This window comes from Natronomonas salsuginis (assembly GCF_005239135.1).
In the GTDB taxonomy this organism is placed as follows: Archaea; Halobacteriota; Halobacteria; order Halobacteriales; family Haloarculaceae; genus Natronomonas; species Natronomonas salsuginis.
Genome location: NZ_QKNX01000006.1, coordinates 1 through 56,018 on the forward strand (window position 1 = coordinate 1; position 56,018 = coordinate 56,018).

57 protein-coding genes, 1 tRNA gene and 1 pseudogene are annotated in these 56,018 nt (G+C 65.1%); 20 read left to right on the top strand and 39 right to left on the bottom strand.

Going from position 1 to position 56,018, the window contains the following annotated elements; genetic code table 11:
- The 3 genes from DM868_RS12635 to DM868_RS12645 form a co-directional block, all read left to right on the top strand.
- On the top strand, positions 1-558 hold a 558-nt coding region (locus DM868_RS12635; protein ID WP_281280718.1), incomplete at its 5' end, for an alpha-ketoacid dehydrogenase subunit beta.
- A 1-nt stretch (position 559) separates the two neighbouring features.
- Positions 560-2,074, top strand: a complete 1,515-nt coding sequence (locus DM868_RS12640; RefSeq protein WP_137277194.1) for a 2-oxo acid dehydrogenase subunit E2 — start codon at positions 560-562, stop codon at positions 2,072-2,074.
- A 104-nt stretch (positions 2,075-2,178) separates the two neighbouring features.
- On the top strand, positions 2,179-2,922 hold the full coding sequence (locus tag DM868_RS12645; RefSeq protein ID WP_137277195.1) for a DNA polymerase sliding clamp: 744 nt from the start codon (positions 2,179-2,181) through the stop codon (positions 2,920-2,922).
- Positions 2,923-3,005: 83 nt separating this feature from the next.
- On the opposite strand, the gene DM868_RS12650 is transcribed toward DM868_RS12645, so the two are convergent.
- Together DM868_RS12650 and DM868_RS12655 are read right to left on the bottom strand one after the other, a co-directional pair.
- Positions 3,006-3,461 (bottom strand): TIGR00725 family protein, encoded by a 456-nt coding sequence (locus DM868_RS12650; RefSeq protein WP_137277196.1) that lies wholly within the window; start codon positions 3,459-3,461, stop codon positions 3,006-3,008.
- Between the two features lie 59 nt (positions 3,462-3,520).
- Positions 3,521-4,534 (bottom strand): LLM class flavin-dependent oxidoreductase, encoded by a 1,014-nt coding sequence (locus DM868_RS12655; RefSeq protein ID WP_137277197.1) that lies wholly within the window; start codon positions 4,532-4,534, stop codon positions 3,521-3,523.
- Positions 4,535-4,676: 142 nt separating this feature from the next.
- Between DM868_RS12655 and DM868_RS12660 the strand changes: the two genes are divergently transcribed.
- Positions 4,677-5,465 (top strand): MBL fold metallo-hydrolase, encoded by a 789-nt coding sequence (locus DM868_RS12660; RefSeq protein WP_137277198.1) that lies wholly within the window; start codon positions 4,677-4,679, stop codon positions 5,463-5,465.
- A 52-nt stretch (positions 5,466-5,517) separates the two neighbouring features.
- On the top strand, positions 5,518-6,870 hold the full coding sequence (purB, locus tag DM868_RS12665) for an adenylosuccinate lyase (RefSeq protein WP_137277199.1): 1,353 nt from the start codon (positions 5,518-5,520) through the stop codon (positions 6,868-6,870).
- A 21-nt stretch (positions 6,871-6,891) separates the two neighbouring features.
- On the opposite strand, the gene DM868_RS12670 is transcribed toward purB, so the two are convergent.
- Positions 6,892-7,632: a polysaccharide deacetylase family protein gene (locus DM868_RS12670; RefSeq protein WP_137277200.1), complete on the bottom strand. Its 741-nt coding sequence runs from the start codon at positions 7,630-7,632 to the stop codon at positions 6,892-6,894.
- A gap of 88 nt (positions 7,633-7,720) precedes the next feature.
- On the bottom strand, positions 7,721-8,905 hold the full coding sequence (locus DM868_RS12675; RefSeq protein ID WP_137277201.1) for an aspartate kinase: 1,185 nt from the start codon (positions 8,903-8,905) through the stop codon (positions 7,721-7,723).
- A 175-nt stretch (positions 8,906-9,080) separates the two neighbouring features.
- Between DM868_RS12675 and DM868_RS12680 the strand changes: the two genes are divergently transcribed.
- The gene (locus tag DM868_RS12680) at positions 9,081-9,470 is read left to right on the top strand and encodes a hypothetical protein (RefSeq protein ID WP_137277202.1); all 390 of its coding nucleotides are present in this window, start codon (positions 9,081-9,083) and stop codon (positions 9,468-9,470) included.
- A 25-nt stretch (positions 9,471-9,495) separates the two neighbouring features.
- On the opposite strand, the gene lipA is transcribed toward DM868_RS12680, so the two are convergent.
- Positions 9,496-10,428 (bottom strand): lipoyl synthase, encoded by a 933-nt coding sequence (gene lipA / locus DM868_RS12685; protein ID WP_137277203.1) that lies wholly within the window; start codon positions 10,426-10,428, stop codon positions 9,496-9,498.
- Between the two features lie 151 nt (positions 10,429-10,579).
- Between lipA and DM868_RS12690 the strand changes: the two genes are divergently transcribed.
- The 7 genes and pseudogenes from DM868_RS12690 to DM868_RS12720 form a co-directional block, all read left to right on the top strand.
- Positions 10,580-12,931, top strand: coding sequence for a DEAD/DEAH box helicase (locus DM868_RS12690; protein ID WP_137277373.1), 2,352 nt, complete (start codon positions 10,580-10,582; stop codon positions 12,929-12,931).
- 288 nt (positions 12,932-13,219) lie between these two features.
- The gene (locus DM868_RS12695) at positions 13,220-13,603 is read left to right on the top strand and encodes a Rid family detoxifying hydrolase (RefSeq protein ID WP_137277204.1); all 384 of its coding nucleotides are present in this window, start codon (positions 13,220-13,222) and stop codon (positions 13,601-13,603) included.
- 22 nt (positions 13,604-13,625) lie between these two features.
- Positions 13,626-13,850: a hypothetical protein gene (locus DM868_RS12700; protein ID WP_137277205.1), complete on the top strand. Its 225-nt coding sequence runs from the start codon at positions 13,626-13,628 to the stop codon at positions 13,848-13,850.
- A gap of 56 nt (positions 13,851-13,906) precedes the next feature.
- Positions 13,907-13,987: transfer RNA gene (locus tag DM868_RS12705), tRNA-Ser, on the top strand.
- A 452-nt stretch (positions 13,988-14,439) separates the two neighbouring features.
- Positions 14,440-15,159 (top strand): SCO family protein, encoded by a 720-nt coding sequence (locus tag DM868_RS12710; protein WP_137277206.1) that lies wholly within the window; start codon positions 14,440-14,442, stop codon positions 15,157-15,159.
- A 111-nt stretch (positions 15,160-15,270) separates the two neighbouring features.
- On the top strand, positions 15,271-16,071 hold the full coding sequence (locus DM868_RS12715) for a sulfite exporter TauE/SafE family protein (RefSeq protein WP_137277207.1): 801 nt from the start codon (positions 15,271-15,273) through the stop codon (positions 16,069-16,071).
- A gap of 60 nt (positions 16,072-16,131) precedes the next feature.
- Positions 16,132-16,443, top strand: a pseudogene (locus tag DM868_RS12720) (zinc ribbon domain-containing protein); the annotation flags it as partial.
- Positions 16,444-16,498: 55 nt separating this feature from the next.
- On the opposite strand, the gene DM868_RS12725 reads toward DM868_RS12720, so the two are convergent.
- Positions 16,499-16,813 carry a DUF7475 family protein gene (locus DM868_RS12725; RefSeq protein ID WP_222845544.1) on the bottom strand — a complete coding sequence of 105 codons (315 nt, stop codon included), beginning with the start codon at positions 16,811-16,813 and terminating at the stop codon, positions 16,499-16,501.
- A gap of 364 nt (positions 16,814-17,177) precedes the next feature.
- On the opposite strand from DM868_RS12725, the gene thsB reads away from it, so the two are divergent.
- The 3 genes from thsB to DM868_RS12740 all read left to right on the top strand — a co-directional run bounded on the left by thsB (position 17,178) and on the right by DM868_RS12740 (position 19,946).
- Entirely contained in the window at positions 17,178-18,851 is a 1,674-nt protein-coding gene (thsB, locus tag DM868_RS12730) for a thermosome subunit beta (RefSeq protein ID WP_137277209.1), read from the top strand.
- A 92-nt stretch (positions 18,852-18,943) separates the two neighbouring features.
- The gene (locus DM868_RS12735; protein WP_137277210.1) at positions 18,944-19,411 is read left to right on the top strand and encodes a cupin domain-containing protein; all 468 of its coding nucleotides are present in this window, start codon (positions 18,944-18,946) and stop codon (positions 19,409-19,411) included.
- A 52-nt stretch (positions 19,412-19,463) separates the two neighbouring features.
- Positions 19,464-19,946, top strand: coding sequence for a DUF5797 family protein (locus DM868_RS12740; protein ID WP_137277211.1), 483 nt, complete (start codon positions 19,464-19,466; stop codon positions 19,944-19,946).
- Here the strand turns inward: DM868_RS12740 and DM868_RS12745 are convergent.
- The 7 genes from DM868_RS12745 to DM868_RS12775 form a co-directional block, all read right to left on the bottom strand.
- Positions 19,943-20,962 carry a DUF5787 family protein gene (locus tag DM868_RS12745; RefSeq protein WP_137277212.1) on the bottom strand — a complete coding sequence of 340 codons (1,020 nt, stop codon included), beginning with the start codon at positions 20,960-20,962 and terminating at the stop codon, positions 19,943-19,945. The two genes, DM868_RS12740 and DM868_RS12745, sit on opposite strands and share 4 nt — an antisense overlap.
- A 222-nt stretch (positions 20,963-21,184) precedes the next feature.
- Positions 21,185-21,991: a nitrilase-related carbon-nitrogen hydrolase gene (locus DM868_RS12750; protein WP_137277213.1), complete on the bottom strand. Its 807-nt coding sequence runs from the start codon at positions 21,989-21,991 to the stop codon at positions 21,185-21,187.
- On the bottom strand, positions 21,988-22,410 hold the full coding sequence (locus DM868_RS12755) for a CoxG family protein (protein WP_137277214.1): 423 nt from the start codon (positions 22,408-22,410) through the stop codon (positions 21,988-21,990). The genes DM868_RS12750 and DM868_RS12755 overlap by 4 nt, the downstream gene beginning before the upstream one ends.
- 70 nt (positions 22,411-22,480) lie before the next feature.
- Positions 22,481-22,705, bottom strand: a complete 225-nt coding sequence (locus DM868_RS12760) for a DUF7123 family protein (RefSeq protein WP_137277215.1) — start codon at positions 22,703-22,705, stop codon at positions 22,481-22,483.
- Between the two features lie 56 nt (positions 22,706-22,761).
- Positions 22,762-22,950 carry a DUF7525 family protein gene (locus DM868_RS12765; RefSeq protein ID WP_137277216.1) on the bottom strand — a complete coding sequence of 63 codons (189 nt, stop codon included), beginning with the start codon at positions 22,948-22,950 and terminating at the stop codon, positions 22,762-22,764.
- 52 nt (positions 22,951-23,002) lie between these two features.
- Positions 23,003-23,392, bottom strand: a complete 390-nt coding sequence (locus tag DM868_RS12770; protein WP_137277217.1) for a DUF6276 family protein — start codon at positions 23,390-23,392, stop codon at positions 23,003-23,005.
- Between the two features lie 686 nt (positions 23,393-24,078).
- Positions 24,079-24,771 carry a V-type ATP synthase subunit D gene (locus DM868_RS12775; RefSeq protein ID WP_137277218.1) on the bottom strand — a complete coding sequence of 231 codons (693 nt, stop codon included), beginning with the start codon at positions 24,769-24,771 and terminating at the stop codon, positions 24,079-24,081.
- Between the two features lie 115 nt (positions 24,772-24,886).
- Here DM868_RS12775 and DM868_RS12780 point away from each other — a divergent pair, with 115 nt between their 5' ends.
- A complete protein-coding gene (locus DM868_RS12780) occupies positions 24,887-25,678 on the top strand; it encodes an enoyl-CoA hydratase/isomerase family protein (RefSeq protein ID WP_137277219.1) in 792 nt (263 codons plus the stop codon).
- An 83-nt stretch (positions 25,679-25,761) separates the two neighbouring features.
- Here DM868_RS12780 and DM868_RS12785 read toward each other — a convergent pair whose 3' ends face one another.
- From DM868_RS12785 to DM868_RS12840, 12 genes are all read right to left on the bottom strand, one after another.
- A complete protein-coding gene (locus DM868_RS12785) occupies positions 25,762-27,186 on the bottom strand; it encodes an ATP synthase subunit B (protein WP_137277220.1) in 1,425 nt (474 codons plus the stop codon).
- A 2-nt stretch (positions 27,187-27,188) separates the two neighbouring features.
- Entirely contained in the window at positions 27,189-28,946 is a 1,758-nt protein-coding gene (locus DM868_RS12790) for an ATP synthase subunit A (protein WP_137277221.1), read from the bottom strand.
- A 2-nt stretch (positions 28,947-28,948) separates the two neighbouring features.
- Entirely contained in the window at positions 28,949-29,269 is a 321-nt protein-coding gene (locus DM868_RS12795; protein WP_137277222.1) for a V-type ATP synthase subunit F, read from the bottom strand.
- Entirely contained in the window at positions 29,266-30,324 is a 1,059-nt protein-coding gene (locus tag DM868_RS12800) for a V-type ATP synthase subunit C (RefSeq protein ID WP_137277223.1), read from the bottom strand. The genes DM868_RS12795 and DM868_RS12800 overlap by 4 nt, the downstream gene beginning before the upstream one ends.
- Positions 30,321-30,899, bottom strand: a complete 579-nt coding sequence (locus tag DM868_RS12805; protein ID WP_137277225.1) for a V-type ATP synthase subunit E — start codon at positions 30,897-30,899, stop codon at positions 30,321-30,323. The genes DM868_RS12800 and DM868_RS12805 overlap by 4 nt, the downstream gene beginning before the upstream one ends.
- 23 nt (positions 30,900-30,922) lie before the next feature.
- On the bottom strand, positions 30,923-31,171 hold the full coding sequence (locus DM868_RS12810) for a hypothetical protein (protein WP_137277226.1): 249 nt from the start codon (positions 31,169-31,171) through the stop codon (positions 30,923-30,925).
- A gap of 163 nt (positions 31,172-31,334) precedes the next feature.
- Complete coding sequence (locus DM868_RS12815; RefSeq protein ID WP_246049124.1) at positions 31,335-33,506, bottom strand: V-type ATP synthase subunit I; 2,172 nt, start codon at positions 33,504-33,506, stop codon at positions 31,335-31,337.
- A gap of 40 nt (positions 33,507-33,546) precedes the next feature.
- On the bottom strand, positions 33,547-33,885 hold the full coding sequence (gene ahaH / locus DM868_RS12820) for an ATP synthase archaeal subunit H (RefSeq protein ID WP_137277228.1): 339 nt from the start codon (positions 33,883-33,885) through the stop codon (positions 33,547-33,549).
- Positions 33,886-34,008: 123 nt separating this feature from the next.
- Complete coding sequence (locus DM868_RS12825) at positions 34,009-34,674, bottom strand: translation initiation factor IF-6 (RefSeq protein ID WP_137277230.1); 666 nt, start codon at positions 34,672-34,674, stop codon at positions 34,009-34,011.
- Position 34,675: 1 nt separating this feature from the next.
- Positions 34,676-34,948 carry a 50S ribosomal protein L31e gene (locus tag DM868_RS12830; RefSeq protein WP_137277231.1) on the bottom strand — a complete coding sequence of 91 codons (273 nt, stop codon included), beginning with the start codon at positions 34,946-34,948 and terminating at the stop codon, positions 34,676-34,678.
- Positions 34,945-35,097: a 50S ribosomal protein L39e gene (locus DM868_RS12835; protein ID WP_137277233.1), complete on the bottom strand. Its 153-nt coding sequence runs from the start codon at positions 35,095-35,097 to the stop codon at positions 34,945-34,947. Before DM868_RS12835 ends, DM868_RS12830 begins: the two co-directional genes overlap by 4 nt.
- A 344-nt stretch (positions 35,098-35,441) precedes the next feature.
- Positions 35,442-35,852 (bottom strand): helix-turn-helix domain-containing protein, encoded by a 411-nt coding sequence (locus DM868_RS12840; RefSeq protein ID WP_137277235.1) that lies wholly within the window; start codon positions 35,850-35,852, stop codon positions 35,442-35,444.
- A 174-nt stretch (positions 35,853-36,026) separates the two neighbouring features.
- Here DM868_RS12840 and DM868_RS12845 point away from each other — a divergent pair, with 174 nt between their 5' ends.
- Positions 36,027-36,536 (top strand): winged helix-turn-helix transcriptional regulator, encoded by a 510-nt coding sequence (locus DM868_RS12845; protein WP_137277236.1) that lies wholly within the window; start codon positions 36,027-36,029, stop codon positions 36,534-36,536.
- A gap of 62 nt (positions 36,537-36,598) precedes the next feature.
- Positions 36,599-37,198: a nitrous oxide reductase accessory protein NosL gene (locus DM868_RS12850; RefSeq protein ID WP_137277238.1), complete on the top strand. Its 600-nt coding sequence runs from the start codon at positions 36,599-36,601 to the stop codon at positions 37,196-37,198.
- 18 nt (positions 37,199-37,216) lie between these two features.
- Here the strand turns inward: DM868_RS12850 and DM868_RS12855 are convergent, their stop codons facing one another.
- The 9 genes from DM868_RS12855 to DM868_RS12895 form a co-directional block, all read right to left on the bottom strand.
- Entirely contained in the window at positions 37,217-38,089 is an 873-nt protein-coding gene (locus DM868_RS12855) for an ABC transporter permease (RefSeq protein WP_137277240.1), read from the bottom strand.
- The gene (locus DM868_RS12860; RefSeq protein WP_137277241.1) at positions 38,086-38,880 is read right to left on the bottom strand and encodes an ABC transporter ATP-binding protein; all 795 of its coding nucleotides are present in this window, start codon (positions 38,878-38,880) and stop codon (positions 38,086-38,088) included. Before DM868_RS12860 ends, DM868_RS12855 begins: the two co-directional genes overlap by 4 nt.
- The gene (locus tag DM868_RS12865) at positions 38,877-40,922 is read right to left on the bottom strand and encodes a NosD domain-containing protein (RefSeq protein ID WP_137277242.1); all 2,046 of its coding nucleotides are present in this window, start codon (positions 40,920-40,922) and stop codon (positions 38,877-38,879) included. The genes DM868_RS12860 and DM868_RS12865 overlap by 4 nt, the downstream gene beginning before the upstream one ends.
- Positions 40,919-41,521 (bottom strand): nitrous oxide reductase accessory protein NosL, encoded by a 603-nt coding sequence (locus DM868_RS12870; RefSeq protein WP_137277244.1) that lies wholly within the window; start codon positions 41,519-41,521, stop codon positions 40,919-40,921. Before DM868_RS12870 ends, DM868_RS12865 begins: the two co-directional genes overlap by 4 nt.
- 92 nt (positions 41,522-41,613) lie before the next feature.
- The gene (locus DM868_RS12875) at positions 41,614-42,510 is read right to left on the bottom strand and encodes an ABC transporter permease subunit (protein WP_137277246.1); all 897 of its coding nucleotides are present in this window, start codon (positions 42,508-42,510) and stop codon (positions 41,614-41,616) included.
- Positions 42,507-43,232 (bottom strand): ABC transporter ATP-binding protein, encoded by a 726-nt coding sequence (locus tag DM868_RS12880; protein ID WP_137277247.1) that lies wholly within the window; start codon positions 43,230-43,232, stop codon positions 42,507-42,509. Before DM868_RS12880 ends, DM868_RS12875 begins: the two co-directional genes overlap by 4 nt.
- Complete coding sequence (locus DM868_RS12885) at positions 43,229-45,121, bottom strand: NosD domain-containing protein (protein ID WP_137277249.1); 1,893 nt, start codon at positions 45,119-45,121, stop codon at positions 43,229-43,231. The genes DM868_RS12880 and DM868_RS12885 overlap by 4 nt, the downstream gene beginning before the upstream one ends.
- A 150-nt stretch (positions 45,122-45,271) precedes the next feature.
- Positions 45,272-46,141: a 2-oxoacid:ferredoxin oxidoreductase subunit beta gene (locus DM868_RS12890; RefSeq protein ID WP_137277251.1), complete on the bottom strand. Its 870-nt coding sequence runs from the start codon at positions 46,139-46,141 to the stop codon at positions 45,272-45,274.
- A 1-nt stretch (position 46,142) separates the two neighbouring features.
- On the bottom strand, positions 46,143-47,906 hold the full coding sequence (locus DM868_RS12895; protein ID WP_137277253.1) for a 2-oxoacid:acceptor oxidoreductase subunit alpha: 1,764 nt from the start codon (positions 47,904-47,906) through the stop codon (positions 46,143-46,145).
- A 162-nt stretch (positions 47,907-48,068) separates the two neighbouring features.
- On the opposite strand from DM868_RS12895, the gene DM868_RS12900 reads away from it, so the two are divergent.
- Entirely contained in the window at positions 48,069-48,716 is a 648-nt protein-coding gene (locus DM868_RS12900; RefSeq protein ID WP_137277254.1) for an FAD-dependent oxidoreductase, read from the top strand.
- A 148-nt stretch (positions 48,717-48,864) separates the two neighbouring features.
- Here DM868_RS12900 and mce read toward each other — a convergent pair whose 3' ends face one another.
- From mce to gatB, 5 genes are all read right to left on the bottom strand, one after another.
- A complete protein-coding gene (mce, locus tag DM868_RS12905; protein ID WP_137277255.1) occupies positions 48,865-49,248 on the bottom strand; it encodes a methylmalonyl-CoA epimerase in 384 nt (127 codons plus the stop codon).
- Positions 49,249-49,300: 52 nt separating this feature from the next.
- Positions 49,301-50,971, bottom strand: a complete 1,671-nt coding sequence (locus tag DM868_RS12910) for an acyl-CoA mutase large subunit family protein (protein WP_137277256.1) — start codon at positions 50,969-50,971, stop codon at positions 49,301-49,303.
- Positions 50,972-51,025: 54 nt separating this feature from the next.
- Positions 51,026-51,751, bottom strand: a complete 726-nt coding sequence (locus DM868_RS12915; protein ID WP_137277257.1) for a phosphoglycerol geranylgeranyltransferase — start codon at positions 51,749-51,751, stop codon at positions 51,026-51,028.
- Between the two features lie 42 nt (positions 51,752-51,793).
- Entirely contained in the window at positions 51,794-54,301 is a 2,508-nt protein-coding gene (locus tag DM868_RS12920; RefSeq protein WP_137277258.1) for a DNA topoisomerase I, read from the bottom strand.
- A gap of 143 nt (positions 54,302-54,444) precedes the next feature.
- On the bottom strand, positions 54,445-55,935 hold the full coding sequence (gene gatB, locus DM868_RS12925; protein WP_137277259.1) for an Asp-tRNA(Asn)/Glu-tRNA(Gln) amidotransferase subunit GatB: 1,491 nt from the start codon (positions 55,933-55,935) through the stop codon (positions 54,445-54,447).
- Positions 55,936-56,018: the final 83 nt, after the last annotated feature.

Genomic DNA, 56,018 nt, shown 5'->3' on the forward strand with positions numbered 1-56,018 from the left:
GCCGGTCTGAAGGTAGTCGTCCCCTCGACGCCGTACGACACGAAGGGGCTGCTCGCGGCGTCGATCCGCGATCCCGACCCCGTGATCTTCCTCGAACCGAAGCTCATCTACCGCGCCTTCCGCGAGGACGTGCCCGAGGAACCGTACACGGTCGAGCTCGGGGAGGCCGCCGTCAGGCGCGAGGGGAGCGATCTCTCGGTGTTCACGTGGGGTGCGATGACGCGGCCGACGCTCGAGGCGGCCGAGTCGGTCGCCGAGGACGGCATCGACGTCGAGGTGGTCGACCTGCGAACGCTGTCGCCGATGGACACCGACGCCATCCTCGAATCGTTCAAAAAGACCGGCCGGGCCGTGATCGTCCACGAAGCGCCGAAGACGGGCGGCCTCGCCGGCGAGATTACGGCGACGATACAGGAGGAAGCGCTGTACTACCAAGAGGCGCCGATCGAACGCGTGACCGGCTTCGACGTCCCCTACCCGCTATACGCGCTGGAGGACTACTACATGCCCGAGGACACGCGCATCGAGGACGCGATCAGGGAGACGTACGAGGCATAGGATGGTTCGCGAATTCAAACTCCCCGACGTCGGTGAGGGCCTGACGGAAGCGGAGATCGTCCGGTGGCTCGTCGAGGTCGGCGAGACGGTCTCGGAGGACCAGCCGGTCGCCGAGGTCGAAACGGACAAGGCGGTCGTCGAGGTGCCCGCGCTGGTGAACGGGACGGTCAAGGAGATCCTGGCCGAGGAGGGCGAGATGGTCCCCGTCGGAACGGTGATCATCACCTTCGACGTCGAGGGCGAGGGTGAGGCCATCGAATCCGAGCCGGAACCGGAACCACAGTCGGAGCCGGACGCGACGGAATCCGAACCATCCGAACCCGCCTCCGAGCCGTCCGCTGGCGGACGGACGTTCGCCGCCCCGGCGACGCGTCGGCTCGCCCGCGAGCTCGATGTCGAGATCGGCACGGTCGCGGGCAGCGGTCCGGGCGGTCGCGTGACGGAAGCGGACGTGCGCGCCGCGGCCGACGCCGGCGATGACGCCGCGTCCGAGCCGGCCGACGAGGAGCCGAAATCCGCGACGCGGCGACTCGACGACGAGGCGTCGATCGGTGCGGAGGCAGCGGCGGTCGACGGGGCGGACGAACCGCCGACCGAGGCGGCGAGCCGCGATCGGACGCTCGCCGCGCCGGCGACGCGACAGCTCGCCGCAGAGGAGGCGATCGACCTCGACTCGGTGCCGACCGATCGGACGAAAGACGGCGAGGCGTTCGTCACGCCCGCTGAGATCGAGGCGTACGCCGACGCTCAGCGGCGGGCGCAGGAAGCCGACGCGGAGGCGGTGTCGGCCGAACCGATAGTCGATTCTACCGTGTCGGGCGAGGACGAGCGGATTCCATACCGGGGTGTTCGGCGGACGATTGGCGAGCAGATGGAGCGCTCGAAGTACACCGCGCCGCACGTGACGCATCACGACGAGGCGGACGTGACGGAGCTGGTCGAGATGCGGAGTCGACTCAAGGAGCGCGCGGAGGAGCGCGGCAGTTCGCTGTCGTACATGCCGTTCGTCATCAAGGCGGTCGTCGCGGCGCTTCGCGAGTATCCGATTCTCAACGCACAGCTCCACGAGGAGGCCGAGGAGATCGTGGTTCGAGGCGAGTACAACGTCGGCATCGCGGCGGCGACCGACGCCGGGCTGATGGTCCCCGTCATCGATCACGCCGATCGGAAGGGACTGCTGGAGATCGCGGACGAGTTGAACGACCTCGTTTCGAAGGCGCGCGACCGGTCGATTTCGCGCGAGGAGATGCAGGGCGGAACGTTCTCGATCACGAACTTCGGCGCGATCGGCGGGGAGTACGCGACGCCGATCATCAACTATCCGGAGACGGCGATCCTCGGGTTGGGCGCGATCAAGGAAAAACCGCGCGTCGTCGACGGTGACGTGGTCCCGCGGACGGTGTTGACGCTGTCGCTGTCGATCGATCATCGGGTGATCGACGGGGCCGAGGCCGCGCGGTTCACCAACGCCGTCATCGAGTATCTGGAGTCGCCGGAACTGCTCCTGTTGGAGTAGTCTTCGATCCGACGCTCGAAGCGCTCGAACGGCCGGATTCGCCCTCTGTGCCACGGCGCATCAATGGGACGTTTTTTTAAGGATCGGGAAGAAGGGAGACGTATATGTTCAAGGCTATCGTGAGTGCGGACACGCTCGGGGCGGCGCTCGACTCCGTTGGCGTGCTGGTCGATGAGTGCAAGATCCGCCTCGAGGAGGAGGGCCTCACGATTCGTGCGGTCGATCCGGCGAACGTCGGCATGGTGGATCTGGAACTCTCGGCGAACGCCTTTGAGTCCTACGAGACCGACGGCGGCGTCATCGGCGTCAACCTCGACAGACTCGAGGACATCGTCGGGATGGCCGACTCCGGCCAGCTCGTCCACCTCGAACTCGACGAGGAGACCCGCAAACTCCACATCTCGCTGGACGGGCTCGAGTACACGCTCGCGCTCATCGACCCCGACTCGATCAGACAGGAGCCGGACCTCCCGGACCTCGATCTTCCCTCGGAGGTCGTCATCGAGGGCAAGGATATCGCCCGCGCGGTCAAGGCTGCCGACATGGTCTCCGACCACATCGCATTGGGCGTCGATCCGGACGCCGAGGAGTTCTACGTCGACGCGGAGGGCGACACCGACGACGTCCACCTCGAACTCGGCCGCGAGGACCTCATCGATCTCACGCCCGGCGAGGCGCGTTCGCTGTTCTCACTCGATTACCTCAAGGACATGAACAAGGCGATCGCCTCGGACGCCGAAGTCACGATGGAACTCGGCGAGGAGTTCCCGATCAAGATGCACTTCGGCTTCGCGGAGGGCGACGGCCACGTCACGTTCATGCTCGCGCCGCGCATCCAGAGCGAGTAAACTACCCCACCCTACTCGCTCACGGCTGACGCCGTTCGCTCCTTGGGGCCGGAGGCTCCACCTCGAATTATGCTGAACGACGACTACCGTTCTTCGACCGTCCGCTCGACGTGTTCGACGGCTTCGATCGGCGTTCCTACGGCCTCGAACCCCTCGAGGTCGATCTCGTGGGTTCCGAGCCCCGCGATCGGGCGGTGAAACGCCAGCGCGAGACCGAGTTCAGAGAGCGTCCCCGCCGCCCCGTCGATCGCGACGACGGCGTCGCCGTTGCAGACAACGAGGGAGTTTCGTGCGTGGCCGAGCCCGGTCGCGATCGGCGTCACGACCCACTCGTTCGCCGCGTCTCGATCCTCGCCCGGGAGGATCCCGATCGTCTCCGCTCCCGTCCCCGAGGCACCCTTGCAGACAGCTTCCATGACGCCGGTCAACCCGCCGCAGACGACGGTGTGGCCGCGCTCGCCGAGGAGCCGCCCGACCTCGACCGCGCGTTCGTACGTCTCCGCGCCGACTCCCGACCCGCCGATGACGGACACTCGCATATCTGCCGACCGACAGCCGCCAGCAACAAGAAGCTACAGGTCTCTTGGTGCGTCCGCACTCACTCGAAATGCGGCATGACGTCTTCGGCCATGATCCGAAGCGCCTTTTGGGCGTGCTCCATCTCGAGGCCCGGGAAGTGCGTCCGGACGAGCACCTCGTCCATCTCGATCGCGTCGTGGAAGCGTTCGAGCTGCCCGATGACGGTGTCGGGGCTCCCGACGAGGAACCGATCTTCGGCGTGTTCGCGAAGCGATTCGAGCGCGTCCTCGCCCGTCTCCATCGCGTCCGTGCCCTCGATGTCGCCGTACACCTCCGCGTGTTCGCGAAGCAGCGCCTCGCCGACCTCCTCCCAGGCAGTCTCGTCGTCCTCTGCGACGTACGCCTCCCGTCGGAGCGGGACGTGGACCTCGTCGAACGTCCGGCCGTACTTTTCGAGTGCGTCGGTGTACGTCTCGCGGCGGTCGCGAAGTTCCTCGGGCGACTCGAACGGGCTGATGCTCCAGACATCGCCGAGGCCGGCCGCGCGCCGGATCGCTGGGTCGGCCATCCCGCCGATCCAGATCGGGATCGCGTCTTGGACCGGCCGCGGCGTGACGGTCATGTCCTCGACCGAGTGGAACTCTCCGTCGTAGGTGACCGACCGCTCCGTGAGCAGTCTTCGGACCAGTTCTACTCCCTCCTCGAGGCGTCGAACCCGCTCTCGTTTGTCGATGCCGAACGCCTCGAACTCGTGGTCTTGCCACCCGATCGAGACGCCGAGTCGGAAGTTACCGCCGGTCAACAGATCGAGCACCGCGGCGCGCTCGGCGACGTTGATCGGGTTGTGCAGCGGCAGTATCGTGACGTTGGTCCCGACCTTCGCGCGCTCGGTCGCGCCCGCGATCGCCCCGAGCATCACCGAGGGCGCGGGGACCCACCCGTCTTCGAAAAAGTGGTGTTCGGCCACGGAGAAGCTGCTGTAGCCCAGCGACTCCGCCGTCTGTGCCTGCTCGACCGTCTCCGGGTAAAGCGTCTCCCAATCTTCGGTCGGTGACTGGCAACTGTAGTGGACACCGAAGTCGAAACTCGCCATCGACGTATCATTCCCGGTGAGCGAGTTAAGTGTTCACATGTGGGGTGGCGGGACTGCGCGACGGCAGTTCGATCGGAATCAACGCGGGCCGACGCGCCGACAGTGGAAACATATATTCGACGCTGCCGTCTCGGTAGAAGACATGCAGGTTCGAATCCTCTCGGACAACACCGTCGTCGAATCCAGGCCCAAGGGGCTCGTCGGCGAGTGGGGCTTCTCGGCGGTCGTCGACGACGTGCTCTTGGACGCCGGCCAGGCCGGCGTCGCGGCCGACAACGCACAGCGGTTGGGGCTCGACCCGTCCGATTTCGAGACGATCGTGTTGAGCCACGGCCACTACGACCACACCGGCGGGCTCCCGGCGTTCCTCCACGACGAGCCGACCGTCTACGCTCACCCGGACGCGTTCGCGACGAAGCTCAAGGACGGGACCCACATCGGCGTCCCCTACACCCGCGAGTTCATCGACAGTCAGGCCGAAATCGTGACCCATCGCGAGCCAGTCGAGGTCGCGCCGTCGATCCACGCGCTCGGCGAGGTCCCGCGTCCGCACCCAGACAACCCCGTCGGCGACCGCGTAACCCCCGACGGCTCGCTGGAGCCCGATCCGATTATAGACGATCAGTCGATCGCCGTCGAGACCGATCGCGGGATCGGCCTCGTCTTGGGCTGTTGTCACGCCGGCCTCCGGAACACGATCGAGTACGCCGAAACCGTCCTCGACGACGAGGTGCGCTGGGTCGTCGGCGGTACGCATCTCGTGGCGAGCGACGAGGCGGGCGTCCACGACGTTGCGGACTGGCTCGACGGCAAACTCGAGATGCTGGCTGGCTCACACTGCACCGGCGTCGAGGCCGAGCGGATCCTCTCGGCGGAACTGGGCGACACGTTCCAGTCCATCGGCGTCGGGAGCGTCGTCGAGTTCGAGTAGGGCCGGCTGACGATAGCCACGTTCATATCGACCTCCTTGGTATCATCCACCGATGACGACCTTTCACACGAACGGCGTGTTATTCGAGAACGTCTTCGGGACGCCCGAGATGCGCGAGATCTTCTCCGAAGAGCGCTTTATTCAGCGGTTTCTTGACGTCGAGGCTGCCCTTGCTCGCGTCCAGGCTGCGGAGGGCATGATCCCCGAGTCGGCCGCCGAGGAAATCACTGAGAAGGCATCGCTGGAGTACGTCGACTTCGAACAGGTCGCCGAGAACGTCGCGGACGTCCACCTCTTTTCGATGTCGATCATCGGCGCGTGGAAGGAGTCGATGGGCGAGGCCGGCGAGTACGTCCACTGGGGCGCGACGACGCAGGACATCTCCGATACGGCGCTCGTCCTCCAGATCCGCGACGGTCTCGACGCGATCGAGCGCGATCTCGACGCCATCGCTGAGGCGCTCGAAGAACTCACAGAAGAGCACGCCGAGACGCCGATGATGGGCCGGACGCACATGGTTCACGCGCTGCCGATCACGTTCGGGCTGAAGACGGCGACGTGGCTCGACGAGATCAACCGCCACCGCGACCGGATCGAGGCGATGCGCGAGCGAGTCGAGGGCGTCGAGTTCTTCGGTGCGGTCGGCTCGCTCGCGTCGCTCGGCGAGGACGGCCTCGTCATCCAGGAGAAACTCGGCGCGGAACTTGACCTCGCCATCCCCGACGTGGCGTGGTACGCCGCCCGCGACCGGATCGCCGAGACGGTGAGCACGATCGGGCTCGTGACCTCGACGCTCGCGCGGATCGGCAAGCAGGTCCTCCTCATGAACCGCGAGGAGTTCGGCGAGCTCTCCGAACCGTTCGAGGCCGGCGAGATCGGATCGAGCACGATGCCCCACAAGCGCAACCCCGTCCGGAGCGAGGAGACAGTCCTGCTCGCGCGGCTCGTCCGCGGACACGCCGACACGGCGCTCGAGCTCATGGAGACGTACGACGAACGGGACTTCTCGGCGACGCTCGGCGAGTTCGCGATCGTCCCCGAGACGTTTCTCTACGCGAGCCGCGCACTCTCGTACGTTCACGAGGTCGCCGCGGGGCTGGTCGTCCACGAGGAGGGCATGCTGGAGAACCTCCACCACCACGGCGGCCTCGTCGCCAGCGAGGCGGCGATGATGGCGCTCGCCGAGGAGTTGGGCCGACAGACCGCTCACGACGTCTGCTACGAGGCCGCCATGTTGGCGCTCGACGGGGAGGCGAGCTTCGCGGACGCGCTGCTCGACGACGAACGGGTGGCCGCGGCGTTCTCCCGCGAAGAAATCGACGACATCACCGATCCGGAGGCGTACACCGGCGTTTCCTCCACGCTCGCCCGCAGGGCGCTCGAACGCTCACGAGCGCGGAACTGACGGGTCGTCGAAACGCCTCGGCTACTCGATTCTGAGCGGTCGCATCGCGTCCAGCACGATCCCGACGCCGCCGTCGTCGACGTACGATTCGATCGAAACCGGTTCGGTCTCGTCGACCCACGTCTCGAACTCCGCGAGGGCGTCGTAGTACTCCAGCATGTTCGGGTGGAAGAGAAACGCCGCCCCCGGTTCGGTCACCGCATCCAGTTCTTCGAACGTCTCCCCCGGCGACTCGCCTCGGTTCAACAGCACGAGGTCGTAGGGGTTCTGCGGCTCGATCAGCGTGATGCCAGCGGGAACGTCTCCGTCCGTCTTGCCGAGGAGCCATTCGAGGCCCAACTCGTCGGCCGCGTCGAGCGTGCCCTGGCTGAGGTCCTGCAGCGGGGAGAAGAAACCGGCTGGCGTGACGCCGCCTGCGTCCTCGATCGCTTCGATCCCGAGCGAGAGGTTTTCGTGAGCCGTCTCGTAGGGGAGGTCGCCGCAGGCGACGTGGCGGTGGCCGTGGAGGACGATCTCGTGGCCGGCGTCCGCGAGCCGACTGATCACGTTGCCGTACCGGGCCGCATCACGCCCGAGGAACGCGAAACTCCCCGAAGCGTCGGCGTCGTCCAGCAGCGTCGCCATTTGATCGAAATCGTCGGCCGTGTACTCTCCGAGGTTGTGAAACGATCGCGCCCGAATCAGGCGGTCTGACCCGCCCCTCGCGATCACGTTGAAATACGTCTCTACCTCTCTCTGTCGAAGTTCGGATATCTCGTCCATGGTGTGCTCCGTTCGAGCTGAACATCATATCTGGACGAGCCGGAGAACATAAATGTCGACGATCGAACGGTGTGTTCTCCCGCGTCGATCAGACCGCGTCCTGAATGATTTCGAGGGCGTCCTCGCGGTCGTCCCACTCGAGGAACACCGCGACCGAGGTCGCGCTCGTGATCAGATCGAGGATGTTGATGTGTTCGGCCGCCAGGGGGGCGATGATCTCCTGCAGCACGCCCGATTGGTTGGGGAGTTCCCCGCCCGTGATACGGACGACGGCGATGTCGTCGTCGACGGTGACACTCGAGAGCTCGCCGAGCTTGATGACCGCCTGGTGAAGAACGTTCTCGGCCTGCTCGGCCACGTCAGCGTCCACGTAAAACGACACCGAATCCATCCCGCTCGCGACGGCGTCGACGTTGATGTCGGCCTCCGCAAGCGTGGTCGAGAGGTCGGCGAGGACGCCCGGGGTGTTTCTGATCGAGCGCCCCGCGGCCGTCAGACACGCCAACGGCTCCTCGCGCATGTCGATGAGGTTCTGGAACTGCCCCTCGATCGTGGTGCCGCCGTGGAGGAGGTCGCCGTGTTGGTAGTGGGCGACCCGGACGACCATATCCCCGGTCTTGTACGACAGCGCCGACGGCGCGACGACCTCCGCGCCGCGGAACGAGAGGTTCCGGAGCTCGTCGACGGTGATCTTGCCGACGTTCCGCGCGCCCTCGACGACACGGGGATCGCCGGTCATGACGCCCTCGACGTCGGTGATGATCACGACCTCGTCGGCGTTCATGTAGTTGCCGAGCATGACGGCGGTCGTATCCGACCCGCCGCGGCCGAGCGTCGTCACGTTGCCGGCGTGGTCCTGCGCCAAAAAGCCCGTGATGACGGGGACGTACCCCTCGGCGGCCATGTCGGCGGCGAGCTTCTTCGCGCGGCGTTTGGTCTCCTCGACGTCGACCTGGCCGTGTTTGTCGGTGATGACGGGCCACTCCTCAGTGCCGGGTTCGAGGAACTTCGCGTCGATCCCGCGGGCCCCGAGTGCGGCTTTCAACATTCTGACCGACGTCCGCTCGCCCATGGAAACGATCTCGGCCTCGTCGGCCTCGTCGGCCTCGAAGGTGACCGCATCGAGCAAGAAATCCGTCGTCGAGCCCATCGCGCTCGCCACGACGGCGACTTCGTGGCCCTCGTTGACGGCGGCGGCGATGGAGTCGGCGGCTCGGTTGACTCGGTCTCCGTTTCCGAGGCTCGTGCCGCCGAACTTGGCGACTACGCGCATGCTCTCACCTGCAATCCGGTGTGGTAGTGCATACCCCCCGTTGCCGGTCATGGGAAATAACGGTGTTCATCTCCCGTCCGCTCGATCGCCGTTCCGGCTCCGGGTCTTGATTTCGTCGCCCGGCCGGACCGTCGACCGCCAAACGTTAATTGCTCCGGGCGTGTTTGTGTCACGCATGAACGTACGGGACGCCGTCGAGGCCGACGCCGAGCGGCTGGCGGCGCTGACGGGGGCGCCGACCGACGTGATGCGGAATCTCATCCACGATCGGACCGTTCGCGTCGCCGACCACGATGGCTCCGTCGAGGGGTTCGTCAGCTACGACGCGGAGGACTCGACCGTTCACGTGACGCAGCTCGAGGGGACCGCGACGACGTGTAGAACGTTACTCGAGGAGCCGACACGATTCGCCGACACCGAGGGGATGTCGGTCGAACTGCTGGTGATGGAGGACGACGAGGCGACGCAGGCGGCCGCCGAGGGGATGGCGTTCGAGCGGCGCGGTCCGGGGCCGCGGTTCGACGGTTCACAGACGATTCGCTATCGTCGGGACGCGAATCCGTAGCGAGCGGTCGCTGCTCCCCGCTCGCTTACTCCGCGGCGGCTGACGCCGCCGCGCGTGCCTCCCCGATACTCTTTCCCTCCCGAACCAACGCCTCGACGAAGAACTCGCCCGCCTTGAACGACGACCGGACCATCGGTCCCGACGCGCAGTACAGGAACTCGAACTCCTCCTCGGCGACGGCCTTCCACACGTCGAACGCGTCCGGGTGAGCGTACTCGAAGACCTCCAGGTGCGAGTGCGAGGGCTGGAGGTACTGGCCGAAGGTCACGATATCGACGCCCACCTCGCGGAGGTCAGAGAGCGTCTGATACACCTCGTGATCGTACTCGCCGACGCCGAGCATGAGGCTCGTCTTGGCGTAGACGGCCGAGTTCGCGATCAGCTCCAGCACCGACAGCGACTGCTCGTAGCCCGCCCGTCGATCGCGGACGGGCCACTGGAGCCGTTCCACGGTTTCGACGTTGTGAGCGAGGACGTCCGGGCCGGCGTCGACGATCGTGTCGACCGCGTCGAGGTCGCCCTGAAAGTCCGGGATCAGCGCCTCGACGAGTATCTCCGGATCGCGTCGCTTGATCGCCCGGATCGTCGCCGCGAAGTGGCTCGCGCCGCCGTCGTCGAGGTCGTCGCGGTCGACCGAGGTCAACACCACGTAGTCAAGCCCGATCTCGGCGACGGCGTCGGCAACGTTCTCGGGTTCGTCCGGATCGAGCGGGTCCATCCCACCGGTCTTCACGTCGCAGAAGTTACAGCCGCGCGAGCAGCGCTCGCCCATCAGCATGAACGTCGCCGTCCCCGGGCCGTTTCGGCCACTCCAGCAGTCCCCAAGGTTCGGGCAGTTCGCCTCCTCACACACGGTGTGGAGGTTCCGATCCCGGAGCGTCGATTTGATCTCCGTGAAGCGCTCGCCGCTCGGCGGACGGCTCTTCAACCACGCGGGTTTGCGGCGACGGCTGCTCATACCTCTCCCTTCGTCCCCGAGACCAAAAACGTGCGGTCGACACGCCATGCGAACGCGGGACGTTCTCCCGATTCGATCGGCGACGGAAACGCCTATACGCCCGGCACCCGCCCCTTCGACTGTGGCAGGTCGCACGGAATACGAGACCGGAATCGCCGTCGAAGACGTGCTGCCGTCGTTCGCGGACGCCTTTCCGTTCGAGTCGTTCAACCGGATGCAGTCGGCCGCGCTGCCCGCGCTCGTCGAGCACGACGATAACGTCGTCGTCAGCGCGCCGACGGCCAGCGGCAAGACGGCGCTCGCCGAGGCGGCCATCTGTCGAACGCTCGACGCCGACGGGACGGCGCTGTTTTTAGCGCCGCTTCGGGCGCTCACCAACGAGAAGGAGGCCGAGTGGGCGCGCTTCGAGGAACTTGGCTACTCCGTCTACGTCGTCACCGGCGAGCGCGACCTCAACCCTCGACGCGCGGAGCGGGCCGACATCCTCGTGATGACACCCGAGAAGGCCGATTCGGCGACCCGCAAGCACGACTCGCCGCGCTACTCGTTCGTCACGGACGTCGACTGCTGCGTCATCGACGAGGTTCATCTGCTCGACTCGGACCGCCGCGGGGCGGTTCTGGAGGTGACGATCTCGCGGCTCCGCCGGCTCTGTGATCCGCGGGTCGTCGCGCTGTCGGCGACGATGCAGAACGTCGAGGACGTCGCGAGCTGGCTCGACGCGCCCGACGACTGCACGTTCCAGTTCGGCGACGAGTACCGCCCGGTGCCGCTGTCGGCGACTGTCGAGACGTACGCCCACGGCGACAACGCCTTCGCGGACAAGTATCGGCGGCTCTATCGCGCCCTCGACCTCGCACAGCCGCACATCGAGGACGGGGGACAGGCGCTCGTGTTCGTCGCCTCCAGACAGGACACCGTTCGGGCCGCCGAGAAGTCCCGCGACGTGATCGCCGAGCGGGACATCGAGATTGGCTCGCGCGGGAACTACGACTTTCACACAGACGCCCAGGAGCTGAGCAACGACACGCTCCGGCAGTCGGTGGTCGACGGCGTCGGCTTCCATCACGCCGGGATCTCGAAAGACGACAAGGATCGCGTCGAAGGGTGGTTCAAATCCGGCGAGATACAGCTCCTCTTTTCGACCTCGACGCTGGCGTGGGGCGTCAACCTCCCGGCGCGCTGCGTCGTCATCCGCGACACGAAGCTCCACGACCCCCTCGAAGGCGAGGTCGACATGAGCTCGCTCGATATCCTCCAGATGCTCGGCCGAGCCGGCCGCCCCGGCTACGACGACGCCGGCTACGCGCACATCGTCTGCGACGGCGCTGACGCCGACCGCTACCGGCAGTTGCTCGTTGACGGCAAGCCGATCGAATCCCGACTGGCGGCGGAGCTCGACACGCATCTGAACGCCGAGATCGCCCTCGGCGTCGTCGACGATATCGAGGACGTGATGGCGTGGCTCAAAACGACGTTCTACTACGCCCGAGCGGCGAGCGCTCCCCGCCAGTACGACGACAGCGACTCGCTCAGAACGCGCGTCTCAGACACGCTCGAACGACTCGTCGACGGCGGCTTCGTCGATCAGTCGGGGCTCGAGATCGAGCCGACGCAACTCGGCAGGCTCGCCTCACAGTTCTACCTCCGACTCGACACCGCGGCGGACTTTCACGCGCTGTGTGAGCGCGCTGGCGACGGTTCGGAGTCAATCGACGAGTCGGCTGTCCTTCGCACCGTCGCTGACGCGGTCGAGTTCGACAGCGTCTCCGCGCGCCGCGACGAGCGCGAGACGTTCGGCGCGGTCCTTGACGGCGAGGGCAGCGAACTGGACCCCGGCAACCGCAAGGTGCTCGCCATCCTCCGGGCCGGCATGTCGGGGACGACGCCCGCGGAGCTCCAGAGCGACGCGTGGGTTATCCGACAGAACGGCCTGCGGTTTCTGGCCGCGTTGCGAGCGTTCTGCGAGCGCTTCGCCGCCCCCCGCGACGCAAACCTCGTCCGCCGGATCGAAGCCCGAGTCGAACACGGGATCAGCCACGAGGCGGTCGGGCTCGTCGCGATCGGCGGCGTCGGCGCGGGGCGGGCGCAGAAACTCGCCAAAGAGGGACTGGTCGATCCCGCGGCCGTTCGATCCGCCGGCGTCGAGGGGCTGGTCGACGCCGGCCTCTCGGAGGGCGTCGCCGAGCGCGTCTTCGAGCAGGCCCTGGGGTTGCCGGCCGTCGAGATCGAGTGGTCCGGGGTCCCGGAATCGATCCCCACCGGCGAGAACGCGATGGCGGAGGTAACCGTCACGAACCGCGGCGACGGCACCCCCTCCGGAATCCGCGTGACGGTCAACGGCATCGAGATGTCGGAGACGACGCGGTATCTCGGTGAGACGACCGTCCCGGTCGGGATCTTCGGCGGCGACGCCGACGACCTCGTCTACGAGGTCGAGGTCAGCTTTTCGGACCTGCCGCTTCACCCGGTCACGGATCGCCGAACCGTTCGGATCGAGTGAGCTATCGACGACGCTCGCGGTTTCAGAACGCCTCGCTTGAACCCCTTCGCTTCCCGTCGAACTCCCCCACGCGCCGCTTTCTCTTGGATATCCCCCCGAGAAACGGGCCCGAGCGCGCCTCTCTCGAGTTAGGGTCTGTTTACCGTTCGTTCCGGGCTCGTCGCGCACTCCACCCGAAACGGTGGTGCGTGATTCGCTCATGTCCCGCGACGGCTGATGATCCCGTGCGTGATCGGCGGTCCGGGCGACGGCCGGATATTTATACGACCACGCGACGCAGGACGCCGTATGGGTAAAGAGACGATCCACACCGACGACGCCCCGCCCGCGGCGGGCGCGTACAGCCAGGCGACGACCGACGGCGGGTTGATTTTTACCGCCGGGCAGGTCGCGCTGACGCCCGACGGCGACTCGCTGGCCGACGAGTGCGTCGAGGTCCAGACCGAGCGGGCGCTCGACAATCTCGCCGCCGTGCTCGAGGCGGCGGGCTCGGGCCTCGATAACGTACTCAAAACGACCGTCTTTCTTGCCGACATCGACGACTTCGATGCGATGAACGAGGTGTACGGCGGCTACTTCGACGCCGAGCCGCCGGCGCGGTCGGCGGTCCAAGCCGGGGGACTGCCACTCGGGATGGCCGTCGAGATCGAGGCGGTCGCGACGCGGTCGTGATACGGGGTCCGACTCGACGGCGATGGGCGTGCTGAGCCCGCGGCGGGCGTCGGCGCTGCTTTGGGGCGTCGTCGGGGCGCTCGCGTTCCTCGTCGTCCACGGGGCGTATCTGCTGTCCGGCGGCGCGTTCCTCGGCGTCGGGCCGATCGCCGGGGTCGCCTGTGCCGTCTTCGCGGCGACGGCGCTCGGGAGCTACTACGCCGAACGGCGGTTCGGGCCGTTCGCGGCCCGGTTCGGTGGGAGGTGACACGGTGACGCGAAACGCGAAGAGTTTAAACGGCCGACTCCGGTAGATTCAGATGAGCCGGGATGGCCGAGTGGTAAGGCGCACGCCTGGAAAGCGTGTTCCCTCAGGGATCCAGGGTTCAAATCCCTGTCCCGGCGCTTTTGCGACGAACAGACGTGAGGAGCAACGCGTTTCGCAGGATTTGGATCCTACGAGACGCAGCCCGCACAGCGCAGCGAGCAGGACCGTTCGGTCCGGTTCAAATCCCTGTCCCGGCGCTTTTGCGACGAACGGACGTGAGGAGCAGTGTCGAGCAACAGCAGGGTCTGCTCGTCACACCGGGGTCACGAACCTGAAACGACGAATCGATCTGACCCCCGCCGCGTCGTCATTTAAATAGTGTCCAGTCAGTATTTATATGCCAGTTCGCTCCGATCGGCGCAAGCCGCCGTTCGTAGACGGTCGCGTGGTCTAGACTATACCACTCTCGTCGAAACCCCTCTCTTCGGACCTCTCGAGTCGAGCGGGTTCGGCAAACGATCGGACGGATCGCCGTTTCTACCATCACACCAATATCCTCTTTTTCGACACGCGTCTCTCTAGCGTATCAATGGCCGGCCAATCCAATCCAAACCGCCGAACGCTCCTCCGGAGTATCGGTACGGCGACGATCGGCGGAGCGCTGGCGGGGTGTACGGACGCCATCCCGCTGGGTTCACGCGGCGCCAACGAGCACGTCGTCTTGGACGTTCCCGAAAACTACGAACGGTTCGAGGACGTCGATCTCCCGTACCCGAAACACGGCGAAGAACTCCCCGACGCGACCGTGCCTGCGCCGCTTCAGGACCGAGACGTGTCGACCCGAGAGTTCGTCGGTGATCGTCACGTCATGTTGACCTTCATCTTCACGCGCTGTACGATGGCGTGTCCGCGGCTGGTCGCGCCGCTCGTGCGTGTCCAGTCGGTTTCGATGGAGGACGGATTTTCCGACGAGTTCGCCTTTCTCCCGACGACATTCGATCCGGCGTACGACACCCCCGATCGACTCGCTGAATACGGCGCGGAGCGCGGCGTCGACTTCGACGCCGGCAACTGGTGGTTCCTCCGCCCGGAGGGTCGACAGCGCGCCGAGGAGGTCGAGGGGACTTTCGGCGTCACCTCGGAGTTCGTGCCGGAGAACGAACGCGAGATGGACAACATGGCGTGGGTCCACAACAACGTGTTAGTGCTCGCGAACGCCGACGGCTACGTCGAGCGGACCTACACGCGCGATCCGCCGGCGTCCACGACGGTCCTCGAAGACGTTCGGACGCTCCGCGAACGGTGGTGATCGTCCGGAATACCGGCCGGATATCGTCGATAGCCGTCGCCCCGGGCGGAAACGGGCGATTCGTCGATTGGACCAGATAGTATAGGAAACACCAACACCAATCCTCTATCCATGATCGAATCCGTTCTCCGTGTCGACGTCGCGCTCTTTTTGCTCATCGGTGTGCTCGGCGGTGCCCACTGTATCGGGATGTGTGGCCCGCTCGTGACGATGTACTCGAAGCAGATGACGCCCCAACCCGACGGGGGGACCATCACCGAAACCGGTGCCAGGAGTGGCGGCCATCTCACCACGTACGAAGTTCGACAGCACGCGCTGTTCAACGTCGGGCGGGCCTCGGCCTACGCTCTCGTAGGCGCGGCTTTCGGGGGACTCGGAGGCCTCGTCTTCGTCACTGCCGATCAGCTGACGCCGATCGCCGGACTCCTCCGTGGTGCTATCGGGCTTCTCGTCGGCGGCTTCATACTCCTCACCGGGATCAGCTACGCCCTCGGAGACGGTGTCGCCGAGATCCGGATTCCGGGGGTCGATCGACTCACGGCGTGGCTCGCGGCTCGCGTCCATCGACACGTGAACAATCCAAGCATCGTCGGTCTCGGGGCGATCCACGCGCTCCTCCCCTGCCCGATGCTGTATCCAGCCTACCTCTTCGCCTTCGCCAGCGGGTCGGTCGCGACGGGCGCAATTGCGCTCGGGGCCCTTGGACTCGGCACGATTCCGGCCGTGTTCCTCTATGGGACGGTCATCCAGTCGATCGACGTCGCCCACCGCCGCCGGGTGCATCGACTGCTCGGGGTCGCGTTCGTCCTGCTCGGGTACGTACTCCTCGCCCACGGGCTGATGGCGCTCGGGATTCATCTTCCGCACCCGCGATTGCCGCACTATCAGCCGCTCGGCGGTATGAACCACTGAGCGTTTCACCCGCCATACGCAACTGGGCGTCGGGACTACAGCGGATTTAAAAACGCCGTTACCGTGGAGCAGGTTGACCCTGAGAAAGCGTCACGGCGTTGCTCGCATTGTGGGTTCACGCACCCGGACAACCGCGAAGACGAAGAATTCGGGTGTCTGAAGTTCGGGTACGAAAACCACGCGGATTACAACGCCGCGAAGAACATCGGTTTGCGGTATCTCCGTCGCAACCAAACTGGGGGCGACGGAGGCGCACCCTTGGGCGTGCGCTTGAACAGCGGGATGTTGAACGTGAACGGAGGCTATTCTCCTGCCGAGGAATCGGCCAGAACGGGAGTCCACGCTGAATCCCACGACTTCAGTCGTGGGTAGCTCAACGTGCTTCGAAATAACTGATCGCGGTAGACACTCCCGTGAATCCGCTCGTTCAGTCCGCTGTTGCTGCTGTGTTTCCGGGAGAATTCGCGGGCGTGTTCAGATAGAGGTAGACCAACACGAGAATCAAGATGACTTGGACCGCCTTATCAACGTAGTCGACCACCCCATACTCCGACTTGGCCACGAGCCAGATTGGGATCTGGACGGCCGTATACGGAATCCCTATCAGGTAGAGTAGCCGCCGCCGATAGTCGAGGAAGAACAGCACAAGTGCACCGGCGTAGCCAACGCCCGCAAGCGCAACCGGAATCCGCCCCTCTACGATGCCAGCATACACGTGCAAGACGCCGGTGGTGACGACCAACGCAACTGCCAACCACTGGAGCCGGGTAAGTGATCCTATCCGGCCCGCCGGATTGTATTGTGTACACATTACAATACTACTGTATACTGGACGGGTGATAAGTGCTGTTATTATCGCGCTCGAACTCTCATGATACGCCTACAAAAGCGTAGTGTTGATCTCTCGGACATCGTTCAGTTAATAAACCCACGATTACATGACGGGTCGATTCGTCGGACCGTCCGACGGCCTCGACCAAGATAATCGTTGTCACAGCGCTGCAGCACGGCACTTTTGGCTACCATACCGTTCCCGTGTCCACTCTCGCGTGACAGCGCACATCAGACACTTTTATATAGAACCACAGACAATCATTCGGGTGTCTATGAGTCAACAGCAACGAATGGGAGGACAGCCGATGATCATTCTCGGTGAGGATTCCCAACGGATCAAAGATCGCGACGCCCAGTCGCACAACATCGCGGCGGCGAAAGCGGTCGCCGAGTCGGTACGGTCGACCCTCGGCCCGAAGGGGATGGACAAGATGCTCGTCTCCTCGATGGGGGACATCACGGTGACGAACGACGGCGTCACCATCCTCCAGGAGATGGACATCGACAACCCGACCGCCGAGATGATCGTTCAAGTCGCCGAAACGCAGGAGGACGAGGCCGGCGACGGGACGACGACGGCCGTCTCCATCGCGGGCGAGTTGCTGAAGAACGCCGAGGATCTCCTCGAGCAGGATATCCACCCGACGGCGATGATCAAGGGCTTCCACCTCGCGAGCGAACGCGCCCGCGAGGAGGTCGACAACGTCGCCCACGATGTCGATCCCGAGGACGCCGAACTCCTCAAGCAGGTCGCCGAGACCTCGATGACCGGTAAGGGCGCCGAACTCGACAAGGACGTACTCGCCCAGCTCGTCGTCGACGCCGTGCAGGCGGTCACCGTCGAGGCCGACGACGGCGAGTCGATCGTCGACCTCGAGTACGTCAACATCAAGACCCAGACCGGACGCGCCGCGAGCGAATCCGAACTGCTCAACGGCGGCGTCATCAACAAATCGCCCGAGCACGACGACATGCCCCACGTCGCCGACGACGCGACCGTGCTTCTCCTCAACGAGGCCATCGAGATCGAGGACACCGACGCCGACGCCAACCTCCAACTCGACAGTCCAGATCAGCTCAAGACGTTCATTGACAAGGAAGAGGCGCAGATCCGCGAGAAGGTCGACGCGATCGCCGACGCCGGCGTTGACGTCGTCTTCTGTCAGAAGGGTATCGACGATCTCGCCGAACACTTCCTCGCGAAGCAGGGTATCCTCGGGACCTCTCGCGTCAAAAAGAAGGACCTCTCCTTCCTGCGCGAGGTCACCGGCGGAGACATTCTCTCCGACCTCGACGCGATCGATGACGCGACGCTCGGGAACGCGAACGTCGAATACAACGACGACGACGGCCTGTTCTACATCGAGGGAATCGGCGAGGACGCTCACGGCGTGACGCTCCTGCTCCGCGGCTCCACCGAACACGTCGTCGACGAACTCGAGCGCGGCATCGGTGACGCCCTCGATGTCGTCGCCCAGACGGTTTCGGACGGTCGCGTGCTCGCCGGCGGCGGCGCTGTCGAGGTCGAAGTCGCCCGCCGCGTCCGCGAGTACGCCGACAGCGTCTCCGGGCGCGAACAGCTCGCCGTCGAGGCGTTCGCCGACGCGCTCGAACTCGTCCCGCGCGTACTCTCGGAGAACGCCGGACTCGACTCGATCGACACGCTCGTCGACCTCCGTGCGGCCCACGACGAGGGCAACGAGACGGCCGGACTCGACGTCTTCACCGGCGACGTCGTCGACACCTTCGAGGCCGGCGTCGTCGAGTCCGCCCACGCGAAACAGCAGGCGGTCTCCTCGGCGACCGAGGCCGCGAACCTGGTTCTCAAGATCGATGACATCATCGCCGCCGGCGACCTCTCCACCGAGGGCGAGGAGCCCGAAGGTGGCGCCGGCGGTATGGGTGGTATGGGCGGTATGGGCGGTGGCATGGGCGGCATGATGTAAACGGCGCTCGGACGCTACCCACCCACCGAACCGATCGAACCGCACCTGACCGCTGCGGATCTTTTTTGTTCTCATCCGTTCGATAACCGCATATGAATAAAATCGGAATCGACGACCTGGACGACTGGATGGGTCCCGCGAGCGTCAAGCGGCCGGTCGGATCGGCGCTCGACGCCGAGCAGTTGGCGATGAACTACTACGAGTTGGCACCCGGCGAGAGTTTCGCGTTCGGCTACCACGCCCACGATGATCAGGAGGAACTGTTCTACGTTCTCGACGGAACTGCGACGTTCGAAACAGCCGACGGCGACGTGACCGTTGAGGCCGGCGAAGTGATTCGCTTTGCCCCCGGGGAGTTTCAGCAGGGTCGAAACAACACCGACGACCGCGTCCGCGCGCTCGCTGTCGGGGCCCCCGGCGACTCGACGGACGTCACCATCCTCAGAGACTGCGCAGCGTGCGACGACCGGACCACCCAACGGATCGAACCGACCGAGGACGGCGACGAGTTGGTGACGATCTGCGTCGACTGCGGGGCCGAAACCGGCCGGTTCGACTGAGCTCGATCCGGAGACAATCCTTTTTGTATCCGACCGCCCGTAGCCGTACCCAATGACGCTCTCGGAGGAGGCGAAATCGCGCCTTACGGATCTCGTCACGTTACAGCCGACGAAAAACAAGGAGTTACAGGATCGGTGGGGGCTCGAAAGCGGCAGCGACGTCCACCAGTACCTCGAATCCGAGCTGAAGGAGTACTACTATCGCGACGAGAACAGCCTGATTCGAGCGACGCCCGAAGCGGCCGCGCTCGTCGGGATCGATACCGGTGACGATGTCGTCCGCGTCCCGAAGCTCCAAGCGGAGATCATCGAGACGCTCGCCGGGCCGGACGACGACCCACAGAGCGTCGTCTCGGTATTGCACGCGCTGCAGGCGGGAGAGATCGAAACCGACGTCGACGCCGTCCGCTCGGCGCTCCGCAGCTTGGAGGACAAGGGCATCGTCGCGGTCGTTCGGCGGACCGTGCCGACGTTTCGCCTCGCCGTCGAGCGGGACTCGATCGAAGTCGAAATGCTCGACAAACCGGACGCCTAACGTCGTCGCTGTCGCTTCCGGTCGAGAAGTCGCTTCGTCGCGCGCCCCGGTCCCCCCTCGATTGGCCATCCCATCGACCGCCACGCGGGCGGCTCCGGTTCGAAATCCGCACACGATCCCGAACACTCAGCGGCGGTCTGCTCGCGCTGTTTCGCGGCACACCACGGGAACGGCCCCGTCGGATCCTCGAGCTCGAAGTGCCGACAGTCCGGGCGCATCGTCGCCGCGTACGAGCGCCAGCCGCGCTCGTAGGCGCGCTCGGCGATCTCTAGGCGTTTTCGATGTTTCCATCCTGGATCGGCGTACTCGAACCGGGCGGCCGACATGTCCCTCGGACCGCCCGCCGACCGGTCCAGTATCCGCGTCCCCGGCGCGGACACGTCGAGCGTTCGTGGCTGCCAGATCGGCTCGCAGTCCCACGATCCACGCTCGTTCGAGACGGACAAAATCCCCACCTCGACGGGCATCGCCTCGAGGAGTGCGGGCTCGATCTCCTCGTCCGTCGCCGTCGTCGCCACCCAAATCTCGTCGGCGAGGGCGAGCGCCACGTCGTGTTCCAACTGCTCGGCCAGCCGCCGGGCCGCGCTCGCGTCGAGGTCGGGTTTGTTCTCGATCGCGACGATCCGGCCGGCCCACGCTGGATAGCGGTATCGCCGCCGTATCTCGATTCTGTTCCCGTCTCGGCGCGTCTCGACGAAGCCGCGGTCGTCGGCTCGGTGGATTGCCTCCCGAACGTATCGCCACGGGTAGCCAGGATCGGGGAGACACTCGCGGTAGTACGTCCACGACGCCGGGGCGTGACGGGCGACGTGGAGTAAGTCCGAATCGAGGCGATCCTCGCCGAACGGCTCCCGGCCGCGGAGGTCGGCGTCGGTTGTTTCTATGACGAGCGTGTCCCAGCGTCGCCGTCTCGTCCCGAGCTGTCGGGCGACGATGGCTGTCGACGTTCGCCCGCCGTGCGGCCAGTTGCGCTCCGCCCACGCGCAGACCCGCAGTTCGAACCCGAACTCCTTCACGATACTTTCTTGACGGCTCGCGACCTAAGCGGTTCGCTTGTCGGTGTGAGAGGCGAGACGGGAGTGGTGCGTCGGGCACCGGGCAGACCCGACGCGGGCGGACGTACGACGGCGATGGAGCGTTCTGCCATCACGACGAGAAAAGCGTCGCTCTGGCGTTCAATCGTACCGCGTGACGACGTATAAACCCTCGTGTGTCGGCCGACAGTGACGCGACCTGCATTATCGCCGATCGCGGAGCGCCGGGAAGTCTGCTCTGACGGCCGAGACGCGCTCGGGCGGACAGCGCGCGTGGACGATCGTCGGTCCGTCGTCCGACGTGGCGATCGGCGTCCCCCACGGATCGTACACCGTCGAACGCCCGACGAGCGCGCTCTGCTCGAACGACGCCGAACCGTTGATCGCTCCCACGTACAGCAGGTTCTCGACGGCTCGCGCCCGCGGCAGGGTTTTCCAGTGCTCGACGCGAGGATACGGCCACGCGCTCGGCACGAGCACCATCGTCGCGCCCGCGTCGACCAACTCTCGATACAGTTCGGGAAAGCGCAGGTCGTAACACGTCGTGACGGCAACCGTGTGCCCGCACAGCTCCGTCGTCGCGAGCCGTTCGCCGGGAACGAGCAGTTCGGCCTCCGCGGAGTCGTACCCGAACAGGTGGTGTTTCCGGTAGACGAGCCGCCGGTCACCGTCGCTATCGTAGAGAACGGCCGTGTTCGCGAGTCCATCTTCGGCGGGCACCGACTCGCCCGCCGCCGCCGAGGCCGAGAGGTCCTCGACGACGGTCCCCGCGAGTACGGCGACGTCGTGTTCGACCGCGGCCTCGCGGATCGACCGGTGGGTTTCGCCGCCGATCGGTTCGGCGGCGCGCTGGTAGGCGTCGAACGCGAAGTAACCGACGTCAAAGGTTTCCGGGAGTGCGACGCATTCAGCCCCGTCCGCCGCGGCCGACTCGATCGCGTTGACGGCGCGCCCGACGTTGCCGACCACGTCGCCCGATTCGATCTCGATCTGCGCGAGCGCGAGTCTCATGCGTCCAGTTCCTCCCGGACGGTCGCTTCGAGATTCGCCAACTCCCCGTCGAGCTTTCGCTTGAAATACGACTCGACGCCCGGAAGCCGTCCCTCGACCCGGAAACGGTTCGTGAGCCGCGTTCCTCCCTCGATGGCCTCCAAGGTGTGTTCGCCCTCGACGTTCATCGCCTTCGAGCGACCGACGAACCGGACGTACTCCGGCTCGTCGACTTCGATGTCCTCGGTTTCGACGCTGATCGTCCGGCTGATCCCGGGGATCGGCAGGGAGACGTGCCAGATCGAGGTCCGATCGCCGGTCGTCTCGAACTCGGTGACGACGCTTATCGATCGAGCTCGTGTTTCGGGATCGGAGATGGCTGCCCACACAGCCTCCCGCGATGCCGGGATCTCGAATACGCGCTCAACGCGGGTGGTCATACGTCAGCTTTGGTAGGGGGTGATTAAAAGGGCGGTCGTTCTGCGTGCCGTCCTGCCGTCGGTGGTCGTCTCACTCCGGCGTCACGCGCCACGTCGTCGAGCGAGCCCGGGACCACTTCTCAATGTCCACATCCTCCGAGTGTTCGGCGAGTCGCGGGAGCCGGCTCCCGACCTGTTTCGCCGTGAGGTCGATCGCGTCGGCGATGTGCTTCGAACGGAGGTACTGCTCACCACCCTTCGCACGCTCTCGAAGGTACGCGAGGATGCGCTCGTCCTCGTCGCTCAGTTCGCTCATACCCCTATCTAGGGCCGCGAAGGGCTTAAGACCGTTCCTTCGGGTCCAACGGGAACTTAGCCGTAGATGTGGTAGGCGGCGACCGAAAGCGAGCCGGCGAGCATCGCGACGGCGAACGAGATCCCCGAGGCGGTCTGCGCCCCGGTGAATCCGAAGGCTGCCATCCCTGCCGCACCGAGTACGGCGATGATCGCGAACAGTACGGGGAACCCGACACCGCTATCCGTCGAATCGGCGATTTCCATACCGGTTCGTACATCAGCGCGAATATAAATCCCGACGATACCGGCGTCCGATTCACTCGAGAAGCTGTTCGAGCTGGTGGCGTCGCCGACTGATGTCGAACGACGGATCGACCCCACCCTGCACGTGGAGCCGATCGAGCAACAACAGCGGATCGGCCCCCGCCGCCTCGGCTGCCGGAACCAACGCCTCCAGCGAGCGCCGGTGTAGCGCGAGCGAATCGAGCAGCCCGATCCCGATCGCCAGCGGCACCGCCGCCGCCTCGTTCTCCGGGAAGGCGCTGGATATCCGATCGAATCGCGGCTCGGGCGGCGCGTCAGTCGCGACGAGCGTGAGACACTCCGGACACAGCGCGGCCCGCTCGGCTTCTTCGGGCACGTGTTCGCGGTATTCGGGTGGCACGTCGAAAACGACGGTTCGGGCGCGGCAGTTGGGACACTCCATGCCGCCGGCTACCGGTTCGAGAGGTATGAACGACGCGTTTTAAACGATGATCGTGTTAGAGCGATTATATTACAGGTTCTTCGAACATCTGAATGAATCGCTACAAATTGAACCTTCCCAACCGAATGAAACGGTTAGCGTATGTTGATGGCTTGGGATTAAGACTACTCTGACCCTAGTATTAATCACTCCTACACGATCAACTAAGTGCATGAATAATCCGGGATCGTCTAGATGGAAATGCAAAGAGTGTGGGCAGCTCTATGGACACAATCCTGGTAAGTGTGATGTGTGTGGTTATACCGTATTCCGTCCGGTTCCACTTGACGACGCAGATTCATTCGAAGGAGGCAAAGAGACGACTGAGTTGGGTGCTGATGTTTCTGAGCTGTTAAAACAAGTGGGCGAAACTGACGACCGGACTGGCGAGAAACGTCCTGAAAATAATATCTCAGAGAAACAGGAGGGAAGCAATACTGAAAACGACCGATCCTTGCTCTCTTTTTTGCCTTGGTTCTAACTGGCAAATATCAAGCCTTCAGGTGCTACTGATTCGTAATATACGCTAATCTCGCTTATTTTGCTTTCACAACCACTCGTGGGAATCACAATGGACGTCAGTACCGACTGTTTACTATTATCAGTACGTTTGCTTGAGAACTCCTTAGTCCAACAAAACGATCGGCTCAGTCGTCAGCCGGCAGCGGCTCTTCGCTCTCGGTCTCGGATTCCGCGGCCACGACCGCCTTCTCCTCTTCTTCCTTTTTCGCCTTGATCTTCTTCATCCGGAAGATCTCCTCGCGCTCTTGCTCTTCGAGTTTCTGCTCGATGTACTCTTGGGCCTCGTACAGCTCCGGCAGAAGCTTGAACTCGAGGGCGTTGACGCGGCGCTTCGTCTTCTCGATCTCGTCGAGCATCTTCTTCATCGCCGTCTCGACCTCGGCGGCGAGGATGACCGTCTCGAGCAGTTCCTCGTAGGCGTCGGCGGCCTCGTCGATCCGCGCCGACGTGCCGACGAGCCCGTAGCCGCGCTGGTCGAGCGACTTCTTGACCTTGGTCGACTCGATCTGGGGGACGACGACCCCCATAATGTTCTTCGATTGGCTCGTGATCTCGGGGTGCTCTTTCAGCGCGGCCGCGGCCCCGCGAACCGCCACGTCACCCTCCATGGCGCGCGCCATGTTGATGTTGCGCTGGGCGCGCTCGTAGGTGTCGTCGACGTCCGAGCGAACGTCCTGAGCCTGATCGAGGATGTCCATGAACTCCATGATGAGGCCGTCGCGTTTCTTCTCGAGCGTGTCGTGGCCCCGCTCGGAGAGCTCGATGCGGTCCTCGATCGCCATGAGGTTTTTGCGCGTGGGTTTGACGTCCGTAGCCATTCTTGGGTACCGATTCAGACTCCACCGGGTTAATCCTTTTCAGTCGTCTCGGCTGCCGGCGTTGGCTCTCGGCGCACTCGATGTTCAAGTACCAGCGGCGTGAACCCAACCTCGTATGCCAACCGACTTCGACACCACGACGGTCGAGTTCGACGAGGAGACCGGCGTCGGCCACCTGACGCTAAACCGCCCCGATGCAATGAACGCTCTCAGTTCGCAGCTCAGCGAGGACATCGTCGCGGGACTGCGCGCGCTGAACGACCACAACGACGACGGCGTCGACATGTGCGTCGTCGTCGTCGAGGGAGCTGGCGGGAACTTCTGCGCCGGCGCGGACATCAACGAGTTCAGCGAGGGGCCGCCGACCACCGAGGTCGACCGATCTCACTATCGGTTCATCCAGGAGTACCCACTCCCCGTGATCGCAAAGATCCGCGGCTACTGTCTGGGCGGCGGGCTCGAAACCGCAATGTCGTGTGATTTCCGCATCGCCGACACCGACGCGCGCTTCGGACTCCCCGAGGTCAACCTCGGCATCATCCCCGGTGCCGGTGGCGTCCAGCTCATCAGCCGCCTCGCGAACCCCTCGGTCGCAAAGGAGATCGCCATGACCGGCAAGCACCTCCCGGCCGAACGCGGCGCCGAACTTGGGATATTCAACGACGTTCACGCCCCCGACGAACTGGACGACGCCGTCGACGAGTTCGCCGAAACGTTGGCGAGCAAGCCGCCGCTCTCGATTCAGGCGATCAAAAAATCCGCCACGATGGCGACTCAGACCGGACTCCGCGAGGGGATCGAGTACGACGCCGATACGTTCAAACCGCTGTTGGCGACCGAGGATCACCAAGAGGGCGTCCGCGCCTTCGCCGAAGACGACTACGAGCCCGAATTCCAGGGCAAATAGCGGTCGCGGCGGTCCGGTGACTCTCGATCTTTTTGCAGCGAGCGAAGAACGCGAAACGCGACCGTCGAAGTGTGGCGAACGTTTCAGTCGTCGGCCGGCGTGGCTTCGACTTGTTCGCTGTCCGCTTCGACGTAGTACGTCTCGATGAACTCCTCGTCGATACGGTTGAGCTCCTCTTTCGGCAGCTCGCTGAGCAGCTCCCAGGCGAGGTCGAGCGTCTCCTCGACCGTTCGGTTCGTATCGAATCCCTGTTGGACGAACTCCGCCTCGAAGGCGTCCGCGAAGTCGAGATACTTGTTGTCCCGCTCCGAAAGCGCCTCCCGACCGACGATGTTCACGAGGTCGCGGAGGTCCTCACCCTCGGCGTACGCCGCGTACGCCTGATCGGACACGTCGCCGTGGTCCTCGCGGGTGAACCCTTCACCGATACCGTCGTCCATCAGCCGCGAGAGACTGGGCAGGACGTTGATCGGCGGCTCGATACCCTGGCTGTTGAGGTTCCGATCGATGTAGATCTGCCCCTCGGTGATGTACCCCGTCAGATCGGGAATCGGGTGCGTGTCGTCGTCGCCCGGCATCGTGAGAATCGGAATCTGGGTGACGGAGCCGTCACGACCTTCGATCCGGCCGGCACGCTCGTACAGCTGTGCGAGGTCGGTGTACATGTACCCGGGGTAGCCACGTCGCCCTGGGACCTCCTCGCGGGCCGCACCGATCTCACGCAGCGCCTCGCAGTAGTTGGTCATATCCGTGAGGATGACCAGCACGTGGTAATCCTCCTCGAAGGCGAGATACTCGGCGGTCGTCAGCGCCATCCGCGGCGTGACGGTCCGCTCGACTGCGGGGTCGTCCGCGAGGTTCATGAAGACGACCGATCGCTCCAGCGCGCCCGTGCGCTCGAAGTCGTCCATGAACTCGTTGGCCTCCTCTTGGGTGATACCCATCGCGCCGAAGATGACCGCGAACTCCGATCCCTCGTCGTCGCCTTCTTCCTCCTCGGGCACCGACGCCTGACGGGCGATCTGGAGCGCGAGGTCGTTGTGCGGCAGCCCCGATCCGGAGAAGATCGGCAGCTTCTGACCGCGGATAAGCGTGTTCATCCCGTCGATCGCCGAGACACCCGTCTGGATGAACTCACGCGGGTACTCCCGCGCCGTCGGGTTGATCGCTGCACCGACGATCGGTCGTTCCTCGTCGGGTTCGATTTCGGGACCGCCGTCGATCGGCTGTCCCGATCCCGATAGGACGCGCCCGAGCAGTTCTTCGGTTAGCGGCATCTGTAGCGTTTCGCCGAGGAATCGGACAGACGAGTCGCGGTCGATGCCCGAGGTCCCCTCGAACACCTGAATCGCGACGTATTCGGAGGTCGATTCGAGCACCTGTCCCCGGCGCGTTTCACCGTCCGGCGTCTCGATCTCGACCATCTCGTCGTAGCCGACCGGCTCGTCGATCTCGGCGAACACCAGCGGACCGCTGATCTCCGTTATGGTCTTGTATTCTTTTTGCATGGTCAGTAGAGCTCCCGGAGCTCGTCCGCAACATCGTCTTTTAGCTCTTGGATGTACTCCTCGTAGTTCTCCTGGGTGTTCATCCGGTTGAGTCGAGAGACGGAGTCGATGTCGATGATCTCCTCGACGGGGACGCCGGCCTCGAGCGCCTCGAACGCCTCCTCGTTGAAGTGCTGAATCGACGTCAGCATGAGGTAGGTCTTCTCCGGTTCGCAGTAGGTATCCACGTCGTGGAACGCGTTCTGCTGGAGCCATCCCTCGCGGATGTAGCGGGCGACCTCGAGCGTCAGCTGCTGGTCGTCCGGCAGCGCGTCCTTCCCGACGAGCTGAACGATCTCCTGAAGCTCGCTCTCCTCGTCGAGAACGTCGACGCCCCACTGTCGAACCTCGGGGTACTCCTCCTCGACGTTCTCGCGCCACCACGGATCGAGCTGTTCGGTGTACAGCGAGTACGACTCGTTCCAGTTGATCGAGGGGAAGTGCCGCCGTTCGGCCAGGTCCGCATCGAGCGCCCAGAAGCACTTGACGATACGGAGCGTGTTCTGCGTCACCGGCTCCGAGAAGTCCCCGCCTGGCGGCGAGACCGCGCCGATCGCGGAGATCGACCCCTCGCTGCCGTTGAGGTTCTGGAACTTGCCGGCACGCTCGTAGAACTCCGAGAGGCGGGCGGCCAGATACGCCGGGTAGCCCTCCTCGCCAGGCATCTCCTCGAGTCGCGAGGAGATCTCGCGCATCGCCTCCGCCCACCGCGAGGTGGAGTCGGCCATGAGCGCCACGTCGTAGCCCATATCTCGGTAGTACTCTGCGATCGTGATACCGGTGTACACACAGGACTCACGCGCCGCGACGGGCATGTTCGACGTGTTCGCGATGAGACACGTCCGCGACATGAGCGGTTTGCCGGTCTTCGGGTCCTCCAGTTCCGGGAAGTCCTCGATGACCTCGGTCATCTCGTTGCCGCGCTCGCCGCAGCCGACGTAGACGACGATGTCCGCGTCGGCCCACTTGGCGAGTTGGTGCTGCGTCACCGTCTTTCCAGAGCCGAACGGGCCCGGAATGGCGGCCGTCCCGCCCTTCGCGATCGGGAAGAGGCCGTCGAGGATGCGCTGACCGGAGATCAGCGGCGTCGTCGGCGTCTCCTTTTCCACCGTCGGGCGGGGTTCACGGACCGGCCACTCCTGGCGCATCGCGATCTCCTCGCCGTTGTCGAGTTCGGCGACCGTCTCGTCGACGGTGAAGTTCCCCGACTCGATGGCGGCGACCTCGCCGCCCTCGTAGCCCGGCGGCACCAACACTTTGTGGTCGATGCTCTCGGTCTCGGGGACGATGCCGACGACGTCGCCGGCGGTAACCTCGTCGCCGACCTCGACCTCGGGGTGGAACTCCCAGGTCTTCTCGAGGTCGATGCCGGGCGCGTCGACACCGCGGTCGAGGAACGCCCCCATCTTCTCTTCGAGAACGTCCAGCGGACGCTGGACGCCGTCGTAGATACTGTCCAACATACCCGGACCGAGATCGACCGACAGCGGCTCGCCGGTGTTCTCGACCGGTTCGCCCGGTGCGACGTCGGAGGTCTCCTCGTACACCTGAATGGTGGTCAGATCGCCTTCGATCTCGATGACCTCGCCCATCAGCCCTTCCTCGCCGACGTAGACGACATCGTTCATCCGGGCACCGAGATCGACCGCGGTCACGACGGGACCGCTGACGCTCTCGATCACGCCCTCGTCTGTGGTTTCGCTTGCAGTTGCTTGACTCATGATTACTCGTCCATCAGGTCGATGCCGATGGCGCGTTTGATCTGCTCGCGCAGATTACCCGAACCGGCGCCGCCACCCAGCGTGACGACGACCGGCTCGACACTCGTTTCGACCCGCTGTCGAACTGTACGTGAGAGATACTCGAAGTCCTCATCGTGCATGACGACGATTCCGACGCCCTCGTCTTCCAGCACCGAGGTGATGGCGTCGTCGAGTTTCTTGGACTTCTCGTCGTCCGGCACGCTCTCGAAACGGCGGACACCGGCGAGACGAAAGCCCGTCGTGAAGTCCGGGCTGCCGACGACGGCGATTTCCTCGCTCATTGTACCAGCTCCTCTTCGATCTCGTCGACGGGAATCCCGGCTTCGCGGCCGCGGGCGATCGCTCGGATGTTCTCGATCTCGCGCTCCTTCGCGAGCACGTACGAGAGTACCGGACAGATCGACAGCGGGTACCGGTTCGACAGCTTCTCGGAGTACTCGAGCAGCGCCGAATTCAGTGCGTGTTCGAACCCGATGAGACTCTCCGCGTTCTCGAGTTCGTCGAGCGCCTCGGTGAGGTCGTTCCCGTAGCTGCTCTCGCGGATCGCCGTCACCAACTCGTCGGGGTTCGACGCGAGCTGTCGGAGCTCCTCGCCGCCGAAGAGCCGCCCGCCGTCGATGAAGTACTCCGCCGGATCGATGTCCGCGCCGCTGCGCGCGATCCGCAGTGCGTTCCGGAGGTTTCGGAAGTCGATCTCCGCCTCCAGGAACTCCCGGTACAGCGCGTTCGGCGTGTCCGGCTCCGGCTGCCCGACGTCGTCGAGCAGGTGCGCGAAGAAGGCTCGATCGACCGCGTTTTCGAGCGGAACGAGCACGTCGGCGCTCTCGAAATCCTCGTAGGCGTCTTCCAGCGCGTCGCCGAAGATCGTCCCCGAGAGCGCCTCGGTGGCGTCCTCGATGCTCGTCGCCTCGAGGAGCCGATCGAGCGTCGCTCCGGCGAACTCGCCAGTCCGGATGAGGTCGTCTTCGACCTCCTCGCGGGGGGCATCCGTGTAGATGCCGCGAATGACCGTCTTGACGTTCCACGCGTCGAACTTCCGGAGGTAGTTCGCGATGTACTCGTACAGCGACCCGTCCGCCCACGTCAACAGGTCGTCGAAGTGCTTCGAGAGGTTCCGGTTCAACGCGTACTCGATGAGATCGACGCCAGAGTGGCGGGCACCCAACGCGTTCATCTCCGTCTCGTACTCAGTGTCCTCCATGAACCGGGCGATCTCGCTCGGTCCCATCCGGACCAGCTTTCGGTAATCGTCGGCGTCGAACAGCTTCGCTCGCCGCGACCGAACTCTCGCGGTGACGTATTCGTAGTTTGAACTCCCTTCGGTTTTGACGCTCATTCTTCGAAGAGGCGCGCGCTGATCTCGCGCAGGTTCTCCTCCCAGACGTCCTCGAGGACGGAGTCGAACGTGTTGTTCACTCGGACGCGCGACTCGTCGGATTCGACGACGATGCCGCCGAGGCAGTCGATCGGCTCGCCGACCTCGAAACCGTCGTAGTCCGCGACGATCGACTCCAGGAGCTCCGCGTCGCCTTCGGCGCCGCGAACGCGGACCGACTCCGCGTCGAACTCCTCGGCTGCGGCGTCCAAAAGCGATCGTGTCAGCTCCTCGCGCTCGTCGCCCTCGAGACTCTCGATCTGTGCTTCGACATCGTCGTGGACCTCCTCGAGGATTTCCCGACGCGCTTCGAGGCGAGCCTGCTTCGCCTCGAGCTTCGCGCCCGAAAGCTCCTGTTCGCGCTCTTGTTCGATCGCCCGCTCGACCTCGCGTTCGGCGTCGGAGACGATCTCCTCCGCGTCGCGCTCGGCCTCTGAGACGATCTCGTCGGCGCGCTCTTCCCCCGCCTCGCGTGTCTCGTCAGCGCGCGCGCGGGCTTCATCTCGGATGTCCTCTACGACCGTATCAAGGCTCATTGTTTGGAAAAGTTGGGTGTGGTTTAGACCACGAAGACGACGACCAGCGCCAGAATGACCAGTGTTTCCGGCAGGACCGTCAGGATGAGCCCTCGACCGAAAAGGTCCTCGTTCTCGGCCATCGCGCCGACCGCGGCGGCACCGATGCCGCGCTCCGCGTAGCCCGCACCGAACGCGGCGAGACCGACCGCAAGCGCGGCCGCTGCCGAGGGTTCCGTGAACGCTCCTTGGAGTGGTGCAACACTGCTTAGGGCAGTAGCAAGTTCAAACATGGTTTGTGTTCAGTTGGTATGGATTGACTGCTATCCGAACAGTCCGATATGTTCGCAGAGACTTCATAAAACTTCCCAAACGCCGATGAGAGCCGCCGTCACTATGCGTTGGTGATTCGCACAGCTCTCGGGACGGACACAAAAAAGAAGTACTGACGTGGGTTCAGTCTTCGGTCGTGTATCTCCGCTCGTAGCCGAACGGACTGTAGGGCTTGCCGCCGCCCTCGTAGAACTTGTTGAAGAACTCGACGTACTCGAGACGGATTCCCTGTAGACCCGCGCTCGTGATGCCGAGCAGGAGCACGAGGACGTGCCCGACGACGAAGATGAGCGCCCCGGCGAGGATCGCGACGACGAACATCGCGCCCTCGGCACCGTTGAGCAGGCCGCTGAACATGATGTCACCGTGGACCTGATCGAGGCTGTCGTAGTTGTTGTAGATGAAGTGGACGCCGCCTTCGGAGTCCTGGTAGGCACCGAGGACGAGCAGGTTGACCACGAACGCCATCCCGGCCTTCGCGAGCAGAACTGCGGCAATCCGGGTGTACGAGAGTACGTTCACGAAGACGTTCAGGCTCTCGAGGAGTCCGATCCCGCCCTCCCCGTAGACCAAGAGCGCGAGGCCGATCAGGCCGATGACGCCCGCGGCGATGCCGACCGTCTCGGAGAAGCCGGCGAACCCGAGCTCGTAGGCGACCTCCTGGGCACCGACCGTGTTTCCGGCGACGGTCGCGCCCTCGGCGTTGAACGTGGTGAAGAGCAGGTTCGGCTTGACCGACTGCAGGTGCGTGCTGAACACCCAGATCCACGCGCCCAACATGAGCATGAGCCACGAGACGTTCTCGGTGACGGCGTCGGCGATGCCGTGGCTGAGGTCGTCGAGGAAGCCGAAGACGTATCCGATCGACAGATGCAGCAGCCCAATCACCAGACTGATGACGAGCCACGCCCACGCGAACGCGATGCTCGCGGGTTCGAGCCCCTTGTCCATCGGTGCGCCCGGATGGCCGGTGATGGCCTCTCCGAGCCCGCCCTCGTAGCCCCAGACGACGTAGCCGAGTTCGTGCAGGCCGAAGAACTCGCCGTACAACACGCCGAAGATCGTCGTACAGATCCCGGCCCAGATAGCGACGCCACCGAGACTTCTGAATCCGGCGCTGTCGAACTTCGCCATCAGGAACCACCCCATCAGCATGTAGAGGATGCCGTATCCGACGTCGCCGATCATGAACCCGAAGAAGATCGGGAACGTGAGGAACAACACGAGCGTCGGATCGAGTTCGCTGTACTTCGGTCGGTTGATGACGCCGACCAGCATCTCGAACGGTTTGGCACCCGGACGGTTGTCCTGGATGACCGGCGGCGATCCGCCGCTCATCTCGTGTCCGCCGTCGGCGACCGCCTCGCCCTCGTGGCCCTCGTCGAGCTCCTCGCGGTCGTGCGCGTGGCCGTCCTCGTAGGACGCCCGTTCGAGTTCGTCGACCTCGACGTGATCGCCGACGCGGGTATCGAGCGTCTCGACGAGGTCGGTGACCTGTTCGCTGGGGATCCACCCCTCCGCGACGAAGGCGTTCTCCGTCATCGCGAACGTCAGCGGCGCTTCCCGTTTTTGCACTTCGATCGAGAGCTTCTCCTCGGCGGCGAGCAGGAAGCCCGCGACCTCGTGTTTCAGCTCCGCCAACCGGCTCTCGACCGTCTCGAGTTCGGATTCGAGGCCCTGTCTCGTGTGGGTCAGTTCCTCGACATAAGCCTCGGGGCTCGTGGCCCCGTCACCGTCCCCGAGGTCCGGGATCCCGTACTCGGTGAACGGCGTGCCGACGAGCGCGTCCTCGATGTCGACATCGGGGTACACGAACAGCGCGACGTAGTTGTCGTCCGTGTATAGCTCGTAGCTATCGACTTCCTCGGACGCCGCGAGCGACGACTCGATTTCGTCAGCGTCGCCCTCACCGACCGCGACGGTCAGCGAATCGTATCCCGACAACAGATCCAGGTCAATCCCGAGCGCGGCAAACGGCCGTGTCGAGTCGATCTGCTCCTCGATCTCGCGTATCTGGGCTTCCAGCTCCGAGCGTCGATCGTCGAGTTCGTTGACGCGCGTGCGAGTCTCTTCGAGCTCCGATTCGAGCTCGTCGTCGTCGATGATCCGGGTTCGTCCGGCGTCCTCCTCGTCGATACCAAGGGTGCTTTCGAGCGCGCGCACCGTGACGAGCTTCCCGGCGGCGTCCTCGGCCCCCTCGATCGGGTCGCCCGGCGAGAACCCCTCCCAGCTGCCGTCGTAGTCGGTGACGTGAACCAGGTTCAACTCGTGGACGGCCTCGATGGTCTCGTCCATCACGCGCTTGGATCCCGTTACCGAGACCCGGCTCATCCGTTTAGGTCTGAGACTGGACATCCACCGCCTCCTTGAACAGATCGACCGTGTATTCGACTACCTCCGTTCGGTTCTCCGCGGCGCGCGATTCGAGCGCCTCGCGTTCGGCGTCACCCTCGGCAAGGATCTCCTCCCGCTCGGCTTCGATCTCCTCGCGGGCGTCCTCGAGGCGCTCTTCTTTGAGCGATTGTGCCTCCTCCTGGGCGTTCTCCCGGATGCTATCGGCCTCTGATCGCGCCTCGGCGATGCGCTCCTCGCGCTCGGCCTCTGCCTCGGCGACGATGTCGTCGGCCTCCTCCTCGGCCTCTTTGATTCGGTCAAGAACCTCTGGCCTGGCCATAGTTATATCATCAGACGCTTCGGAAAGCGGCTATTTGGTAGTTGCGAAACGGATTTGGGAGTTTCGCCGATCGGTTCGGCGTTGCAGCCGCTCGAATCGTCCGAAAAAATCGGCCGTTGGCGACTACTCGATGTAGCCGAGGGCGTCCTCGATGCGGCCCAACTCCGGTCCGGTCGTCTCCGAGCCCGCGACGTATCCGTTGCTGTTCGCGATCAGCCCGGAGCCGACGAGCGGGCCGCCGTAGTTGATCGTCCCGATGTCGGCGTAGACGCCGAACAGTTCCTCCAGAAAGTCGAGCGTCTCGTCGGTCGTCTTGGGGTGACACAGAACGCCCTTGTTCGTGACCGCCGCCGCGGTCCCGACGGTTCGAACGTCCGCGATCATCCCGCGCTCCACCGGCACGTTGAGCGTGTCGCGCACCGCCTGAACGGCTTTTCGGGAGAGATCGGGATGAACGAAGGCTCCGTGATCGTTCGCCAACACGACGTTCCCGGCGGCGTTGATCCGTCCCGGCAGTTCGCCGACCGTGAGGTCCGTCCCCCTCTCGATCCGCTCGCGCTCGCGGTCCGTGATCCGCTCGCTGACGAGCAGCCCGTTCTCGTTGCCGACGGCGAGCGAGCCGACCGTGCCGGAGCCGGCGACCGTCGTCGGCACTGCCGGCACCTCGAGTTCGGCCTCGAAATCCGAGCGCAGCGACTCCTCGATATCCGGGCGAACGAGCAGACAATCGTCGGTTGCACGCCCGAAGACGCCGACGTATGCGGATCCGGAGAGCGCCGCGCGGAGCACGTTATGCGGTCTCTGCTTCGACGACGGCCTCGCCTTCCTCCTCGAAGCGGGCCGCTCGAACGCGGAGTTTCCGCGGGGGTTTCGCCCGCCCGCGCTCCCAGACCGCTTCGTTGATCGAGGGGTCAAGTCGGACGGAGTCCTCGTCGACTTTGAAGTGCTGAGCGAGGTGCGACCGGACGAGGCCCATCGCCTGGTCCGCGCGGTCGGTGTTCGAGCCGGCGAGGACGTCTCGGAGCGGGACGGTCATGACGCGCTCGTCGAATTCGGCGCTCATTCGTCAGTGTCACTCCGACGCCAGTTCCGGCGCTTGTGGTTCCGCATCGTGTCGCGGTCCGTCTTCATGATGACCCACGCGGGAACGCGGCTGTTCTGACGCTCCAGCTTCGCGAGCCGCTTCTTCTTGGCCTTCGATTTTTTACCCATAGTGGAGCATAGTTCCGTCGGAGCGTTTAAATTCTTGTTCCTTTGGGTGCGAGACTCCGAGTGTAATCGAGGAGTCTCGGAAAGGCGAGCGGAGAGCGAATGCGACCCGCGAGATGCGAGACTCCGAGTGTAATCGAGGAGTCTCGGAAAGACGAGCGGAGAGCGAATGCGACCCGCGAGATGCGAGACTCCGAGTGTAATCGAGGAGTCTCGGAAAGACGAGCGGAGAGCGAATCCACACCTACCGAAAGACAGCTCCCGAAATCGTGAGTGGATTATATTGCATTTTATAGCCAATACTGGGGTTGGGTGAGCTAATTCTCGTCCCGAACGAGGCGCCTCGGTCAGTTCTCGGCCGCCGCCGCCGGCGGTTCGTCGATCTCCTTCTGATACTTTTTGCGGAACTCGCCGATGAGTTGTCCCATCTTGGCGTACCAGTCGTTGAGCATCCGTTGCATGTCGTCGGCGATCTCGTCGGGGTCTGTCGGCCGGAACACGTGGTAGTAGCCGCCCTGATCGTAGTTGACCTGCTCTTTTTGCACGAATCCGCTCTGGAGTAACCGCTGGATCGAACGGTAGGCCGTCGATCGTTCTCGGTCGACGGCTTCGGCGATCTCGTCGACGGTGAGCGGTCCCGACGCCTCCGTCAGTACCTTGAATATCTCCTTGTCGAGCCCCTTCAGTCCGTGAATACATTCGAGCAGGCCCTCACACTGCATGTCCTGCTTGAGGTATTCGCTCATTGCGTCCGCCATTATGTCCAATGTAGGAATTCGGCGTTGATAAGTCTTTGCACATTTGGCACAATATTGCCCAGCCGTCCGGGTGTAACCGGCGATTCGGGACCGCTCGGTGCGTCCCACGGGACGGGACGAAACCGATGCTTCATACGTGTCGAGCCGAAGGCTATCGTAGGCGATCCGGAACCCATGACCGAAACGAGATCCCAAGTGCGCACGCACGTCGAGTCGAATCCGGGCGTCCACTTCAACGCCGTGAGCCGCGACCTCGACATCGCGACCGGACAGACGCAGTATCACCTTCGCCGGCTTCTCAAGGGCGGCTCCCTGCGGAGCTTGGAGGTGTGCGGCCGGACACACTACTTCCCGAACGGCTACTCGCGAACCGAGCAGGCGGCGATCGCGCTGTTACGTCGGGAGACGACGCGCGAGCTCGTCATGCTGTTGCTCGATCGCGAAACGGATCAGCCGGCGGAACTCGCCGACGCGGCCGACATCGCGCGCAGCACCGTCGAGTGGCACCTCTCGAACCTCATCGAGTACGATCTCGCCGAGAAGGTGTACGACGGTCGGACCGTTTCGGTTCGGTTGACGCGACCGGACCTGCTCAGAGAGACGCTCGTCGAGATCGACCCGAGCCTCCCGGACCGGCTCGTGGATCGCTTCTCGCGACTCGTCGACTCGCTGCTCGAGCAGTGACGGCCGACCTTGTTTCAGCATTGCACCAATTAGACTATTTCTCTCTCGACCCTACACCAAACATGGAACACCAGCGCATCACCGAGCACGGACCGACGCGACGAACGGTCTTGGCGACGATCGCGGTCGGTAGTGCGGGCGCACTCGCCGGCTGTCTCGGCGGCGGACGCGACGGCCCGGCCGCGATCTCCCTCGACGGCAGCGAGCAGTGTGACAACTGCGGGATGCGGATCGGGATGCACCCCGGTCCGGTCGGCGAAGCCTTCTACGGCGACGACGCGCCCCCGTCGCTCCCCGACGGCCGCGAAGACGGTATCGCGTGGTTCTGCAGCTCGACCTGCACGTACAACTATCTCCTCGAAAACGAGGAGCGGGGCCACGAGTCACAGACCGCCTACGCGACCGACTACTCGAGCGTCGAGTACGAGCTCCGCGACGACGGTGGCACGACCGTCATCAGCGCGCATCTCGATGCGGCGGCGTTCGCCAACCTTCACGACCTCACGTTCGTCGCCAACAGCGACGTCGAGGGCGCGATGGGTAAGTCGCTCATCGGCTTCACCTCTGAGGGCGACGCTGAGGCCTTCGCGGCCGAACACGGCGGCGAGCTGTTGACGCACGACGACGTGACGCGCGAGGTCCTGTCGGGCCTCGGGATGTAGCCCGGATCGTCGCTGTTTTCACCTTCGTATCGCGACGGCAGCAACGGCGAGCGAGCCGAGCCACCAAATCCCCAGTCCGACGGCGCTTGCGACCGGCGACGCCATCCGGGGGCCGGTCCCTGCCGTGACGGCGATCGTCGTCTCGAACACCAACCCTCGATACGCGCTGAGCGGACTGATCGCGAGCGAACTCACGAGGGAGGTCTCCGCTATGACTCCTCGCGCCACCCCGAACACGAGCGCGATGTCGGCCACGAACAGCACCACGAACAGCGAGGCGACCGCGGCGGCGATCGCCGTTCGGGCCGCGCTGGCTAGCGCCGACATCGCGATCGCGACGGCGAGCATGACCAGCGCGAAGCCGACCGTTAGGACGACGAACCGGAGATACAACCCCGGCGAATCAGCCCCCGTGTGGGTCGCATAGAACACGGGTCGGTACGACTCGGTGACGAATATCGGGAACATGAGCGCCGAAAGCGCGGTCGAGACGATCGCGGCGAGGCCGATCGCTCGACCGAGATACACGCCCACGACGACCTGCCAGGACGAAACGGGATACGTCCGCAGGACGTCGAGCACACCGCGACGCTCGTCGTCGACGATCGCCCGATACCCAAACGCGAACGCGATGACCGGAATCAGGAGCTCAAGCGGCGTCAACAGGTCGATGATCGTCGAGACGTACCCGACCTGCACCCCGCCGCCGAACCAGGCGATCCCGAACAGAACGCCGATGAAGCCGATCCAGACCCCGATGTCGGTCCGGTCCAGTACTGCGGTCGAGAGCTCCCGCCGAATCAGCGTTCGAAGCGTCACCAGCGTGTTCGGCGTCCGAGGAGACGTGGCGGTTTCGCACGCGTCGGACTCCGACTCCGTCGGCGCGCTCACGTCGATCCCCCCCGAACGCTGACCGTCTTCGAATCCCCGGCGACGGCCGCGTCGAACGCGTCGAGCAGCGATTCGGTCCCGAGCTCTCCGTTGAGATCCGCGGGCGCACCGATCCGCGCGACCGTGCCGTCGTCGAGCAGCACCACCCGGCCGGCGGTGCGTTCGACCAACGCGAGGTTGTGCGAGCTCACCAACACGGCCGCCCCCGCCGCGGCGAGCTCCTCGGCGATCTCGAAGATGCGGACGCTCATCCCCGGGTCGAGGCCGCTCGCGGGCTCGTCGAGGACCACGAGTGGCGGGTCGCCGACGGTCGCCTGCGCGATCCCGGCGAGCCGCGTCATCCCGCCCGAGAGCGCCCCGACTGCCCGATCGGTCGCCGCACCCAACCCGACCCGTTCGAGCCGCCGGACTGTGTCGGCCTCGGTCTCCCCGACGAGCGATCCGTAAAACGCGATCGCCTGTTTGACGGTCTGTCCCGGTCGAAACGCCGGCCGCTGTTGGAGGTATCCGATCGGCCTCGGAACGTCCGGGATGCGGTAGTCTACGGTTCCCGCGGTCGGTTCCTGGAGGCCGACGATGTCGCGAATGAGCGTGGTCTTCCCTGCGCCGTTCGGCCCGATGATCGCCGTCACCTCTCCCGCGGGCACGTCGAACGAGACGTCCTCGAGAACGTCTATTCGGCCGTAGGTGTGTCCCAGCCCGTCGATCTCGACGATCGGTGGCCTCGTGGCTGTTGTCGGCTCCGCTTTCGCCGTCGATCCTGTCGTCGTCGCGTTTGCTGACTCACTCATGCTCTCGTCTCCAGTTCGTCGAGCCGCCCGTCGGACCGACAGATCGGCTCAGTGTCGCCCCGCCCCGTCCGCTCGAACCACTCGGCGTTGACCGGCGCACACAGCGGCGCGGTGTCGATCACCTCGTCGGCCCGCATGCCAGGAACGGCTCCTTGGAAGCCCGCGAGCGCGTCGATCGCCGGGGCTCGCGCGAGGGTTCCGGCCCCGTCGACCCGATGGAGGCGGCCGTCGACGGGATCCGTCGGGGTGTAGGGTCGCTGGATGACGGTCCCGTCGGTCGATCCGACCGCGCCCTCCCAGTAGTTACCCTCGCCGTCGTGGCTCCAGACGCGGAGCCGCCCGCTGCTGACGGCGACGTGTCGCTCGTTGTCGACGAAGTCGTTGTGCGTGACCCGGTTGGTCGGAAGCTGCGCCCACGTCTCCGCACCGTCGCGGTTGTCGGCGATGACGTTGCCCTCGATGATCGAGGCGGTCGCGTCGATCCGGAGCCCGAGATAGCTTTCCGTCAGAACGTTGTCGGCGATGTAGGAGTTCGAGCCGCCGACGATGAGTGCCGTTTCGGTGTCGGATATCCGGTTTCCGACGACGGCGTTCCGCTGTGGCCCGGTCATCACGTGGATGCCGGTGAACTCCTGGCCGGAAACGACGTTGCCGGATACCAGCGAGTCGGACGTGAACATCAGGTGAACACCCATCCGATTGCCGCGGATCTCGTTGTTCCGAATCACGATCCCGTGAGCGCGGTGGGTGTAGACTCCATCCAACCCGCCGAGGAACGTCGAGTGCTCGACGACACCGGGCGAGCGCATCGCGACGAGCCCCATGTGTCCCTCCCGGTAGTTCTCGCGCCCGACGACGGCGATGTTTCGGACGACGACACCGGGCGAGTCGTAGAGGATGACGCCTGCGGCGTCTGTATCGATACTCAGGTCGGCGATGAGAACGTCTTGCGCAGTCTCGACGGCGATCGCGGTGTCACCCGTCGCGTAATCCTCCTCGACGTCCTCGTCCCAGTAGTCGTCCCCGACCGTGTCGCCGCTGTCGTGGCTCGCATCGCCGAGCCGGTGGCTGTGGTCGTCCACCACCGCCGCGTCCGGGGTGCCGTTCCCAACGCCGGAGACATCGACCCCGACGATGGCCGACCGGGACGCGCGAACCACCAAGACGGTGCTGTTCCCGTCCCCAACGATGTTCGCGTCCCCCTCCCCTCGGAGCGTCACCGGTCTGTCGATCTCGACCGGCTCCTCGACCTCGTGGATACCCTCGGGGACGAGCACCGTCGTGTTCGGCGATGCGGCCTCGATGGCGTCCTGCACCGTCGTCCCATTCTCGCCGACGACGGCTCCGACTGGACGATCGCGGAGCGCGGACCGCGATTCGACCACGCGGTCGGCCTCGACCCGCTGTGTCCGAACACGATCGCGGACGGTGTCGGCGTCGTCGAGTTCGATGTCGGCCTCCAACAGCGCGTCCCACCCCAAAATCCGACCGCCGTGCTCGTCGGCGAACGCCCGCGCGTCGTCGCGGTCACCGAACGGCAGGATCGCCGTCCGTCCCGAGGGCATCCGCGCGTCGCTGTCGACGACGTAGACGGCCGATTCGGGCGCGATCCAGCCCGGATCGTGGTCGCTCCGCGGGAGACCATCGTCCGTCAGTCCAGGGTCGAGATCGGCGTAGTCCGTGACGTACGCCGCGGCGGGGAACCCGAACTGCCGCTCGTGCGTCGGCTCGCGCTGGGCGGCGACGAACGAGTCGACGCCGTAATAACCGACCACGTAGGGGTACTGCGAGTAGAACACCTCCATTCGGGGCAGTTCGATATCCTCGGACTCGTCTCCCAGGCGCAGCTCGTCCTCGAGCGTCAGCCCGACCGAAACGGTCTCGTCGAAATCGACCGGCTCCGGCGTGGCCGATCCGAAATCGACGACGAACAGGCCGATCGATCCCCCGAGCACGACGACGCCGACCGCGACGGCGAGCACCGTCCCGGAGCCGCGATCGCGGTTGGCATCCGCGTCGTCCACCGGTCGTGTTGGCGTCATTCGTCGTGCTCGTGGCCGTGTCCGCTCCCGCGCTGTAACCGATCGATGATCACGGGATCGATCTCCTCGAACGAGAGGGCGATACCACCGTGCTCGGCGGCGAACGCCTCCGCTTCCGCCTCGTCCGAGAAGGGGTGCAACGCCGGCCCCATCCCGCCCATCACCTCGCTCTCGGCGACGTAGGTGAGGTCGGCCGCCTCGCCGAAGGTCTCCGCCGCCGTCGGGGACGGCATCTGTAACCGGCCGTCCCGCTCCGTCAGTTCGTACTCGACCTGCGAGAAGTCGGTCACGTAGACGACGCGGGGCTCCCAGCCGCGATCGAGCCGACCGAAGTGATACGGGAACAGCCCGAACACCAGCGTGTGAAACCACGCCGGGTTCTCGCCCCGATCGGGCGCGTTTTCGGCGTAAAACACCTGTCCGTTCGCACCGCCGTGCCGTCCGATCACCATCCCGCCGTGGTCGTCGTACTTTCCACCGGAGAGGTCGACCGGTTCGGGGACGTCCCCCTCCATACCGGAGGCCCCCCGACCGAGACAACCAGCGAGGCCACCGCCGGCGAGGATGATACCAGATGCCAACAGCGCTCGACGGTTCATACCTGACAGTACACCCCATTCTGACAAACGACTATTGGTACGATTTTCGAACCGCAGACCGGGGGACGACGATTCGATCGAACGAGCGACGGCTACCGGTCCCGACGCGCGTCTTCGTAGCTGCGAAGCGCCGGTTCGAGCACGTGATCGGTGACGACACGGCGGATGCCACTCAAAACGGACTCGGATCGGCCGACGAAAATAACGATCACTGCGAGACTCGACGCGGTCCACGCGAACAGTCCGGCGATCGCGGCGGTCACGTCGATTGCCCGTCCCGTGTCGGTCGCGACGCCGACGACCGTCTCGAGTACGAGCCCGCGGTAGGCGGCGTTCGGACTCACCGCGAGCGCCGTCTCTAGGAACTCGTCGCCGATCGAGTCAGCCGTGACCCCCGCCAACACCAGGAGGTCACCGCCTGCGACGACCGCGACGAGAATGGCGAGTGCGGCCGCGAGGGCCGCTCGTCCCGTTCGGACGACGACCGCCGCCGCCATCGTCATCGCCAACACGACGGCCCCAAAGCAGATCGTCAACGCGATGAACCGGACGAACAACACCGGTGAATCGATCCCTCGGTGCACCGCGAACACTCGCGATTCGGGCCCGCCGACCAACGACACGGCGACGCCGACGACGGCGAGTGGGCCGCCGACGATACCCGCCAGTCCCACCAACCGCCCTGCGAAGACGCCACTGACGAGGGACGCGTTCGAGACCGGATACGTCCGGAGGACCGAGCGATCGTCGTTGTCGCCGCTGAAGGCCCGGTACCCGAGCGCAACCGCGACCAGCGGAACGAGCAACTCGAGCGGCAAGAGCAGGTCGACGGCAGCCGGAACGTACCCCCCTCCGATCCCACCCCCTGCTCGGAGTATGCCCGCGAACACGGCGAGGAGTCCGGCCGACAAGAACAGGTAACTCCGGGTTCTGGCGACGGTCGAAAGCTCGCGCCACGCGACCGGACCGAATCCGTCGAGTCGGCTCATCGGTTCCCCCCGACCACTTCGACGCGGTCGGTTTCGCCCACGATGGCGTTCAACACGCCGCGGAGCGAATCGGTCTCGAATCGTGAGTACAATTCCTCGAGCGTCCCCGATGCGGCGACCGTCCCCCGATTCAACACGAGCACGTCGTCGGCCGTCTCTTCGACGAGCGCCATGTCGTGCGAGCTGATGAGCACCGTCCGCTTCTCGCCAGCCATCCGAGCTGCCGTCTCGAAGACGTGCTCGCTCATGTTCGGATCCAGTCCGCTCGCGGGCTCGTCGAGGACCACGAGCGGGGGATCGCCGACGGTCGCCTGCGCGATGCCGAGCAGCTGTCGCATCCCGCCCGAGAGGTTCTCGACGTTCCGGTCGGCGGCGTCCACCAAGCCGACGCGATCGAGCAACGCCTCCGGATCGCCGCCGTCGAGCAGCGACGAGTAGAACGCGAGCGTCTCGGCTGCGGTGAATCCAGCGCGAAAGGTCGGCTGTTGGGGGAGATAGCCGATCGTCCGGTCGGTGTCCGGCCCCTCGTAGGAGACGACGCCGTCCGTCGGCCGAAGATCGCCGACGAGCGTCCGGAGCAGCGTCGTCTTCCCGGAGCCGTTGGGACCGATGACGGCGACGACCGAGCCCGACGACACGGAAAACGAGACGTTCGCGATGACGTCGACCGGGCCGAACGACTTCGACACGCCGTCGACCCGAAGCACGGTCTCCTCGCTCACGCCGAACACACCTCCCCGGCGCTCGCGTTTCCGTTCGAAAGCGCCCGCGCGGTCTCCAACCGGGCCGGCTGCTTCGGTGCGTCGCGCGGTGTGGCATCGATCACGCTGTTGTCCCGCATCCCCGGTGCCGATCCGCGGAGCGTCCGAAGGCCGCGCACAATCGGTCCGTCCGCGAGCGTCCGGGCCGCCCCGGTCCGGTGGAGTCGGCCGTCGACGGGATCGGTCGGACTGTACGGCCGGTTCAGCCCCTCGGCACCGCTCCAGTAGTTGCCCTCGCCGTCGTTGCTCCAGACCCGAAGCGGTCCGCTCGTCGCTCGAACGTGCCGTTCGTTGTCGGCGACATCGTTGCCGACGACGACGCTGGTCGGAAAGACCGACGAGGCCCGGAAACCGACTGCGTTTCCGACGATTGTGTTGTCGGCGTACAGCGAGTTCCGTGCGCTCGTCGAGATCGCCTGCCCGGTGTTGATGACGGTGTTGTTCCCGACGTACGCGTCCGAGCCGCTCGTCGCGATCCCCTGCCGGGTCTCTGCGACGACGTTGTCGGCGATGGCCACGCCCGAGGGGCTCGTCATAATGACGACGCCGGACAGCTCCTGTTCGATCGCGCAGTTCCCAGCCACGAGCGCATCCGAGGTGTACATCAGGTGGACGCCGAAGCGGCCGCCGACGAACCGGTTATCGCGTACCGTGATCCCGCCGGATCGGTGGCTATACACCCCGTCTCGCCCGTCCTCGAACGTCGAGCGCTGCACGACCGCCGGTGAGCGTATCGCGACGACGCTCATGAACCCGTCCACCGGCTCGCTCGCGCCGCGTATCCGAACGCCATCGACGACGGCGCGGTCGACGTCCCTGAGGACGATCCCGGAGGCGGGCGTTTCGGCGCTGACCCCAGCGACGAGCAGCCGATCGACGCCGTCCGCGGTGACCGCGGCGTCGGAGTAGCCGTACGCCTCCTCAGTCTGGCGATCCCAGCTGGCTCGATCCTCGTCGACCGACGGATCCTCAGCTTGCAGCGAATCGCCGATCCCGTCGATCTCGACGCCCGAGATCGCCACATCGTCGGATCCGACGGTGACGACGGTTCCGTTGCCGTCGCCGTCGATCGTCGCCCCGTCACCGACGATCGTGACCGGTTTCGCGATCTCGATCGGGCCCGCGTAGGTCCCCGGCGGCAGCCGGATCGTCGTGTTGGGTTCCGCCGCCGCGAGGGCCGCCCGAAGCGTCGGTTCGTCCTCGCCGACGACGATCCCCGTCGGCCGGTCGAGCAGCTCGCGAGCGTCCCGGACCCGGTCGTCCGCGCCGGCGTGCTGGGACGCGATCCGATCGCGGGCGACCGAGCCGTCGTCGCGTCGCGTCTCGAACCGGGCGCGCTCGTCCCAGCCGACCACCCACCCGCCGTGTTCCGACGCGAACGCCGCCGCACCGGCTCGGTCGGCGAACGCGACGGGCGTCGGACCGGCCGGCGTCCGCGCGTCGCTTCCGGTCACGAAATACGCCTCATCGGCCCGCACCCACTCGTCCGTGTTCTCGCCCACGAGGTGGCCGGACTCGTCGAGCGACACCTCTGCCGGCGCGGCTTCGACGTACACGACGAGCGGATAGCCGAACTGCTGCTCGACGAGCGGGTCGTCGACCGCCGCCGCCGCGAGTTCGACCCCGCGGTAGCCGACGACGTACGGGTACTGTGAGTATGCGATCTGCGCTCGGGGGAGCAACTGTTCCGCGCCGAGCGCCTGCCGCTCTTCGAGCGTCAACCCCATCGCGACGGTCTCGTCGAAGTCGGCCGGCTCCGGCGCGGACGCGCCCGGTGACACGACGAACGACCCGACACCGACGAGCACGAAAAGAGAACAGCCTATCGCGACTGCGACTCGAAGCGTCATGGTTGCACTGACCCTATCGGTGCTGATATGCCGTCTGGTGTGGCATTCGAATTCGAGCCCATTCGTTCCATCTCAGTCTCGTATGGACGGTGTGGGCGCCACGAATATAATCACCGCGTCGGCGTGAAAACCGGCTCGGGTGGGTGCCGATCAGTAGAACTCGCGAACGAGGTCCATCGCGTCTTCGGGCGCGCCGTCCGGGACGTCCGTCATCGGCCCCTCGACACCCTCTCGCTTCTCGTAGCCGACGGAGTTTTCGTCCTGGTAGATGACGCCTTGGTACTCCTTACTGCGGTCGAGGATGAGCTCCTTGGCGTCGTCGTAGTCCGTCGGATCGTGGTCGAACTCCTCGTCGCCGACGTCGACGATCGAGTCGCGGAAGTAGTCGTACGTGTCGACGTCGTTGAACGTCACGCAGGGCGAGTAGACGTTGACGAAGCCGAAGCCGTCGTGCTCGATCGCCTGTTGGACGATCTCGGCGTGTCGCTGCGAGTCCGAGGAGAACGACTGGGCAATGAACGTTCCGCCCGCGGCGAGCGCCAACGCGAGGGGGTTGACCGGCTGTTGGTTCGTCCCGCTTGGGGAGGTCGAGGTCTCGAAGTCCTCCCGCGAGGTCGGCGAGAACTGCCCCTTCGTCAGCCCGTAGATCCGGTTATCCATCACGACGTAGGTCATATCGACGTTCCGCCGCACCGCGTGGACGAAGTGCCCCGCGCCGATCGAGTAGCCGTCGCCGTCGCCGCCGGCGACCATCACTTCGAGTTCGGGGTTGGCGATCTTCACGCCGGTGCCGACCGGCAGGGCGCGACCGTGGACGCCGTGCAGCGCGTAGCTGTGCATGTACGTCCCGATCTTTCCGGAACAGCCGATCCCGGCGACGACGAACGTGTTGTCGGGGTCGTTGCCGGTCTCGGCGAGCGCTTTCATCATCCCGTTCATCGTCCCGAAGTCGCCGCAGCCGGGACACCACGTCGGTTGCTTGTCTGATTTGAAGTCGGTGAATCGAACGTTCGAACTCATGTTAGACCTCCACCTCCGCCGCTTCGCCGAGGGCCGCTTTGACCTCTTCGGCGAGTTCGTCCGCGTTGAATCGGACGCCGTTGTACTTGTTGATGCGTTTCACGCGGCTGAGCGTGTCGTGCTCGATGAGGTCCGCGAACTGCCCCGTGGCGTTACACTCGACGACGATCGTCTCCTCGGCCGCCTCGACCTCCTCGGTGAGGTCCGGGCGCGGGAAGATGTACGGTACCGAGATGAACCGAACGTCGATGTCCTCCTCGGCCAGCATCTCGATCGCCTCCCGCATCGCACCCTCGTTAGATCCCCACGAGACGACGAGCGCGTCCGAATCTGGATCGCCGAACTCGCGGTAGCTCCAATCTTCCTCCTCGTGCGCGGTCTCGACTTTCCGCTCGCGCTTGTCGACCTGCTCGATCCGCATGTCGGTGTCCTCCGTCCGGCGGCCCAACTCGTCGTGTTCGAGGCCGGTCGACATGTGCGCGCCGCCCGCCGTGCCGGGGAACGCTCGCGGGCTGACCCCGTCGTCGGTGAGCGCGTGCGGCTGGAACTGGCCCTTCTCGTTTTGCCACTCGTCGATCGTCTCGTCGTCGACGACCTTGCCGCGGTCGATCTCGACTGCGTCCATGTCGAACTCCTCGGGAGCGAACGTCTGCTCCGTGACCGCGAGCGCGAGGTCGCCCGTCAGATACACCGGCATCTGGTACTTTTCGGCGAGGTTGAACGCCTCGATCGCCTTGTGGAAACACTCGGCGATGTTCGTGGGCGCGAGGACGAATCGGGGAATCTCGCCGTGCCCGCCGTACAGCATCTGGTTGAGATCGCCCTGTTCCTGCTTGGTCGGCATCCCCGTCGAGGGGCCCGATCGCATCACGTTACAGATGACGAGCGGCGTCTCCGAGGTCGCGACGAGACCGAACGTCTCGGTCATCAGATCGATTCCTGGCCCGGACGTGGCGGTCATCGATCGCGCACCTGCGCGAGCGCCGCCGAGCGCCATGTTCACGGCCGAGAGTTCGTCCTCGGCCTGTACGACGATCCCGCCGTACTTTTCGATCCGCCCTTTCAGGTACTCCATCACGTCCGTCGCGGGCGTGATCGGATAACCGGCGTAGAATCGGCACCCGGCGACGAGCGCGCCCATGCCGATCGCTTCGTCGCCGTTCAACAGGACGTAGTCGTTGTCCGTCGTTTCGAGGTCGTACGGCGTCGAGAGGTCGTGCTCCTCCTCGACGTACTCCGCGCCGAGCCTCGCGGCCTGCTTGTTGTTCTCGACGATCGCCTCACCCTTCCCCCCGAAGCGCTTTTCGAGCGACTCGTCGAGGTATTCGATGTCGAACCCTGAGACGGAACAGGCGGCGCCCAATGCGACGATGTTCCGCATGATCGCCCCACCGGCGTCCTCGGCGAGCCGCTTCAGCGGCACGTCGAGCCCCGTCATCTCGCCCGGTGCCTCGAAGTCCGACATCATCGATCGCTCGCCGTCGTAGATGACGATAGAGTCGTCGTGCAGTTCGTCGAGGTTCTCCTCGACGGTCCGTTCAGTGAGGGCGATCAGGATGTCGAGTCTATCAACGACGCTCTCGACGCGGTCGACCGACGTCCGAACCTTGTATGCGGTGTATCCGCCACGGATTCGCGATGCGAAATCCTTTGAGGTAAAGACGTGGCGCCCCGCACGGGAGAGCGCCTGGGCGAAGATCTTCCCAGTCGAGTCGATCCCATCGCCGGCTTCGCCGCCGACGGCCCAGTTTAGGTCCTCTGGCATGCTACGTCGTGGTTCAACACGACGGACGTTAAGCCTTCTGAATACGCCCGTCTCTCTTTGATTCTCTGGCCAACGAATTCCCTCCGGAGAGTTTTCCACGCTCACTAACGAACCCGCCGACCGCTTCGAAAGCGCCTTGCGGACGGAGCGATCCATCCCTGTATGGACTCAATCGAGACGACCGTGACCGCGATCCACGACGTCGGTACGAACGCGGTCGCCATCGAGATCACGACACCGCCGGGCTTTAGCGCCGTCCCCGGTCAGTTCGTCAAGCTTTCGGCGACGATCGACGACGAGACGGTCGCCCGCTTTTACACCGTCTCCTCGCGCGACACGCGAAACACGTTCGAACTCACCGTCAGCTACGACCCCGAGGAAGGCGGCGAGTTCAGCGAGTACCTACTCTCGCTTTCGTCCGGCGATTCGATCACTATCACCGGCCCATTCGGCGACGACTACTACGAGGGCGAACCGCGCGTCGTCGTCCTCGCTGGCGGTCCCGGTATCGGCCCCGCGGTTGCGATCGCCGAACGCGCGCTCGCCGACGGCCACGAAGCCGCCGTCGTCTATCGCGACGACGACCCGATTCACGAGGATCGCCTGGCCACGTTGGCGGCGGGCGGTGCCGACGTGTTCGTGCTCGCCGACGAGACCGATCTCACCGACGCCGTCGCCGACGTGCTCACCAACGACGACGGTGAACAGGTGTTCATCTACGGGTTCGCCGACTTCCTCGGGGACGCAGAAGCGGCGATCGAAGCCGCCGGCGGCGATCCCGACGCCGCGAAAGCCGAGAACTTCGGCTGATCGGCGAGCCGTCTGCTCCCGGCCGTTTATATACGAAGGCGCGACCAGCGACACCATGCGCTGAACGACGACCGCGGTCCGCCCGGGCTGGCGTGTGGCATACGGGCCGCGGAGAGGAAGTGTGCCGCCTGCTCGCCCTTTCTCAGCGTCAGTGCTCCACGAACTCGATCAGCATCCCGCCAGTCGATCCGGGATGAAGGAACGCGACGTCGTGTCCCCACGCCCCCCGTCGCGGTTCCTCGTCGATCAACTCGACGTCGACGTCTGCGGCGGTTTCGAGCGCCGCCTCGATGTCATCGGTCTCCAGCGCGATGTGGTGCAGTCCCGAGCCGTGCCGCTTGAGATATCGCGCGATAGTTCCGTCATCCTGCGGTTCGAGGAGCTCGAAGTAGCCGTTCTCGAGTTCGAGAAAGATGACCTTTAGCTCCTGAAACCGCTCCTCGTGGGCGATCTCACAACCGAACAGATCCTCGTACAGGAAGGCGAGTCCCTCGGCATCGTCGGTCGCGACGCCGGCGTGATCGAAGCGCATACCGGCGTCTCGATGGCCGGGGACAAAAACGCGCGGGAACGCGTCCGGTCGATTACCCCTGGTACTCCCCAAAGACGTCCCGCATCGCGTTACAGATCTCGCCGGTCGTCGCGTACGCCTTCACGGCGTCGATGATCGGCGGCATGACGTTCTCGCCGCTGTCGGCGGCGTCCTTCAGCGCTTCGAGCGCCTCGTCGACGGCCTCCTGATCGCGGCTCTCGCGCAACTCCTGCACCCGCTCGCGCTGTTCGCGCTGCTCTTTTTCGCTGACCTCCTCGATATCCTCCTGTGGCTCCTCGTCGACTTCGAACTCGTTGACGCCGACGATGATCCGCTCGCCGGTCTCGATCTCGCGTTGGCGCTCGAAGGCGGTGTCCTGAATCTGCCGCTGGACCCACCGCTCTTCGACGGCCTGTCGCATCCCGCCGTGCTCGTCGACCTCCTCGAGCAACTCGAACGCCTCGGCTTCGAGTTCGTCCGTCAGACTCTCGATGTAGTATGAGCCCGCCAGCGGATCGATCGTGTCCGCCGCGCCCGATTCGTGGGCGAGAATCTGCTGTGTCCGAAGCGCCGTCCGGACGGACTGCTCAGTTGGGAGGCTGAGCGCCTCGTCCTTCCCGTTCGTGTGGAGGCTCTGCGTCCCGCCCAGGACCGCCGCGAGCGCCTGATACGCGACCCGGACGACATTGTTTTCGACCTGTTGGGCGGTCAGCGTCGATCCCGCGGTCTGGGTGTGGAACTTCAGCTGTTTCGAGGCCGGCTTCTCGGCGTCGAAGCGCTCGTCCATGAGCTTGTACCACATGCGGCGGGCGGCGCGGAACTTCGCGACCTCCTCGAGTACGTTGTTGTGTGCGTTGAAGAAGAACGACAGCTGCGGCGCGAAGTCGTCCACGTCGAGGCCAGCTTCGATCGCGGCTTCGACGTACTCGAGTCCGTCGCCGAGGGTGAACGCGAGCTCTTGGGCCGCCGTCGAGCCGGCCTCGCGGATGTGGTATCCGGAGATCGAGATCGTGTTGAAGTTCGGGATCTCCTCGGCGCAGAACTCGAAGATGTCCGTGATGATCCGCATCGACGGCTCCGGCGGGAAGATGTAGGTGTTCCGCGCGATGTACTCTTTGAGAATATCGTTCTGTATCGTCCCGCGGAGCTGTTCTCGGTCGACGCCCTGCTTGTCGCCCACCGCGATGTACATCGCCAACAGGACCGACGCGGGCGCGTTGATTGTCATCGAGGTGGAGACCTCGTCGAGCGGAATCTCGCCGAAGACTGTCTCCATGTCGTCGAGTGAGTCGATGGCGACGCCGCTTTTGCCGACCTCCCCCTCCGCCATGACCGAATCGGAGTCGTAGCCCATCTGGGTTGGCAGGTCGAACGCCATCGAGAGTCCGGTCTGTCCCTCGTCGAGCAGATAGTGGAATCGCTCGTTGGTCTCGGCGGCAGTTCCCATCCCGGCGTACTGCCGCATCGTCCACAGCCGCCCCCGGTACATCGTCGAGTACACGCCGCGCGTGTAGGGTTCCTCGCCCGGGAACCCGGTGTCCGTTCCGTAGTCGATGTCGGACACGTCGTCAGGCGTGTACAGCGGATCGACCGCCTGGCCGCCCGTATCCGTCGTAAACTCCTCTTTGCGTTCCCCGAATCGATCGACGGTCGGACCGTACGTGTCAGCCTCCCACTGATCGTGGCCCTCGCGAATCTCTTCGAGGTCGTCGGCGTCGAACATTATCGATGAATTCGAACCCGTCGGCTTAAGCGTTGGCGGGATGGCCTCGTCGGCTCAGACGCCCTCGATCGGCTCGGACTTCGCGTCCTTCGCGCCCGCGACCGTCTCTTCGACCGCTTCGACCCCTTCGTCGTGGACCAGATCGCCGACGATGACCGTGTCCGCGTGCCGGCCCATCTCGTAGGCCGATTCGTAATCGTCGACGCCGCCGCCGTAAAACGTAGCGGCGTCCTCGACCGCGTCGGCCGCGGCCCGGACCACGTCAGGATCGCCGAACGTCCCCGAATACTCGATATAGATGATTCGCTGGCCGAGCATCTGCTCCGCCACCTCGGCGTAGGCGGCGACCTCGTCGACGTCGAGGTTGCAGTCGGCTTCGGTGTACGTCGCGACCGAGGAGTCGGGATTGAGGACGATGTACGCCTCGGGGAACGTCGCCTCCCAGTCGATCTCGCTGTCGAGTCGCGCCCACTCCTTGTGCGCGCCCGTCACCCAGAACGGGTCTCCGGCGTTGAGCACGATCGGCACGAAATAGCCATCCAGCCCGTCGCGGTGGACGACCGATCCAACGTTCGAGGGCTCGATGTAGACCGGCACGTCGTAGGCTGTCGTGGCCTCGACGACGCGCGCCATCTTCTCCTCGGTCATCCCTGTGGTGCCGCCGATCTCGAGGGCGTCGGTTCCGGTCGCACAGACGTCCTCGAACGTCTCGCCCTCAACGAGCGTCTTGTCGGGATCGATCTTGACGATGTGATCCCACGCTGCCCACGGCGCGCTCATACACCCTCTGTATCGGTGGGTAGCTAAAACCGCTTCGACATTTCACTCCGCGACGGCGCCAGCGTTCGCTTGGGCCTGCCACTCGCGAAGCCGATCCTCGGAGATCCCCTGCACCTCGGCGGCGACCGAGGCCACGTCGGCGTTCCGGAGGTCGTCGAGCGATTCGATCCCGGCCGCCGCAAGCTTCTCTGCGGTTTTCGCCCCGACGCCATCGAGGTCCTCGATCTCGGTGGCCGTCTGTCGCTCCCGGTACTCGGCGTAGTTGCAGATCGGACAGCCGAGTTCCCACGGATCGTCGTCGTCCTCGCCGTCGGTGACGAGCAGATGCGGCAGCCCGTGCTCGTCGCAGCTCTCGTCGGTCACCTCGATCTCGCCGCGTCGCGGCAGCGGCAGCGAGTACTCGCACTCGGGATAGCGCGTACAGCCGACGAGCCGCGAGCCGTTCCGGAGCGTCTTGATCGCCAACTCGCCGCCGTGCTCGTCGCCACATTCGGGACACGCGCCGATGATCTCGTCCTCCGCCTCGTCGGCCTCGTCCGCCTTACACTGCGGACAGCCGTGTACGTACGTACTGCGCCCGGCGAGCATCTTCACCTGTTTGAGACCGTGCTCCTCGCAGGTCTCGTCTATGACGGTCGGCTCGCCGTTGTTCGGGAGTGGCAGGGTGTACCGACAGTCCGGAAACCCGTCACAGCCGACGAAGTACGAGCCGCGCCGAGACCGACGGATGAGGAGGCTCTCGCCGCACTCCGGGCACGGGCCGAGTGTCCGATCCGCCTTCATCGACGTTCTGAGGTGTTCGCCGATCTCCTCTCTGGAGTCGTGGAGCTCCTGGAAGATCGCTTCGAGGATCTCTCTCGACTCGTCGGTGACCGCCTCGTACCCCTTCTCGCCGTCGGCGATCGCCTTCATGTCGGCCTCCAACTGCGCCGTCATCTCCTCGTCGACGATCCGGTCGGCGAACTTCTCGGCGGCCTCGACGACCGCCATCGCGAGCTTCGTCGGCCGCGGCGGGTCGCCCTCGATGTAGCCGCGGTCATAGAGCTTCTCGATCGTGTGGTGTCGCGTCGACTTCGTTCCGAGCCCGCGGGACTCGAGCTCCTCGATGAGCCGCGATTGGCCGCGGCGGCGCGGCGGCTGGGTCTGCTTCGCCTCGATCCGAGCGTCGTCGATCCCGAGCAGCTCACCTTCCGCGACGTCGGGTAGGTGGTTCTCGGCGGTCGATCGGTACGGATACACCTCGTGGTACCCCGGTTCGACGAGTCGCTTGCCGTTGGCCTTCAGGAGACAGCCGTTGGCGTCGGCGACGACCTTCAGGTGCTCCCATTCGGCCGGCTCGGCGACGGTCGCGAAGAAGTGTCGCACGACGAGCTCGAAGATCTCCCACTCGTCCTCCGAGAGATCCTCCTTCGAAGGAATCTCGCCCGTCGGGTGGATCGGCGGGTGGTCCGTCGTCTCCTCGTCGCCCGCGGTCGGCTCGATTGCCTCGGCCGTCAGCAGCGATTCGGCGTCCTCGCCGAACAGGTAGTGCTGGGTGAACGCCGAGAGGAGTTCCTCGGGATCGAGATCGTCCGGGTAGACCGTGTTGTCCGTCCGCGGGTAGGTGATGTAGCCCGCGGTGTACAGCTCCTCGGCGACGCTCATCGCCTTCTGGGCCGACATCCCGAGCGAGCTGGCCGCGCTGATGTACTGGGTCGTGTTGAACGGGTTTGGCGGCTCGTCGGTCCGGCTGCGGCGACGAACCGACTCGACGATCGCGTCCCTGGCCCCCCGCAACTGCTCGAACGCCTCCGTCGCGTCGGCCTCGTTCCAGACGCGCTCGGCCTCGTTGCCGTCCTCGTCCTCGTAGAAGTACTGGGCCTCGAAGCCGACGTCGTCCTTTTGCAGTTCGGCGAACAGCTCCCAGTAGTCCTCGGGGTCGAACGCCTGGATCTCCCGTTCGCGGTCGACGATGAGCTTCAGCGTCGGCGACTGGACGCGGCCGACGGAGATGAAGTCCTCGCCCAACTGCTTCGCCGACAGCGAGAGAAACCGGGTGAGTGCGGCCCCCCAGAGCAGATCGATCACCTGTCTGGCCTCCCCCGCCGCCGCGAGGTCGAAATCCAGCTCGTCGGGGTTCGAGAACGCCTCTCTGACCTCGTTTTCGGTGATCGAGGAGAACCGGACCCGGTCGATCGGTGCGTCGGTCTCCTCGCGGACGAGCTCGTAGGCCTCCTTGCCGATCAGCTCCCCCTCGCGGTCGTAGTCGGTGGCGATCGTGACCGTACTCGCGTCGGCGGCAAGCTGCTTGAGCGTCCGGACGATGTTCTCCTGGGTCGGCGTCTTCACTACGTCTGCGTCGACCAACTCGACAGGCTGGACGTCGCGCCAGTCGGCGTACTCCGGCGGGAAGTCGACGCCGACGACGTGCCCGGAGAGCCCGACACAGCGCGTGCCGCCCCAGCGGTAGACGTTGACGCCGTTTTGGCGGTCGGTCGATGCGCTGTCGCCGGAGAGGATCTCCGCGATCCGGCGCGCCGCGTTGTCCTTTTCGGTGACGATGAGTTCCACAATCGGCTCGGAGTACGCCGACTCCGGGTTTTAACCTTTCGTCGAAAACGTGTTCAAACCAGAGTACGGCGCGCCTACGGGCGTTCGAGCCCGCGTGCGCCTCTTCGCGAAGCGCGGGGAGGGTGGAGGTGGCGCGACCGGACCTACTCCTCCAGCCGCTCGCGGAGCAGTTCGTTGACCGTTCCCGGGTCGGCCGAGCCGCCCGTCTTCGCCATCACCTGTCCGACGAGGAAGTTCAGCGCGCCGCCCTCGCCCGAGTGGTAGTCCTCGACCGCGTCCGGGTTCTCCTCGATCGCCTCCTCGACCGCGGCGGCGACCGCGTCGTCGTCCGTCTTGCCGAGTCCCTCGGCGTCGACGATCTCGTCGGGCGCGAGCCCGTCGTCGAGCATCCGCCGAAGGACGATCTCCTCGGCGTTTTTCACCGTGATCTCGTCGGTGTCGACCAGCTCGACGAGCCGCGTGAACTCGTCGAGTCGCTCGGCGACGTCTGTGATCGCCATGTCGCGGTAGTGGAGCTCGCCGAGCAGGTTGTCTGCGACCCAGGTCGCCGCCAGCTCCGGATCGAACCGCTCGGTGATGCGCTCGTAGAAGTCCGCGACCTGTTTGGTCGAGGTGAGCTTCGCCGCCGCTTCGGCGTCGAGTCCGTACTCCTCGCGGAAGCGCTCGCGGCGGGCGTCAGGCAGCTCAGGAATGTCGATCTCCTCCTTCCAGCTCGACACCCGAAGCGGCGGTAGATCGGCCTCCCGGAAGTACCGGTAATCCTTCTCGGCCTCCTTCGAGCGCATCGAGACGGTGATCCCTCGCGACTCGTCCCAGTGGCGGGTCTCCTGTTCGACCTCGCGCCCTCGCCGAATGGCGTTCTTCTGTCGCGTCTCCTCGTAGGCGAGCGCCTTCTCCGCGCCCTTGTGGCTGGAGATGTTCTTCACCTCGGTTCGGTTCGCCGACTCGAGGGTTTCGCCGGGGATCGATCCGTCGTCGTCGATCGCCTCGGCGTCGACGATCGAGAGGTTCGCGTCGACGCGGAGGCTGCCGTTTCGGGTCACGTCGAAGACGCCGAGGTATTCGAGCACTTCGGTGAGCTTCGCGAGGAAGGCGCGGGCCTCTGCGGCGCTCCGGAAGTCCGGTGCGGTGACGATCTCCATGAGCGGCGTGCCGGCGCGGTTGTAATCGATCAGCGTGTACTCGGCGGTGTCGATCGAGCCGCCGGCGTGCGAGAGGCTGCCCGGATCCTCCTCTAGGTGTGCGCGCTCGATCTCGACGGTCCGGCGCTCGCCGTCGACGCCGAACTCGATCGAGCCGCCGTCGCAGATCGGCGCGTCGTACTGGGTGATCTGGAAGTTCTTCGGCAGGTCGGGGTAGTAGTAGTTCTTCCGGTGAAAGCGGGTCTCCTCGGGGATCGCCGAGCCGAGCGCCTTGCCGACCTTGACGGCCGCCTCGACGGCTCCCTCGTTGAGCACCGGCAGCGCACCCGGGAGGCCCAGACAGACGGGGCAGGTCCGGGTGTTGGGCTCCTCGTCGTCGTCGGCCTGGGTCGAACAGCCGCAGAATATCTTCGTCGCCGTTTCGAGCTGGACGTGGACCTCGAGCCCGATGACGGCCGCGAGGTCACGCTGCTCGGCGGTCTGTGCGGTCATTGATACGGCTTTTCGCGCGCCCGCTTATATGGATTATCGTCCTCGTTCGCGACGAAGACGCCCTCTCCGACTCGCCCGCGCCG

Bases quoted from the DNA above. Each gene is read 5' to 3' on its own strand.
- DM868_RS12805 (WP_137277225.1), bottom strand. From the start codon at position 30,899: ATGAGCCTTGATACGGTCGTAGAGGACATCCGAGATGAAGCCCGCGCG.
- DM868_RS12660 (WP_137277198.1), top strand. From the start codon at position 4,677: ATGCAGGTTCGAATCCTCTCGGACAACACCGTCGTCGAATCCAGGCCC.
- DM868_RS12840 (WP_137277235.1), bottom strand. From the start codon at position 35,852: ATGGCGGACGCAATGAGCGAATACCTCAAGCAGGACATGCAGTGTGAG.
- DM868_RS12640 (WP_137277194.1), top strand. From the start codon at position 560: ATGGTTCGCGAATTCAAACTCCCCGACGTCGGTGAGGGCCTGACGGAA.
- DM868_RS12800 (WP_137277223.1), bottom strand. From the start codon at position 30,324: ATGAGCGTCAAAACCGAAGGGAGTTCAAACTACGAATACGTCACCGCG.
- mce (WP_137277255.1), bottom strand. From the start codon at position 49,248: ATGCGCTTCGATCACGCCGGCGTCGCGACCGACGATGCCGAGGGACTC.
- DM868_RS12655 (WP_137277197.1), bottom strand. From the start codon at position 4,534: ATGGCGAGTTTCGACTTCGGTGTCCACTACAGTTGCCAGTCACCGACC.
- ahaH (WP_137277228.1), bottom strand. From the start codon at position 33,885: ATGGCCAGGCCAGAGGTTCTTGACCGAATCAAAGAGGCCGAGGAGGAG.
- DM868_RS12830 (WP_137277231.1), bottom strand. From the start codon at position 34,948: ATGAGCGCCGAATTCGACGAGCGCGTCATGACCGTCCCGCTCCGAGAC.
- purB (WP_137277199.1), top strand. From the start codon at position 5,518: ATGACGACCTTTCACACGAACGGCGTGTTATTCGAGAACGTCTTCGGG.
- DM868_RS12850 (WP_137277238.1), top strand. From the start codon at position 36,599: ATGGAACACCAGCGCATCACCGAGCACGGACCGACGCGACGAACGGTC.
- DM868_RS12785 (WP_137277220.1), bottom strand. From the start codon at position 27,186: ATGCAAAAAGAATACAAGACCATAACGGAGATCAGCGGTCCGCTGGTG.
- DM868_RS12835 (WP_137277233.1), bottom strand. From the start codon at position 35,097: ATGGGTAAAAAATCGAAGGCCAAGAAGAAGCGGCTCGCGAAGCTGGAG.
- DM868_RS12780 (WP_137277219.1), top strand. From the start codon at position 24,887: ATGCCAACCGACTTCGACACCACGACGGTCGAGTTCGACGAGGAGACC.
- DM868_RS12680 (WP_137277202.1), top strand. From the start codon at position 9,081: ATGAACGTACGGGACGCCGTCGAGGCCGACGCCGAGCGGCTGGCGGCG.
- DM868_RS12645 (WP_137277195.1), top strand. From the start codon at position 2,179: ATGTTCAAGGCTATCGTGAGTGCGGACACGCTCGGGGCGGCGCTCGAC.
- DM868_RS12790 (WP_137277221.1), bottom strand. From the start codon at position 28,946: ATGAGTCAAGCAACTGCAAGCGAAACCACAGACGAGGGCGTGATCGAG.
- DM868_RS12755 (WP_137277214.1), bottom strand. From the start codon at position 22,410: ATGACCACCCGCGTTGAGCGCGTATTCGAGATCCCGGCATCGCGGGAG.
- DM868_RS12885 (WP_137277249.1), bottom strand. From the start codon at position 45,121: ATGACGCTTCGAGTCGCAGTCGCGATAGGCTGTTCTCTTTTCGTGCTC.
- DM868_RS12775 (WP_137277218.1), bottom strand. From the start codon at position 24,771: ATGGCTACGGACGTCAAACCCACGCGCAAAAACCTCATGGCGATCGAG.
- DM868_RS12710 (WP_137277206.1), top strand. From the start codon at position 14,440: ATGGCCGGCCAATCCAATCCAAACCGCCGAACGCTCCTCCGGAGTATC.
- DM868_RS12750 (WP_137277213.1), bottom strand. From the start codon at position 21,991: ATGAGACTCGCGCTCGCGCAGATCGAGATCGAATCGGGCGACGTGGTC.
- DM868_RS12895 (WP_137277253.1), bottom strand. From the start codon at position 47,906: ATGCCAGAGGACCTAAACTGGGCCGTCGGCGGCGAAGCCGGCGATGGG.
- DM868_RS12815 (WP_246049124.1), bottom strand. From the start codon at position 33,506: ATGGACGAGACCATCGAGGCCGTCCACGAGTTGAACCTGGTTCACGTC.
- DM868_RS12675 (WP_137277201.1), bottom strand. From the start codon at position 8,905: ATGCGCGTAGTCGCCAAGTTCGGCGGCACGAGCCTCGGAAACGGAGAC.
- DM868_RS12740 (WP_137277211.1), top strand. From the start codon at position 19,464: ATGACGCTCTCGGAGGAGGCGAAATCGCGCCTTACGGATCTCGTCACG.
- DM868_RS12870 (WP_137277244.1), bottom strand. From the start codon at position 41,521: ATGAACCGTCGAGCGCTGTTGGCATCTGGTATCATCCTCGCCGGCGGT.
- DM868_RS12810 (WP_137277226.1), bottom strand. From the start codon at position 31,171: ATGTTTGAACTTGCTACTGCCCTAAGCAGTGTTGCACCACTCCAAGGA.
- DM868_RS12765 (WP_137277216.1), bottom strand. From the start codon at position 22,950: ATGGAAATCGCCGATTCGACGGATAGCGGTGTCGGGTTCCCCGTACTG.
- DM868_RS12670 (WP_137277200.1), bottom strand. From the start codon at position 7,632: ATGGACGAGATATCCGAACTTCGACAGAGAGAGGTAGAGACGTATTTC.
- gatB (WP_137277259.1), bottom strand. From the start codon at position 55,935: ATGACCGCACAGACCGCCGAGCAGCGTGACCTCGCGGCCGTCATCGGG.
- DM868_RS12845 (WP_137277236.1), top strand. From the start codon at position 36,027: ATGACCGAAACGAGATCCCAAGTGCGCACGCACGTCGAGTCGAATCCG.
- DM868_RS12900 (WP_137277254.1), top strand. From the start codon at position 48,069: ATGGACTCAATCGAGACGACCGTGACCGCGATCCACGACGTCGGTACG.
- DM868_RS12770 (WP_137277217.1), bottom strand. From the start codon at position 23,392: ATGGAGTGTCCCAACTGCCGCGCCCGAACCGTCGTTTTCGACGTGCCA.
- DM868_RS12695 (WP_137277204.1), top strand. From the start codon at position 13,220: ATGGGTAAAGAGACGATCCACACCGACGACGCCCCGCCCGCGGCGGGC.
- DM868_RS12875 (WP_137277246.1), bottom strand. From the start codon at position 42,510: ATGAGCCGACTCGACGGATTCGGTCCGGTCGCGTGGCGCGAGCTTTCG.
- DM868_RS12890 (WP_137277251.1), bottom strand. From the start codon at position 46,141: ATGAGTTCGAACGTTCGATTCACCGACTTCAAATCAGACAAGCAACCG.
- DM868_RS12915 (WP_137277257.1), bottom strand. From the start codon at position 51,751: ATGAGCGCGCCGTGGGCAGCGTGGGATCACATCGTCAAGATCGATCCC.
- DM868_RS12650 (WP_137277196.1), bottom strand. From the start codon at position 3,461: ATGCGAGTGTCCGTCATCGGCGGGTCGGGAGTCGGCGCGGAGACGTAC.
- thsB (WP_137277209.1), top strand. From the start codon at position 17,178: ATGAGTCAACAGCAACGAATGGGAGGACAGCCGATGATCATTCTCGGT.
- DM868_RS12860 (WP_137277241.1), bottom strand. From the start codon at position 38,880: ATGAGTGAGTCAGCAAACGCGACGACGACAGGATCGACGGCGAAAGCG.
- DM868_RS12715 (WP_137277207.1), top strand. From the start codon at position 15,271: ATGATCGAATCCGTTCTCCGTGTCGACGTCGCGCTCTTTTTGCTCATC.
- lipA (WP_137277203.1), bottom strand. From the start codon at position 10,428: ATGAGCAGCCGTCGCCGCAAACCCGCGTGGTTGAAGAGCCGTCCGCCG.
- DM868_RS12700 (WP_137277205.1), top strand. From the start codon at position 13,626: ATGGGCGTGCTGAGCCCGCGGCGGGCGTCGGCGCTGCTTTGGGGCGTC.
- DM868_RS12795 (WP_137277222.1), bottom strand. From the start codon at position 29,269: ATGAGCGAGGAAATCGCCGTCGTCGGCAGCCCGGACTTCACGACGGGC.
- DM868_RS12735 (WP_137277210.1), top strand. From the start codon at position 18,944: ATGAATAAAATCGGAATCGACGACCTGGACGACTGGATGGGTCCCGCG.
- DM868_RS12760 (WP_137277215.1), bottom strand. From the start codon at position 22,705: ATGAGCGAACTGAGCGACGAGGACGAGCGCATCCTCGCGTACCTTCGA.
- DM868_RS12910 (WP_137277256.1), bottom strand. From the start codon at position 50,971: ATGTTCGACGCCGACGACCTCGAAGAGATTCGCGAGGGCCACGATCAG.
- DM868_RS12865 (WP_137277242.1), bottom strand. From the start codon at position 40,922: ATGACGCCAACACGACCGGTGGACGACGCGGATGCCAACCGCGATCGC.